This is a genomic window from Mucilaginibacter sp. GW821-FHT07H05 (genome assembly GCF_059418485.1).
The window spans coordinates 288,357-346,027 of sequence record NZ_JBWKPY010000002.1 but is presented as its reverse complement, the minus strand read 5'-3'; the positions used below and the strand labels follow the sequence as shown (position 1 = coordinate 346,027).

The 57,671-nt window shown below is 44.9% G+C and carries 50 protein-coding genes and 1 tRNA gene (2 of these 51 cut by a window edge); 26 read left to right on the top strand and 25 right to left on the bottom strand.

Features of this window, described 5'->3' with window-relative positions:
• The 10 genes from AC07M6_RS05530 to AC07M6_RS05485 all read right to left on the bottom strand — a co-directional run.
• On the bottom strand, positions 1-674 hold the 5' portion of the coding sequence (locus AC07M6_RS05530) for a hypothetical protein (RefSeq protein ID WP_494887926.1). 91 nt of this gene lie to the left of the window's left edge; only the first 674 of its 765 coding nucleotides appear in the window; the start codon lies at positions 672-674; its stop codon lies off the left edge, out of view.
• 99 nt (positions 675-773) lie between these two features.
• Entirely contained in the window at positions 774-2,036 is a 1,263-nt protein-coding gene (locus tag AC07M6_RS05525) for a sensor histidine kinase (RefSeq protein WP_494887925.1), read from the bottom strand.
• A complete protein-coding gene (locus tag AC07M6_RS05520) occupies positions 2,033-2,710 on the bottom strand; it encodes a response regulator transcription factor (protein ID WP_494888449.1) in 678 nt (225 codons plus the stop codon). The genes AC07M6_RS05525 and AC07M6_RS05520 overlap by 4 nt, the downstream gene beginning before the upstream one ends.
• A gap of 172 nt (positions 2,711-2,882) precedes the next feature.
• A complete protein-coding gene (locus AC07M6_RS05515) occupies positions 2,883-4,106 on the bottom strand; it encodes a DUF3570 domain-containing protein (RefSeq protein ID WP_494887924.1) in 1,224 nt (407 codons plus the stop codon).
• A gap of 18 nt (positions 4,107-4,124) precedes the next feature.
• Complete coding sequence (locus AC07M6_RS05510; protein WP_494887923.1) at positions 4,125-4,352, bottom strand: DUF4266 domain-containing protein; 228 nt, start codon at positions 4,350-4,352, stop codon at positions 4,125-4,127.
• Position 4,353: 1 nt separating this feature from the next.
• Positions 4,354-5,253 (bottom strand): FAD:protein FMN transferase, encoded by a 900-nt coding sequence (locus AC07M6_RS05505; protein ID WP_494887922.1) that lies wholly within the window; start codon positions 5,251-5,253, stop codon positions 4,354-4,356.
• A 43-nt stretch (positions 5,254-5,296) separates the two neighbouring features.
• Positions 5,297-5,731 (bottom strand): thioredoxin family protein, encoded by a 435-nt coding sequence (locus tag AC07M6_RS05500; protein WP_494887921.1) that lies wholly within the window; start codon positions 5,729-5,731, stop codon positions 5,297-5,299.
• Between the two features lie 688 nt (positions 5,732-6,419).
• Positions 6,420-6,493, bottom strand: a tRNA-Asp gene (locus AC07M6_RS05495).
• Between the two features lie 167 nt (positions 6,494-6,660).
• Positions 6,661-7,734, bottom strand: coding sequence for a peptide chain release factor 1 (gene prfA, locus AC07M6_RS05490; RefSeq protein ID WP_494887920.1), 1,074 nt, complete (start codon positions 7,732-7,734; stop codon positions 6,661-6,663).
• Positions 7,735-7,841: 107 nt separating this feature from the next.
• Entirely contained in the window at positions 7,842-8,600 is a 759-nt protein-coding gene (locus AC07M6_RS05485) for a UDP-2,3-diacylglucosamine diphosphatase (protein ID WP_494887919.1), read from the bottom strand.
• Positions 8,601-8,789: 189 nt separating this feature from the next.
• Between AC07M6_RS05485 and AC07M6_RS05480 the strand changes: the two genes are divergently transcribed.
• Positions 8,790-9,575, top strand: a complete 786-nt coding sequence (locus tag AC07M6_RS05480) for a GDSL-type esterase/lipase family protein (RefSeq protein WP_494887918.1) — start codon at positions 8,790-8,792, stop codon at positions 9,573-9,575.
• A 122-nt stretch (positions 9,576-9,697) separates the two neighbouring features.
• On the opposite strand, the gene AC07M6_RS05475 is transcribed toward AC07M6_RS05480, so the two are convergent.
• The 8 genes from AC07M6_RS05475 to ruvX form a co-directional block, all read right to left on the bottom strand.
• Positions 9,698-10,300, bottom strand: a complete 603-nt coding sequence (locus tag AC07M6_RS05475) for a hypothetical protein (RefSeq protein ID WP_494887917.1) — start codon at positions 10,298-10,300, stop codon at positions 9,698-9,700.
• A 90-nt stretch (positions 10,301-10,390) separates the two neighbouring features.
• Complete coding sequence (locus AC07M6_RS05470; protein WP_494887916.1) at positions 10,391-11,134, bottom strand: peptidase associated/transthyretin-like domain-containing protein; 744 nt, start codon at positions 11,132-11,134, stop codon at positions 10,391-10,393.
• Between the two features lie 145 nt (positions 11,135-11,279).
• On the bottom strand, positions 11,280-12,158 hold the full coding sequence (locus AC07M6_RS05465) for a glucosaminidase domain-containing protein (RefSeq protein ID WP_494887915.1): 879 nt from the start codon (positions 12,156-12,158) through the stop codon (positions 11,280-11,282).
• Between the two features lie 8 nt (positions 12,159-12,166).
• Positions 12,167-12,718, bottom strand: a complete 552-nt coding sequence (locus AC07M6_RS05460) for a glucosaminidase domain-containing protein (RefSeq protein ID WP_494887914.1) — start codon at positions 12,716-12,718, stop codon at positions 12,167-12,169.
• 3 nt (positions 12,719-12,721) lie between these two features.
• Positions 12,722-13,360 carry an O-methyltransferase gene (locus AC07M6_RS05455; protein WP_494887913.1) on the bottom strand — a complete coding sequence of 213 codons (639 nt, stop codon included), beginning with the start codon at positions 13,358-13,360 and terminating at the stop codon, positions 12,722-12,724.
• Positions 13,361-13,415: 55 nt separating this feature from the next.
• Positions 13,416-13,892, bottom strand: a complete 477-nt coding sequence (locus AC07M6_RS05450) for a hypothetical protein (RefSeq protein WP_494887912.1) — start codon at positions 13,890-13,892, stop codon at positions 13,416-13,418.
• Between the two features lie 3 nt (positions 13,893-13,895).
• Entirely contained in the window at positions 13,896-15,233 is a 1,338-nt protein-coding gene (locus tag AC07M6_RS05445; RefSeq protein ID WP_494887911.1) for an alpha/beta fold hydrolase, read from the bottom strand.
• Positions 15,234-15,382: 149 nt separating this feature from the next.
• The gene (ruvX, locus tag AC07M6_RS05440) at positions 15,383-15,793 is read right to left on the bottom strand and encodes a Holliday junction resolvase RuvX (protein ID WP_494887910.1); all 411 of its coding nucleotides are present in this window, start codon (positions 15,791-15,793) and stop codon (positions 15,383-15,385) included.
• 163 nt (positions 15,794-15,956) lie between these two features.
• Here ruvX and AC07M6_RS05435 point away from each other — a divergent pair, with 163 nt between their 5' ends.
• The 5 genes from AC07M6_RS05435 to AC07M6_RS05415 all read left to right on the top strand — a co-directional run bounded on the left by AC07M6_RS05435 (position 15,957) and on the right by AC07M6_RS05415 (position 21,052).
• Complete coding sequence (locus tag AC07M6_RS05435; protein WP_494887909.1) at positions 15,957-17,102, top strand: DNA polymerase III subunit; 1,146 nt, start codon at positions 15,957-15,959, stop codon at positions 17,100-17,102.
• A gap of 2 nt (positions 17,103-17,104) precedes the next feature.
• A complete protein-coding gene (locus tag AC07M6_RS05430; RefSeq protein WP_494887908.1) occupies positions 17,105-18,532 on the top strand; it encodes a PSP1 domain-containing protein in 1,428 nt (475 codons plus the stop codon).
• Positions 18,516-18,995 carry a gliding motility lipoprotein GldH gene (locus AC07M6_RS05425; RefSeq protein ID WP_494887907.1) on the top strand — a complete coding sequence of 160 codons (480 nt, stop codon included), beginning with the start codon at positions 18,516-18,518 and terminating at the stop codon, positions 18,993-18,995. Before AC07M6_RS05430 ends, AC07M6_RS05425 begins: the two co-directional genes overlap by 17 nt.
• Positions 18,996-19,006: 11 nt before the next feature.
• Complete coding sequence (locus AC07M6_RS05420; protein WP_494887906.1) at positions 19,007-19,519, top strand: hypothetical protein; 513 nt, start codon at positions 19,007-19,009, stop codon at positions 19,517-19,519.
• Positions 19,520-19,678: 159 nt separating this feature from the next.
• Complete coding sequence (locus tag AC07M6_RS05415) at positions 19,679-21,052, top strand: DNA recombination protein RmuC (protein ID WP_494887905.1); 1,374 nt, start codon at positions 19,679-19,681, stop codon at positions 21,050-21,052.
• Positions 21,053-21,264: 212 nt separating this feature from the next.
• Here AC07M6_RS05415 and feoB read toward each other — a convergent pair whose 3' ends face one another.
• The 3 genes from feoB to AC07M6_RS05400 all read right to left on the bottom strand — a co-directional run bounded on the left by feoB (position 21,265) and on the right by AC07M6_RS05400 (position 24,476).
• The gene (feoB, locus tag AC07M6_RS05410; RefSeq protein ID WP_494887904.1) at positions 21,265-23,376 is read right to left on the bottom strand and encodes a ferrous iron transport protein B; all 2,112 of its coding nucleotides are present in this window, start codon (positions 23,374-23,376) and stop codon (positions 21,265-21,267) included.
• A 1-nt stretch (position 23,377) separates the two neighbouring features.
• Positions 23,378-23,599 carry a FeoA family protein gene (locus AC07M6_RS05405; RefSeq protein ID WP_494887903.1) on the bottom strand — a complete coding sequence of 74 codons (222 nt, stop codon included), beginning with the start codon at positions 23,597-23,599 and terminating at the stop codon, positions 23,378-23,380.
• Between the two features lie 223 nt (positions 23,600-23,822).
• Complete coding sequence (locus AC07M6_RS05400; RefSeq protein ID WP_494887902.1) at positions 23,823-24,476, bottom strand: MBL fold metallo-hydrolase; 654 nt, start codon at positions 24,474-24,476, stop codon at positions 23,823-23,825.
• A 162-nt stretch (positions 24,477-24,638) separates the two neighbouring features.
• On the opposite strand from AC07M6_RS05400, the gene AC07M6_RS05395 reads away from it, so the two are divergent.
• The 8 genes from AC07M6_RS05395 (at position 24,639) to AC07M6_RS05360 (ending at position 31,216) form a co-directional block, all read left to right on the top strand.
• A complete protein-coding gene (locus tag AC07M6_RS05395; RefSeq protein ID WP_494887901.1) occupies positions 24,639-25,532 on the top strand; it encodes a LysR substrate-binding domain-containing protein in 894 nt (297 codons plus the stop codon).
• Positions 25,533-25,927: 395 nt separating this feature from the next.
• The gene (locus AC07M6_RS05390; protein WP_494887900.1) at positions 25,928-26,953 is read left to right on the top strand and encodes a sensor histidine kinase; all 1,026 of its coding nucleotides are present in this window, start codon (positions 25,928-25,930) and stop codon (positions 26,951-26,953) included.
• Positions 26,950-27,729 carry a LytR/AlgR family response regulator transcription factor gene (locus AC07M6_RS05385; RefSeq protein WP_494887899.1) on the top strand — a complete coding sequence of 260 codons (780 nt, stop codon included), beginning with the start codon at positions 26,950-26,952 and terminating at the stop codon, positions 27,727-27,729. Before AC07M6_RS05390 ends, AC07M6_RS05385 begins: the two co-directional genes overlap by 4 nt.
• A gap of 106 nt (positions 27,730-27,835) precedes the next feature.
• The gene (locus tag AC07M6_RS05380) at positions 27,836-28,651 is read left to right on the top strand and encodes a sterol desaturase family protein (protein WP_494887898.1); all 816 of its coding nucleotides are present in this window, start codon (positions 27,836-27,838) and stop codon (positions 28,649-28,651) included.
• A gap of 71 nt (positions 28,652-28,722) precedes the next feature.
• Positions 28,723-28,953, top strand: a complete 231-nt coding sequence (locus AC07M6_RS05375; protein WP_494887897.1) for a hypothetical protein — start codon at positions 28,723-28,725, stop codon at positions 28,951-28,953.
• 52 nt (positions 28,954-29,005) lie between these two features.
• Positions 29,006-29,716, top strand: coding sequence for a hypothetical protein (locus AC07M6_RS05370; protein ID WP_494887896.1), 711 nt, complete (start codon positions 29,006-29,008; stop codon positions 29,714-29,716).
• A gap of 32 nt (positions 29,717-29,748) precedes the next feature.
• Positions 29,749-30,147, top strand: coding sequence for a DUF4890 domain-containing protein (locus AC07M6_RS05365; RefSeq protein WP_494887895.1), 399 nt, complete (start codon positions 29,749-29,751; stop codon positions 30,145-30,147).
• A gap of 1 nt (position 30,148) precedes the next feature.
• The gene (locus tag AC07M6_RS05360; protein WP_494887894.1) at positions 30,149-31,216 is read left to right on the top strand and encodes a serine hydrolase domain-containing protein; all 1,068 of its coding nucleotides are present in this window, start codon (positions 30,149-30,151) and stop codon (positions 31,214-31,216) included.
• Positions 31,217-31,252: 36 nt separating this feature from the next.
• On the opposite strand, the gene AC07M6_RS05355 is transcribed toward AC07M6_RS05360, so the two are convergent.
• The 4 genes from AC07M6_RS05355 to AC07M6_RS05340 are packed head-to-tail and all read right to left on the bottom strand — an operon-like array spanning position 31,253 to position 35,915.
• Positions 31,253-32,473, bottom strand: a complete 1,221-nt coding sequence (locus tag AC07M6_RS05355) for an ABC transporter permease (protein WP_494887893.1) — start codon at positions 32,471-32,473, stop codon at positions 31,253-31,255.
• Between the two features lie 32 nt (positions 32,474-32,505).
• Positions 32,506-33,255 (bottom strand): ABC transporter ATP-binding protein, encoded by a 750-nt coding sequence (locus AC07M6_RS05350; RefSeq protein ID WP_494887892.1) that lies wholly within the window; start codon positions 33,253-33,255, stop codon positions 32,506-32,508.
• A complete protein-coding gene (locus AC07M6_RS05345; protein WP_494887891.1) occupies positions 33,252-34,544 on the bottom strand; it encodes an efflux RND transporter periplasmic adaptor subunit in 1,293 nt (430 codons plus the stop codon). The genes AC07M6_RS05350 and AC07M6_RS05345 overlap by 4 nt, the downstream gene beginning before the upstream one ends.
• 12 nt (positions 34,545-34,556) lie before the next feature.
• On the bottom strand, positions 34,557-35,915 hold the full coding sequence (locus AC07M6_RS05340; protein WP_494887890.1) for a TolC family protein: 1,359 nt from the start codon (positions 35,913-35,915) through the stop codon (positions 34,557-34,559).
• 461 nt (positions 35,916-36,376) lie between these two features.
• Between AC07M6_RS05340 and AC07M6_RS05335 the strand changes: the two genes are divergently transcribed.
• The 12 genes from AC07M6_RS05335 to AC07M6_RS05280 all read left to right on the top strand — a co-directional run.
• A complete protein-coding gene (locus AC07M6_RS05335; protein WP_494887889.1) occupies positions 36,377-37,726 on the top strand; it encodes a sigma-54-dependent transcriptional regulator in 1,350 nt (449 codons plus the stop codon).
• A gap of 501 nt (positions 37,727-38,227) precedes the next feature.
• Positions 38,228-38,305 carry a K(+)-transporting ATPase subunit F gene (kdpF, locus tag AC07M6_RS05330; protein WP_494888448.1) on the top strand — a complete coding sequence of 26 codons (78 nt, stop codon included), beginning with the start codon at positions 38,228-38,230 and terminating at the stop codon, positions 38,303-38,305.
• A gap of 20 nt (positions 38,306-38,325) precedes the next feature.
• Positions 38,326-40,041 (top strand): potassium-transporting ATPase subunit KdpA, encoded by a 1,716-nt coding sequence (kdpA, locus tag AC07M6_RS05325; protein ID WP_494887888.1) that lies wholly within the window; start codon positions 38,326-38,328, stop codon positions 40,039-40,041.
• Positions 40,042-40,057: 16 nt separating this feature from the next.
• Entirely contained in the window at positions 40,058-42,088 is a 2,031-nt protein-coding gene (kdpB, locus tag AC07M6_RS05320; protein ID WP_494887887.1) for a potassium-transporting ATPase subunit KdpB, read from the top strand.
• Between the two features lie 18 nt (positions 42,089-42,106).
• Positions 42,107-42,676, top strand: coding sequence for a K(+)-transporting ATPase subunit C (locus AC07M6_RS05315; RefSeq protein ID WP_494887886.1), 570 nt, complete (start codon positions 42,107-42,109; stop codon positions 42,674-42,676).
• A 100-nt stretch (positions 42,677-42,776) separates the two neighbouring features.
• Positions 42,777-43,907: a sensor protein KdpD gene (locus AC07M6_RS05310; protein WP_494887885.1), complete on the top strand. Its 1,131-nt coding sequence runs from the start codon at positions 42,777-42,779 to the stop codon at positions 43,905-43,907.
• Positions 43,904-45,661: a HAMP domain-containing sensor histidine kinase gene (locus AC07M6_RS05305; RefSeq protein ID WP_494887884.1), complete on the top strand. Its 1,758-nt coding sequence runs from the start codon at positions 43,904-43,906 to the stop codon at positions 45,659-45,661. The genes AC07M6_RS05310 and AC07M6_RS05305 overlap by 4 nt, the downstream gene beginning before the upstream one ends.
• Positions 45,662-46,022: 361 nt before the next feature.
• Positions 46,023-50,156 carry a hybrid sensor histidine kinase/response regulator transcription factor gene (locus AC07M6_RS05300; RefSeq protein WP_494887883.1) on the top strand — a complete coding sequence of 1,378 codons (4,134 nt, stop codon included), beginning with the start codon at positions 46,023-46,025 and terminating at the stop codon, positions 50,154-50,156.
• A gap of 276 nt (positions 50,157-50,432) precedes the next feature.
• Complete coding sequence (locus AC07M6_RS05295) at positions 50,433-53,615, top strand: SusC/RagA family TonB-linked outer membrane protein (RefSeq protein WP_494887882.1); 3,183 nt, start codon at positions 50,433-50,435, stop codon at positions 53,613-53,615.
• Positions 53,616-53,628: 13 nt separating this feature from the next.
• Entirely contained in the window at positions 53,629-55,329 is a 1,701-nt protein-coding gene (locus AC07M6_RS05290; RefSeq protein ID WP_494887881.1) for a RagB/SusD family nutrient uptake outer membrane protein, read from the top strand.
• 69 nt (positions 55,330-55,398) lie between these two features.
• A complete protein-coding gene (locus AC07M6_RS05285) occupies positions 55,399-56,877 on the top strand; it encodes an RICIN domain-containing protein (RefSeq protein WP_494887880.1) in 1,479 nt (492 codons plus the stop codon).
• Positions 56,878-56,931: 54 nt separating this feature from the next.
• Positions 56,932-57,671, top strand: the start of a protein-coding gene (locus tag AC07M6_RS05280; RefSeq protein ID WP_494887879.1) for a glycoside hydrolase. Its footprint extends 796 nt past the window's final position; 740 of the gene's 1,536 nt are visible here — the first part of the coding sequence; its start codon is at positions 56,932-56,934; the stop codon falls past the right edge of the window.

Here is a 57,671-nt window from a genome sequence, read left to right as displayed (position 1 = left end):
GGATTGAAATTAAGATCCGTAGCTGCGAATATTTGATGTTCCTGCTGCTGATAAGCGTAATAGTGAAAAAAAGGGCCGGTACTGCCATAATATTCCAGCCCGAGCGCTACTAAATTGCTGACATTATAGCTGCCTTTTAAATTAGGAGAAAAGATGAGGCCCTGGTTGACATCGGGCCCGGCGAAACTCTTTTCAACCGTGGGGTTAAAGGATACGTACCATTTGTCCCATTTTTTATCTACAATAGGCCTGATTTCCAGGGAACAGGTGTTGGCGTCAAAAGCCGCTTTCTGGAAACCGAACTCGGTGGAGATACTCACACCAACCGGCCACTGCCAGCTATCAGGCGCTGCCACCCGCGGACGGATATGTGACCCTACATAAGCTGTCCGGCCATCGTTGCCTATCGAATTAAAAAAATAAAAACCAGTCTCGAACCAGGGGGTCCAGCCATGGGTAATCTCGATGGTTTCATGCGCCACATGATGGGTAGGAAGCTCCGTGCCTGATGCTGTTTTGCTGCCGTTAAAGGTATAATTGCTGTGAAGCTCGACCATTGTACGGCCCTTTGCCATGGTACTTGAACCGTAGACTTGTATCTCGTAATTGGACTGGGCTTTGAGTTTAAGGCTAAATAAGGCTATGGCCAGCAGCAGTACGGCGCTTTTTTTCATAGAAATAACAGGATCTTCAATCAGTTTAAGGGAAAGAGTTGCTCCTGCTAAACTAAAACCGGATTCTGAGGATAATCTGAAGTTGAATAAGGCTTTGTACTAACTGGTTTTAGGGAATGTAATGCTGAAAATATGGCAATTATCCGCAAAGTGATAATTGATGTGGAAGCCGTATTGCCGGCAAATATTTTTGACCAGTGTAAGGCCCAAACCCGTACCCTGGGAATCTTTGCCCTTTTGGAAACGTTCGAATATTTGTTCGCCGGTAAGTTTGAGGGGACTACCGCTATTTTTGAAAACCAGCTGGTCTGCGCTAAGATCGATCTCAATTTTGCCAAATTGCAGGTTATGGCGAATGGCGTTGCTGAACAAATTATTCAATAAAATATCGACCAGGTATTTGCTGGCTACAATTTCTTTATCATCCAGCCGGTTGATGACGACCAGATTTTTTGACTGCGCCAGTTCCTGGAACTGCACGATCTTTTCCAGGATGATTTCTTTTAAATTGACCGGTTCATCATCCCTGATCAGTTCATTATCCAATTTGATCAGCAGCAGCAAGATTTGATTAAGGCGGGTTGATTTGCTGATAGAAGCATAAATATCGGTGATCTGCGCCAACTGATCCGGCCTGAGGCTTTCATCCTGTATCAGCGTGTCTAATTTGGTAGTGACCACGGCCAACGGTGTCATGAGCTCGTGCGAGGCATTTTCGGTAAAGATCTTCAGGTCCTGGTACTCGGCTTTTACGCGGGTAGACATTTCATAAATGGCAGCATTTAGCTCAGTAAACTCATCCACTTTGCTGCTTTTAGCCGAAAATTGTACGTTGCCAGCCACATTAAACGACTTTATTTCCCTGAGCGTGGTGTGGAATGGTTTCCAAAGGCCGTTCAACACGTATTTGTTAGTGATAAAAAGCACAAGTAATAAGCCAGCGATCAAAGCAAGCGTAATTAGACTGACGATCTCTAAAAGCGACCGCGTGCTTTCCCGTGATACGGTAATCACTACTTTGTAGCGTTTGCTGCCAGTTTTAACCAAGTCTTCTACCGCACGGCCCGCCTCGGTTTTGTTTTCCCTGAAATTATGGTAAACCGTATCGAAATAACGTCTTTTGATAGCAAGTTGATCGGTTTTGATAAAAATGGCATGGTCCTGATCCAGGTCATACTGTTGCGGCTCGGTGCTGGTTGTTTTAATATACTCTTCGGCCTCATTCAGGGCCTGTGCCAGGTTCCGGTCAAGTTGCGTATCGGCAATATAGTTGATAGCGAAAAAATAGATAATGGCCCCGGTAAACAACACGGCCAGGCTGATAAAAAGGCTGGCTTTGGTATAATGTGCCGAAAGTTTCATTGTGCTGTAAATTTATAACCGATACCGTAAACTGATTTCAGGTAATCATTGCAGCCGGCATCCAGCATTTTTTTGCGCAGATTTTTGATATGCGTATAAATAAAGTCAAAATTATCATGCATATCCATTTCATCGCCCCATAAGTGTTCGGCTATAGCGGTTTTTGATATAACCTTTCCTTTATTAGCTAAAAAGTAAAGCAACATATCATATTCCTTTTTAGTGAGTATAATGGGCGAATTGTTAATCTCAACGGTTCTGCCTAATACATCAATAACTATTTCGTTAAACACCAACCGGCTATTAGTATTTAGGGCCTTGCGCCTAAACACGGCCATTAACCGGGCTTTCAGTTCGGCCAGGTGAAAAGGCTTGGTCAGGTAATCATCAGCACCGATGTTTAATCCTTTTAATTTATCATCCAAGGAGTTACGGGCGGATATGATCAAAACAGCTTCGGTTTTATTCTGAGCTTTTAAATAATCTAAAACGGCAAAACCTTCGCCATCGGGCAAGCCAATATCCAGCAACAGGCAGTCATACTGATAGGCGGCCAGTTTGGCAATGGCCGTGTTTAAACCCTCGCAGCTTTCACAAATATTGCCCTCTACATTTAAATAGGTAGTGATATTCTCGCGGAGCCCTTGCTCGTCTTCTATAACCAGGATCTTCACTATGATGACGGTTTGATCAATGATACACTCCAAATTTGAAGCAATACTGAAGTTATGTTATTAACTTCAGATTTACTCCAAAACTCCATTATTAAATTACCAATATTTCCGATAATAGCTTATTATAATAAACGTATCAAACTGGTTCCATGATGTTCATGGTGCATAGCTACTATTTAAACTTCATTGCTAAGGTTATGATATTGGAGTTTAATCCGGTCGATCGCATATAGTGCCCTGCCCTGATCTCCAGCGAGTTGAGGTGCTGCCAGCCAAATACCCCATTTGGCGGCGAAAGCCTGATGTTGGCACCGGCAAAGTTGCTGGTCAGGGTAGACAGGTCGTAGTCGCTGGTATAAAAAGTATCAGTTGGCTTATGTAATCCGTAAGGTGCAAAATACCAGGTGCCTGCCTGGTTATTGTAGCGATAATATGGACTGACAGATACAAATGATGTTAGTTTAATGGGAACTTCGAGTTCTGCAGTATGCGCCCTGATGCCCCAGCTATCCATATAATAACGGTAAAAAGTACGGATGATAAAATGGTCATCCAAAAAGTAATTGAAACGGATACCTATCGGTAGTTTATAACGTCCATCCGGTAAGTTCTCTACCCGTTCAGACCCGTCGGTAAAATAATCGCGCTGGTATTTGGTGGCCAGTAAGCCGCGCTGATATGATGGTTCAACAATTAGCAAAGCCTGTAGCCGCGTAGTCAATACCTGCGATAAGGAGAATGACGTACTGAACGAATTACGCGGGCGGGAGTCCACCGGTCGCCGGTCTTCGTGTTCTGAACCTGAGCCATAACCCGGCGGTCGCAGTTCAACCGGTAATATCACTTTCCAGGTATCCATAAATACCTGCGCCTTAAAATCAAACTGTGTATTCTTGTTTTTGGATAAGCGCGTTAAATTTAAGCCCGCGCCGAAAGACTGGTAATCAAACTCATGTGAATAAGAACCCGTTAAGCCGAACGCATTGCCCGTTTTATCATTAGATACCGTCCAGTTTAAAGATGGATAAATACGGTTATCACTCATGGAGGCCGATGAAATACTGTTGGGATCAATTTTATCAGATGAAGCTGACGAATAATGATCAATGCCTAACTCAAACAAAAAAGTATGTTTTTTGCCGTTAGCGCTGTATTTGGACATTTGCAGATCGAAGGTATTGGCAAAATCGGTCAGCTTTTCCGTACCTATACCACCAGTCACGGCCGAGTTATTGCCATCCTGATGATAGTAGGCCGAAATGATATTGATCTCGTCTATCTTTAATTTACGCGCCTCGTAGTTGCTGGTGTCTTTAACAGGCTGCGGCTTGATTTGCGCATGCGAGGCCACTATCCCCAGGTAAAGGGCGGCTACGCACAAATATATTTTCCTCATGACGGTGCTTTCTTTTAATTAATTACAACCACAGCCACCGCCGCTTTTGCCGCCATTAGCACCCGAACCGGCCTCGCGGTACAATTGGAAACTTTGTTCAAACTTTTGCGATTTACGTGCCGACAGCTCCATCTCCGAATCATTCAACCGGTTTTTCTGATAAGCCTTAACCGACGTGCAAGAAGTGAAGCCAGACACAATGGCTATACCAAGCAGCATTACTTTTATTAAAGGGTATTTTTTCATATCACAGGGTTTTAATATTGATATTTTTTGAAGTATAGACCTGGTTATTATCGTCGATAATTACACAGGCAATGTACTGTAGCTGGTTAATCATATCCAACCCGACACGTATGCCCATAACGGTTACCGGCGTGGCCATGGCATCAGCAAATTCAGCGCTGGGGCAAATAATGCTCACACTTTTGATACCGCTAACCGGCAACCCGGTTTTTGGATCGATGGTGTGCGAGTATTTCCTGCCGTTGATGACCGCATATTTAGCGTAATTGCCCGAGGTGGCTATAGCCATATTGCTAATGTTTAATGTAGAGAATGGTGTATCAGTTTGGTCGGGATCGGCAATGGCGATGGTCCAGGGCTTGCCGCCTGGCTGCGTCCCCCAGGTAACCAGGTCACCTGCCGCATTAACGATACCGCTTGTGACACCGGCGTTTTGTAATATCAGCTTAGCACAATCGGCCGCATAACCTTTGCCAATACCGCCGAAGCCGATACGCATGCCTTTTTCCTTGAGGAATACGGTGCTGTTTTGATGGTCCAGCAGCACGTTCTTGTAATTGATCAGGCTCACCGATCTCCGTGCTGTTTCTGCATCTGGCAAGGCCTTCATATTAACATCAAAATTCCACAGGCTTTTATCAATGGAACCATAGGTGATATCAAAAGCGCCCTGGGTGAGTTCAGAAATTTTGAGCGAGCGTTCGATCAGCCCGAACACCTCCGCATCAACCTTCACCGGGGCAGTACCAGCCTGTGCATTGATCTTATTGGTTTGGCTATCATCGTTAAAAGTAGTCAACAGCTTTTCGATCCGGCCGATTTCAGCTACGGCCATGTCTATCCGTTTATTTGCCCAGTTTGCATCCTCACTAACCACGCTGATTTCGAACCGGTTACCCATAAGCTTAAGCACCCGTTTATGAACTGACAGTTGTGCCGTTATTTCAGTTCCTGGCATCTGTGCAGGTTTTAATTTGATTAACGAACTGCCCGGCCGTTTCATCCGGATAGCCATCCCATGCTTTTAATACTTTGCCACGCTCATCAACCAGCAATGTGTAGGGAAACTTACCGTCCGGGTTATAGGTATCAGCCAGCGCTTCATTCAGCTTAATCTGCTCCTTACTGAGCTGATTTTTTTTTTGACGTGGAAAGTCGGCGCGTACTAATATCAAGTGCTGTGCCGCATAATCGGTAAATGTGGCCGATTCCAGTATCTCTTTTCTTAAACGGATACAAGGCCCGCACCAGTCCGATCCGGAAAAGTTGACCAGGATCAGTTTGTGCGATTTGGCTGCTTCTTCTGTCGCGGTTTTGAAATTGCCCAGCCAGGTTACACTGGCGAAAAAACTTATTAATATAATGACCAGGGGCTTCATGTATCTTTATTTTAATGTATGTTTAACGATATGCTGGCAAAAACAGTTTAATACATGATAAGGATTTTTCCCGTGCGATTGATCGGGGCAAGGAACGCGGCATTAACCTATTGCAAAAGGGACTTTCCTGCCGTTCTTAAAACAATAGTAGCACATGATTCTGTAGTTGGGATGAAATTTGCTTGTATTAACATATTTTAACAGCTCATTCTGCTTATCTAATAATTCCCTAGATTTACCGTTATTTTGAACGGATATGTTAATGAATCGCCATTTCGGTCTTCTAATTAAAGTCTACACCATATCTGACCGAAACCCAGGCATAAGGATATTTATTGGTCACCTCTTTAAAATCCCTATACATGCCATGCCAAAAAAGGCAACAAATTCTGATTTTGAGAGACTCAGACAGAATGTTGAAATCATCTCATAAACTTTGAACACTACCTTAATTTATCTCCCTCAACAAGCAATAATTTTGAGCTGTTTTAATACCCTGATTCATCTAATTAATTATTTGATTATCAAATCAATGATTGCCAGGTGACTAATTAGGTATTTAGAAGTAATCACCGAATAGGTGATTCGATGAGTCATAAATACTGAGACGTTTTGCGCAATTTTGGGGCAAAAAAAACGCTCAGACCTGAAATCTAAGCGTTTTTACGAAGCTTTGGGGGCTTCTTAGCGGAATGGACGGGACTCGAACCCGCGACCCCATGCGTGACAGGCATGTATTCTAACCAGCTGAACTACCACTCCTCCCGTTTGGGATTGCAAATATACGCACCAAAATCTATTACACAAGGTTTTTTTTGAAAAACAGCTTTATCGGCTATAAAAAACTGGAACAGTGGGTGTTAATTTTAAAAAAAATGCCCGCTGTTTAGGCAGGCATCGATTTTATATCGTTTAGTAGCATTGTTATATTACGCTGCTGTACCTTCTTTTAACCTTTCGGCGTTTTCGGCGAATTGTAACGACTCCATGATCTCCTGCAGGTCGCCGTTCATTACATTGGGTAGATTGTATATGGTTAGGCCAATACGATGCTCGGTAACACGTCCCTGCGGGTAGTTATAGGTACGTACCTTGGCCGACCTGTCGCCGGTTGATACCATGGTCTTGCGTTTTTTGGATACTTCTTCCAGGTGTTTTTGCAGCTCCATTTCGTACACGCGCGAGCGTAATACCTGTAAAGCCTTATCGTAGTTTTTCAATTGCGATTTCTGGTCCTGGCACTGGGCAACCACGCCTGTAGGGATGTGCGTTAAACGCACCGCCGAATAGGTGGTATTTACCGACTGACCGCCCGGGCCCGAAGCGCAGAACAGATCTTTACGGATATCGCTTACCTGCAGATCTATGTCAAACTCATCCACTTCGGGCAATACTACTACGGTTGCAGCCGATGTATGCACGCGGCCCTGGGTTTCGGTATCAGGTACACGTTGTACGCGGTGTACGCCCGACTCGTATTTCATGGTGCCGTAAGCATCCTCGGCCAGGATATTGAATACAATTTCCTTATAGCCGCCGCTGGTACCTTCGGTATAATCCACCAGTTCGGTTTTCCAGCCGCGTTTTTCGCAATAGCGCATATACATGCGGTAAAGGTCGCCGGCAAAAAGGGCGGCTTCATCACCACCCGTACCACCGCGGATCTCCACAATGGCGTTCTTGCTATCTTCAGGGTCCTTAGGGATCAGCATCAGGCGAATCTCCTCTTCCTTCTCATCGCGCTGCACCAGCAATTCATCCAGCTCACTTTTAGCCATTTCGCGGAATTCCTCGTCCTTTTCGGTAGCTAAAATCTCTTTATTGGTATCAATATTACTCATGATATTACTGTAGATATGATATTCCTCTACAATTTTACCAAGCTCTTTATATTCGCGGTTCAGTTGGGCAAAGCGCTTCATGTCCGACATGGCATCCGGACTGCTTAATTCACCTTCAACTGTTTTCCACCGATCAAATATGAGTTCTAATTTCTCTAACATAATATATTATTCAATGCAATAGCTTTATAAAGCCTGCAAAAAGTGTACAAAGGTAAGCAAATTAATAAATAGATTATTTAGCAGAAGGTTTGCCGTACGTCATGTTTTTACGGTTGTGTTTCAGCATAATGCAGGGTGAGTTCCGTCCCATCAAAAACCGCGTACGAGTAGTTATAGGTTACCCACTCGCCCAGGTTTACATATCGGGTACGCTCGTTAAGCTGTATATCCAGCGGCAGGTGCCGGTGGCCAAATATCATATAATCATAAAAATGGCTTTGCAGGGTATCGTTACAAAATTTCACCAGCCATTCCTGCTCGCCGGGTTTGCAAACTTCCTTCTTTTGGTTTGCCAAACGGCTGTGCGTACTCCAGTAATTGGCTATCCCCACACCAAAATTAGGGTGCAGGCGCGCAAACAGCCATTGGCACAATTTACTGCAAAAAAATCCTTTCAGAAATTTATAAAATTGATCACCGGGGCCAAGTCCATCGCCGTGGTGCAGGTAGAATTTTTTACCGCCGCGTTCTATCTCCAGTTCGTTGGTGATAATGGTAGCGCCCAGTTCTTTTTCGAAGTAATCAAACATCCACATATCGTGGTTGCCTTTAAAAAAGTAGAGCTTAATGCCTAAATCGGCCAGTTCGGCCAGTTTGCCAAAGAAACGGATATAACCTTTAGGCACAACGGTTTTGTATTCAAACCAAAAATCAAAAACATCGCCCATTAAAAAAACTTCGGCAGCATCGGCTTTTATACTATCCAGCCATTGCACCAGGCGTTTTTCCCTATCGGCAGTTGATAAATAGTTAGGCGTACCCAAATGGAAATCAGAAGCGAAGTATAATTTATGGCGATCGGGCATAAGGTCAAAAATACATTATTGAAACGAAAGGTGAAATTTAGATTTTAACCACAGAGATTGTCTGAACCTTGATTAAACAAATTGAACCGATTTCAGGATTTAAAATCGTGCTAACCCTGCAAATTCGTTTAATCAAGGTTCAGACAGCGTGGTTAAAAAAACCTAACTTTATTCAAAAAATAAACCCTCATGTTATTCAAAAAGTACACTGCCCTACTATTTATCCTATGCTTAAGCGCGTTCACGGCCAAAGCTGCCACTGCCGATACCGTTAAGCACGATCTGAATATCGTATTCATCGGCAACAGCATTACCCATGGCGCTGGGTTAAAAGACTGGAAAACCGAGGCACCGCCTAACGAAACCGTTAATTACTTAAAGCAGCAACCCGGGGTTGGCCTGGTTGATTTTGCTAATCAGGGTTATAGCGGCCATACAACTGTAGATTTTTTACCGGTAACCGCTAAAGATTTCCCAAAAGTGGAAGCCGCAGCACTGGCCTTCACTAATAAAAACGCGCAATTGGTTTTTTCTATTATCCTGGGTACTAATGATAGTGCGGTACAAGGCCCCAATGGTGCCCCGCTAAGCAAAAACGATTATCAGACTAACCTGCAAACCATCATCAGCCAACTGTTGAAAGATTTCCCCGCGTGTAAGGTGATCATTCAGCAACCTATCTGGTACAGCCCTAATACCCATAACCGCTCAACTTATATGCAGGAGGGGTTAACCCGGCTGCAAAGCTATTTCCCTAAGATAAAGGCTACGGTAAAAAGTTTTGCCAAAACCAATCCTAAGCAGGTGTTTTTGGGCGATAATGATGCTTTCGATTTTTTTAAGAAACATGCCGGGCAATACTTTCAGCATGAGAATGGGCAGGATGGCATCTTTTACCTTCACCCCAATAAAGAGGGGGCTGTAATTTTAGGCGATTTTTGGGCGAAGGCAATTTACAAGCAATTGTTTAAATAGGATTTTAGAATTTAACCACAGAGCCGCAGAGAGAAGAACACAGGGCACACAGAGGGCACGTATATAACAAGAAAGGATCGCTTTATGGCGATCCTTTCTTGTGTATTAATCAAGCACGGTTCTTATTCTCCGTGTCCATGGCCTTTACCGCCGCCATGGTTGCCTTTGTCTTTGCCACCGCCATGGTTGCCTTTATCTTTACCGCCGCCATGGTTGCCTTTATCACGATGGTCATCCCTATCGCCGGGCCCACGGCCGTTGTTACCGCCCGGTCCGCGACCGTTATTACCACCGGGTCCACGGCCGTTATTGCCTTTCCAATGTTCCTTGTACTTAACATCGCGGCTATCGCGAATAATGTTTTGCCCGCCGCGGCCTTTGTATTTGGCGTATGTGTTTCTATAGTAAGTGTTTCTTAACCACGGATTAGGACGGTTAATTACCACTTTATAGCCATTATACACATCGTAATTACGATACCTGGCCGGTAAATAGGTACGGTGCACCCAAACATTGTTTTCGTAATAAACATATTGATGGGTAGGCACATCATAATAAGCATCTACATCGGGCATGTAATAATAGTCCACATGGTCATACCCGGTTGGTCCCCAATCTGGCTGGTTACCGATATTGATATTTAGCCTGAAACCAACCTGGGCATCGGCTATACGGAAGGATAAGCAGCTTATAATTAAGACTGCTGTAAAAAAGATCTTTTTCATATAGTTTGTAATTAAAGTAAAGGTAAAAGCAATTTCAACCGGAATTGTTTTACCCCGCTTATTAAAGATGCGGGCATGAAAGATCCGTAACTATTCGGGGGTACTTAAAGGTGGTAATGCAAACGCCCTTGGATTGCGCAGGTACCGCTTTAAATTGGCCCTGATAGCGGCTATAAACTCGTATTGGTTAGCGGTGATCACAGTATAATAACCGGGCCGGTATTTAAACATAAAATCAGTCAGCTGCGGGTCTTTCAGGTGGGTGATGCTGCTCACAAGGGCTTTGTTAAAACGAAAGTCGATCACGCTTTCATGATAATCCCGTTCGATAATACCCTGCAGTTTTTCGGCATTACGGCCGCTGCGGCTGAGCGAGTTCCAGATGGCATCGATACTAATGCCCGCGCCTGAACCAGGCGACAAACTGAGCGGATCGCGATAAGCGTTTGATCCGTAGGCCTTACTGTATTCGGATTTTATGGCCAGGTACCTTTTTAACGGCGATTGCAGCGTATCCCGGATATTTACCTGTTTTAGCTGGATGGCAGTGGGCCTTAGATAAATAACCAGGGCTGTATTAACCGGTACTTTTACAGTATCGGTAAAGTAACCGGGTTTGCTTATGATCAGCTGATCATCGGCCAAAACGCTTATTTTAAACTCGGCTTTAAGGGTATTATACACCGATTGTTTAGTGCGCAGGTTTTGGATATTTACTTTGGCTATGCGTTCCTTGCTGTTTTGATCAAACACAATACCTTCCACAGTTTTTTCCTGTGCAAAGCATGTTGCTGTTATCCCCGCCCAAACCAATACTAAAAGCCCAAATTTCATCAGTGGTGTAAAACTATGCGTTAACCGCCGTTTTATATATAATTTAACAAATATTAACACAGGCCTCACCCCGGCCCTCTCCAAAGGAGAGGGTGTAAATTGTTCTTTTTAGTCCTCTCCTTTGGGGAGGATTTAGGTGAGGCTTCTACTTGGCTATTACCAGTTTTTGGCCAATTTTAATATTATTATCGGCCATATTGTTCAACGCTTTCAACTCGTCAACAGTTAAGCCAAAACGTTTTGAAATAGCGTATAGTGTATCGCCTTGTTTTATGGTATAGGTTTTATCAACAGGGCTGGCCTGCACCAGCGAATCTTTAATGGCCTTGCCGATATTTTGGTTGATCTGCGCAAGCACCCGGTCTTCGCGCTTTATTTTTTGGATGCTGTCTTCGGGGCGGTCATACTGATCCAGGCTGTATTTTTGGATAACACCGATAAGCAATTGCGGATATTTAGGGTTAGTTGCATAACCCGCTTCCTTTAAACCGTTGGCCCAGCCAACATAATCGTTTTTATCCAGTTCAAACAGCTTGGCGTAGCGTTTGCGTTTCAAAAATTCGGAGTGGTCGCGGAAAGAATCTTCGGCACGGTCATACACCCTGAAGCAATCGTTCACCTGGTCGTCGTCCTTATAATAGCTTTTGCCTTTCCAGTCGCTGGTGCATTTAATACCGAAATGGTTATTGGCTACCCGCGCCAGTTCCCCATTGCCGTTACCCGACTCAAACAAGCCCTGCGCCAGCGTAATACTGGCCGGGATGCCGTACAGGTTCATTTCCTGTATTGCAATGGCTTTAAAGCGGTCGATATACTGTAGCGTGGTATAGGTGGGATAGTTGGAGATAGCCGCTTTGCGCTCCTTTTGCAGTTGCTCATTATTGCGCTTAGCATCGCGGCCGGATATGGAAACAACTTTTTTATGCGATGAGCATGCGCATAGCAGTAAACAAAAAAGCGACACTACGGCTATGCCATGTGTCGCGTTGTATTTATAAGTATTGGCCGTCATTAAGCCAAACATACTAAATTTTATTGTTGGTGCTGTACCGGTGCCTGTGCAAATTCGGTACTGTCTACATTGCTGTCAAGATTGTTCAACTGGTACTTATTAATAATGGCCAGTACTTGTTTGCCCCATTTTTTACTGCTGGCATAACCGCTGCGCTCTATACCCTTTACCCAGCCAACGTAATCAACCGAGCTGAATTTTTCGGCCAGGTGGCTGAATTTTTTCTTTTCGGTTATTACCCGGGCAAAATCGTTGAATGAGTCGAGCACCGAATCATAGGCCTTATAAGCCGACTTTACCTTCTTTTTGTTTTTGTAATAAACCGTTGTGCCGCCGCCTTTCATCCCAAACTGGTTGTTTAGATTGGTAGCTATGGCGCTGTTACCGCAACCGCTTTCGTGCATGGCTATGCCTAAAATAATGCTGGCGGGGATACCGCTTTGGTGCATAATTTCAATAGCATTATCCTTAAACTTTTCGATGTACGATTGCGAAGTGTTTTTGCTTTTTGTCTGTGCCGAAGCGGCCAGCGTAGCGATCACTAAAATGGTAAGTAGTACTGTTTTCTTCATAATTTACTTTTTTCTGATGAGCGAAATGCCATCGCGTACGGGGAGTATTAACTTCTCCACCTGCGGGTTAGCAGCAATGCTGTCATTCAATTCGCGGATTAGTCTGGTATCAGTATCCTGGGCATCGCCATATACCTTTCCTTTCCACAAAACATTATCAATTATAATTAAACCTCCCGGTCTTACTTTTTCAAGTATGGCTGCAAAGTAAAGCAAATTATTTTTTTTATCCGCATCAATAAACACCAGATCGAACGGCGGACCATCAAAACCGGCTATTATTTGCGTTGCAGGGCCAATATGCAGCCTTATCTTTTTTTCCACACTTGTGGATTTAAAGTGTTGGTTTAGCATCTCTTCCAGCTCGGCATTTACCTCAATGGTATCAATAAAGCCGTTTTGGGCGAGGCCTTCGGCCAGGCAAATGGTGGCATAACCGGTAAAGGTGCCTATCTCCAAAATGCGTTGCGGGGCCATCATTTTGCTCAGCATGCTCAGCAGGCGGCCCTGGTAATGGCCCGATAACATGTGCGGTTTCAGCACCTTTAAATACGTATCGCGGTTGATCTTTTTAAGCACTTCAGGCTCAACGTCGCAATGGGTATCCAAATAAAGCTGCAGGTCTTCAGGCAAAATTTCCATCTTACAAAGGTAAGCAATTTGAAAATATTGCCTGCTAATGAGCAGGATGCCTTACTTAATCCATTTCCTGGTATTGTGCAACTACTTGTGAATTATTGTTGTTATTGCGCCCCCTTTCTCTTGCACAAGGCGGCGAGGCGATATACATCACATTATTATAACGGCCTTGCAGGCTATCTATCCATTTAATAAAAGCGACATTGTCAAAACTTTTAGTCCTGCTATCCCATTGCGGCGACAGGTAAACAAAAGGTGATTTTTTGAGATCAAACCAACCTGATATAGGTACAACTTCAACCTTATTATCCTTGAACACTAATAATCCGTCAAACCCACCATCACGTTGCCCCCAATGTATTTTGATATTAGGTTCGCTTTTATTATCGGCTACATTACCGTAATAAAAAAAGCTATCTTCATCAGTATCAAAACGAGTTATGTTTACATTGTTATAGCTGTAAACAACGCGCCTTTCTACCTTGTTGCAGGCGATTAATAAGAGTATGCAAAAAAAGGATAGATATTTAAGCATCGGTTAACGGTCAAGGAACTCCAGTACCGTATTATTAAACCATCGCTTATTCTCAACCGGCGCGTAATGGGTTTCGTCTTTAAATATTACCAGTTTTGCATTGGGGATAGCGGCAGCAATGGCTTTGGTATGGCTGTCTAATATGATATCATGCTCGCCGGCCATTATCAGCACAGGGCATTTAATGGTTTTTATATCATCAAAGGTGATATGCGGTTCGGTCAGCAGCATGGTGAACAGGCGCGTTTCCATTTTTGAGTAAGCGTCGGTTTTAGTTTGCAGATTTTTAAGTCCGGCTTTTACCTGGTTCAATACCGTGTCGCTCACCGCCTGGGTGGTGGGGAACAGGTTGGCGCCCATGGTAGCCAGTTTGGTGACATATTGCGGGTATTTATACGCCATAATCAGGCCGGTATTGCCGCCATCGCTCCAGCCTAAAACGCTGGCCTTTTTTATCCGCAACGAATCCATCAGCTGCTTCATATCATCAGCAAACAAATCGTAGCTCAATGCCCCGGTAGTTTCGTCGGTGCTTTTGCCCTGGCCGCGGGTATCTACAGCAATTACTTTGTATTTTTTAGACAGGTCGCCAATCTGGTAACTAAAAGCCCGGATGCTTTGGCTGTTGCCGTGCAGCAATAGTAAAGGCTCGCCGCTGCCGTAGGTTTCATAATATAATTCGGCATCTTTAATGCGGATTTTATGGCCCGCAAAAGCATTGTTGCCATATTGCGGCGGAGCGGGGTTGTAATCGGGGTTAACTTTAGCTTCGCCAATATCTTTACCGTCAATCAGTATTTTGGCATCATCTGTCCACATAGAGCCCGGGCCCGATAGGATGCTGGCCACATAGATGGTTTGCGCGTCGTCGGGGATGCGGAGTTTAATGCTGTATTGCGTCCAGTCTTTAGTGCCGTTTATTTTATCATTCGCCATGGTTTTAAAAGAAATAGTTTGATGGTTGGCATCATCAATACGGATGAGTAAACCCATAAAGTCCTTCACATTCTGAAACTTTATCCAGGCTTTAAACTCAATTTCTTTGCCGAAGTATTTGGCGGGGATCACGTTGGTTACGCTGGCAAAGGGATCGGCATTATCACTCACCCGTTCAATTAAAAGCGACTGGTTGCCGCCATGCCGGACATCGGTAGCGGCCTCGCATTTATACCCTTTAGCCTCGTTAAACCGCGACCATAGGTCGGGCAGCACATCGCCCACAGCCATACGTTCAAAATCCAGGTTGTAGCCGTTGTCCACCGCGCTTTTACCGCCAGCGTTTTGTGCAAAAAGCTGACTGAAAAACAGAAGTGCAAAAGCAGTGCTAAGTAGTTTACGCATACGGGATTATATTTTATGCGAAGCTATGGGATAATTTAAAAACGGAGAAATGATTAACACTCTTTAACAACCGACCGTGATTGAAGGATTTTAGGATGAACAGGATTTAAGCAAGCCGATCATAATCAGGGAATTTTTAAATCCTTTAATCAAGGTCGGCCCTCCATCCACGATTGCAGCAATATCGTAGCCGACACCGTATCTACCAAACCCTTATCCTGCCGGTCCTTTTTATTACGGCCGCTGGCTAAAATGGCGGCGGTGGCCATTTTGGAGGTAAAGCGTTCGTCCAGCATGGAGATAGGGATCTCGGGAAAGGTTTTCTTCAGCAGGTTTACAAAGCCCTTTACATGCGGTGCCGATTGCGAGGGGGTATTGTCCATCTGCTTTGGCTCACCTACTATGAAACGCTCCACCTGCTCGGTTTGCAGGTATTTTTTCAGGTACTCGATAATGGCATTGGGGTGTATGGTATCCAGTCCGGTGGCAATAATTTGCAGCGGGTCGGTTACGGCTATGCCGATACGTTTGGTACCATAATCAAAGGCCATGATTCTCATGAGATTTGAGTATTGAGATGTGAGATAGGAGACGAAAGCCAGCTTGACATATGGCCAAAGATAACTAATCAAATTGTATCTCAAATCTCATATCTAACGTCTCACATCTAAGAAATCAACATCTCATATCTCACATCTCAAATCAAATTCCTAATTTGCACCAATGCAGTTTAAAGAGATAATTGGACAGGCGGCTGTAAAGCAAAGACTCATTACTTCGGTTAACGAGAACCGGGTGAGCCACGCGCAATTGTTTTTAGGCCCCGAAGGCTCGGGTAATTTGCCCTTAGCTATAGCTTATGCCCAGTATGTATCCTGTGAGAATAAGCAGCCAGACGATTCCTGCGGGGTGTGTTCATCCTGCCGTAAATACCAAAAACTGGCCCACCCCGATCTGCATTTCTCGTACCCCTTCTTCGCTAAACATAAAGACGATACCGCGCTCACTTTTATCGAACAATGGCGCGAAGCCTTACTGGCCAATCCATATTTAAGCCTGGATGTTTGGCGGGGATATTTGGATGCCGAGAACAAGCAGGCCAACATCAACATTGCCGAATGCCACCAGGTGATCAAAAAACTAAGCCTGAAACCTTTTGAATCGGTTTATAAAGTTTTGATCCTTTGGTTGCCCGAATATTTGGACAAAGAGGGGAACGCTTTGCTGAAGATCATTGAAGAGCCGCAGCCAAACACGCTGTTTTTATTAGTAGCCCAAAACCAGGACCAGATCCTGAATACCATCCTCTCGCGTACGCAACTGATCAAGATCCCGGCGCTGGAGTACAACGATATCAAAGATTATCTGATCGATCAGCATGGCCAAACCCAGCATGCCGCCGAAGAAATTGCCTATCTGAGCAACGGCAATATGACCGAAGCGCTGACCATGATTAACCAGGAGGGCAACAGCTATCACCTGCTTTTCATTAAATGGCTGCGCATGTGTTTTGCCAATAAAGGTGCCGATGCCATCAGCTTTACCGATCAGTTGGCTAAGATGGGGCGCGAGAATCAAAAGAACTTTTTACGTTACGGTATCAGCTTTATCCGCGAGTGCTGTTTGCTGTTAGCCGGCGCCGGTAACCTGGTACATTTGCCCGCGGCCGAGCTGGAAACCGCGCAAAAAATGACCGGCGTAATGAACCTGGCGCAGGCTGAAGCCATCAGCGCCGAACTGGAAAAAGCGCATTATCATGTGGAGCGAAATGCTAATCCCAAGATATTGTTTTTAGATGTATCTTTACAGATTATTAAAATACTATATTTTAAAACGTTCCCGCAAGGGGCTCAATATATACCAAGCTAATTATGGGATGTGGAAGTTGTTCAACGGGCGGCGGTTGCGCCCCTGCTGGCTGCAAAAGTAACGGCGCGTGCCTTACAAATGGATGCAGCAAACTGGATGTTTACGACTGGCTGTCGCACATGGACATGCCGGCTAATTATAAGCCTTTTCAAATCGTTGAAATAAAATTCAAGGGTTCGCGCAAGGATTTTTACGTTAACCAGGATAATATATACCTGGAGGCGGGCGAACTGGTAGCGGTAGAAACCACTACCGGCGGCTACGATATTGGCCACGTATCGCTCACCGGCGAACTGGTGCGTATGCAAATGACCAAGCGCCACGTAAAGGAAGCCGATGTGGCTAAAAAAATCTATCGCAAGGCTACCGAAGCCGATGTAAATAAATGGAAACTGGCTAAGGATTTGGAGTGGGAAACCATGCACAAAGCCCGCACCCTGGCGCTGGAACTAAACCTGAGCATGAAGCTGAGCGATGTAGATTACCAGGGCGATAAAACCAAAGCTACGTTTTACTACACTGCCGAAGGCCGCGTGGATTTCCGCGAGCTGATCAAAAAAATGGCCGAGCAGTTCCGTATCCGTATCGAGATGCGGCAGATAGGTATGCGCCAGGAGGCCAGCCGTTTAGGCGGTATCGGTTCATGTGGTCGTGAACTATGCTGCAGCACCTGGCTAACCGATTTTAAAACAGTTTCTACATCTGCGGCACGCTATCAAAACCTATCATTAAATACCTTAAAATTAGCGGGACAGTGCGGCAAATTAAAATGCTGCCTGAACTATGAGTTGGACACTTATATGGATGCCCTGAAGCATATCCCGGATAACGTTAATTTTCTTAAAACGGAAAAAGGCGATGCCCGCCTGCAAAAGACCGACATTTTTAAACGCCTGATGTGGTTTAGCTACCCGCGCGATGAAAACTGGGTGCCTATATCAACCGTCCGCGTAAAGGAAATTCAGAAGATGAACCGCGAAGGCATTATTCCGGCCGATTTGGGCGAACCGGTAGAAATTACCGCGCCGATTGCCAAAGCGCTGGATTACGAAAATGTGGTTGGCCAGGACAGCCTGACCCGCCTGGACGAGCGGAGCCGGAATCGGAACAACCAGAATAACCGTAATAAAAAACCAAACCGCCCGGGTGGACAACCTAACCAGGGAGGCGGCAATCCAAACCAACAGCCACGCCAAAACCAACAGCAAAGGCCGCAGCAGTCGCAACAACAGCGCCCGCAACAGGGTGGACAACCCGGCCAGCAGTCAAGGCAACCCAACCCGCAGCCGCGTGCAGAGGGTGGACAACCCAATTCACCGCGCGACCCTAACGCCCCCGAAAGGACAGGCAATAATAAGCGCAGGAACCGTCCTAACCGAAACAAAAACCGGAACAACCCTAACGGTAACAGTAATGAAACAGGCGCGTAATTTTTTTTGCGGCATAATTGTTTTGTTAATTGCCCTGACTACCGGCTGTAGCGACGCTAACCGTGTGTTTGACCAGAGCACCGAAATTGTTGGCCATAACTGGGGATACTCAAACAGGGTACGGTACGTGGTTAAAATAGATGATGCTACCGTGCCCTATAACCTTTACTTCAATTTACGGGTAACCGGCGATTATAAATACGCAAATATGTTTGTGCTGCTGCACACCTTCGGCCCCAAAATGGCCCCTAATGTAATGCGCTACGAACTGCACCTGGCTGCTAAAACGGGCGAATGGCTGGGCAGCGGATCGGGCAATTTATACAGTTACCAGATCCCTTTTAAAACCAGCTACCGTTTCCCCGCGCAAGGCGTTTACCACTTTGAAATTGAGCAGAACATGCGCGATAACCCCCTGCGCGAGGTGAGCGATGTGGGCTTGCGGGTGGAGAAGGCGAAGTAATCTCATACCAAATGAAAACATTAAGTATCGTTTGTTTTCTGATAGCGTTTAATGTTGATGTTGCCTTTGCGCAGCAACCGGGTACCCTGAAAATATTTTATCATGATACCGTAACGGTAAAACATAGGGATAGCTACCGGGAACTAACCCACATTGGCGATGATAGCTATTTTTCAAAACCTGAAAGGCTTGATGTGGTATTAACTATCGGCAGTAAGCCAGTGCCTACCCGAGCCAACATTCAAATTATTATTGAAGAACTTTATCAGCCGACAGCGCTTTCAAACAACCAAAAAAATGGATTGAAAACTAAAACTTGGGTTCCGCACGAGGTTGTTTACAGTTGTAATGCCAGGATGATAAAAAACGGTAAAATAATAGTTAAAGGGATCGATTATCAAACCGCGTATTTTTTTGATAATATGCTTTATACCAAAGATGGCTTTAGGCTGGTAGCTGCTATTTATGATGAAGTATCTAAAAAGATGGTCCGTGTTGAATCGAAGTCGTTCTATTTCGAATAACGTCACCTGCACATTTACACAGCCGCATTGCTGGGGATAACCCCAAGTTGCGTTGCGCTAAACCTGCGGTAGCTATTCCCAAAATCCTTTTTTATCTGCACATCCGCATATTTGCACATCTGCACATTATTTCACAGCTTTGCTAATATTTTTATCAAAATGGAATTAATGGTGCTGGGTGCCGCTGTGGTGATATTACTGATTGCGGTGATATTAATCTTGAAAAAGCCAAAGGGATTGGATAGCCTTTCGGCAGATGAATTACTGCGCTTACGGGCAGAAGGCGAGCAACTGCGCATTAATATAGCCAAAGTGGAAGAACGCGCCAGCGGCTTAGCCATTGAACGCGACAAGGCCGACCGTAACCTGCACGAAGAGCGCCTGCGCTATGAAGCCATGGTGCGCGACCTGAACCAGGAGCTGCTGGCCGAAAAAAGCCGCATGACCAAAGCCGAAGAAGCCTTTAAAGCCCAGCGCGAACGCCTGGCCGAGCAGGAGATATACATGCAGGACATTCAGCAGAAATTTAAACTGGAGTTTGAGAACGTAGCGAATAAACTGCTGGACGAAAAATCACAAAAATTTACCGAGACTAATAAGAACAATCTGGACCTGTTGCTGAATCCTCTGAAAGAAAATATCAAGCTATTTGAAGAAAAGGTAGAGAAGGTATATAAAGCCGAATCAGACGAACGGAATGTGTTGAAGGGCGAGATCTCTAAACTGATGGAACTGAATAAGCAGATCAGCGAGGAGGCTAACAACCTCACCCGCGCCTTAAAAGCCGACACCAAAAAGCAGGGCAACTGGGGCGAAGTGATCCTTGACCGCCTGCTGGAAGCATCGGGTTTATTAGAGGGCGAAAGCTATACCAAACAGGGTAAGGGAATGAATTTGGTCGACGAGGACGGCAACCGTTTTCAACCGGATGTGATCATTAACCTGCCCGATAATAAGCATATTGTGATCGACTCTAAAGTGTCGCTGCTGGCCTACGAACGCCTGGTGAATTGCGAAACTGATGAGGAGAGGGAAATGCACCTGAAACAGCATATCCTTTCCATTAAAGGCCATATCAACGGATTGGGCGGCAAAAACTATCATGACCTCTATGGGATCAATTCCCCCGATTTTGTGTTGCTTTTTGTGGCTATAGAATCATCCTTCGCTATTGCCATACAGCGTGAGGTAGAACTGTTTGAATTTGCCTGGAACAAAAAGGTGGTACTGGTTACGCCATCTACCCTGCTGGCCACCTTAAAAACGGTTGCTTCGATATGGAAACAGGAGCAGCAAACCCGCAACGCCATTGATATAGCCACCAAAGCCGGCGCCCTGTACGATAAATTTGTAGGCTTTATTAACGATTTGAAAAAGATAGGAGACCACATCGACCGGTCTAAGGATGCTTATAATGATGCTTTCAGCAAGCTATCTGCCGGCAGCGGTAATTTGATAGGTCGTGTTGAAACCTTGCGTAAACTTGGTGCAAAAAGTACTAAGCAGATTGATCAGAAATTTATTGAGGAGTAATTGCAATTCTATGCCCCGATTCGTAATTCCATTCAATGCCATGTCAAATTGGGTTAACACAACTTAACACAATTCGATGGTTTTTGTAGTTAAACGACTGACAATAAGCCAATTAGTATTTTTCAATGTTAACCCAAATCATTTGGATAGACGGCTGATAATCACCATTTTAATTTTATAAGCGATTGTTCTGAAATGAGGCACGGAAATCATTATTTCAGCAACTGATATGTGATCAAGCTGATCACATAAGCCAGCACCGTCATATAGGCAAACTGCGCTGCGGGCCAGCGCCAGTTTTTGGTTTCGCGGTATACTACGGCAACTGTACTGGCGCACTGCATCGCGAAAGCGTAAAACATCATCAGCGAGAAGGCTACCGCTACGGTAAACACCGGCTTGCCGGTTTTAGGGTTAATGGCATTCCCCATTTTCTTCTGCACGGTTTCTAATTTATCGGCATCGCCATCTACACTGTAAATGGTGGCCATGGTGCCAACAAATACCTCGCGCGCGGCAAAGGAGGTAATTAAGGCAATACCAATTTTCCAGTCGAACCCTAAAGGCCTGATAGCGGGCTCTATCGCATGGCCCAGCATACCCGCGTAGCTGTTTTCCAGTTTTTCGGTCGCAATGGTACGGCGCAGGTCATCGGCGTTCATGGTTTTGTATGGTGGTTCGGCATACTTTTTATCAATGTGCTCAAAACGGTCACCCGGCCCGTAGGATGCCATTACCCAAAGAATAACCGATACGGCAATAATTACCTTGCCGGCCTGCAGTACAAACGCCTTTGCTCTATCGTACATGGATAGCAGCACATTATTCCAGCGGGGCATGCGGTACACGGGGAGTTCCATGATAAAGTAACCGCGCTCGCGGCCTTTGAGTATAAACTTAAACACCCAGGCCACAATTACCGCCGATACCAAACTGAGTACATACATAGCGGTTAAAGCCAAACCCTGCATATTAAATATACCCCAAACCCTTTGGTTGGGCACTACCAAAGCTATCAGTAAAGTATAAACCGGCAAACGGGCCGAACAGGTTACCAGCGGGGTAACCATAATGGTGATCATGCGGTCCTTCCAGTTCTCAATGGTGCGGGTACTCATAATAGATGGCACAGCGCAGGCAAAGCCGCCAATCAGCGGCACTACCGATTTGCCGTTTAAGCCCACCTTACGCATGATTTTATCCATCATAAACGTAACCCGCGACATATAGCCGGTATCTTCCAGTATGGATATAAAGGCAAACAGGATAGCAATTTGGGGGATAAACACCATTACGCCGCTTAGTCCGGCTACAATACCATCAACCAGTAAGTTGGTGGCTGGTCCGGCGGGCAGCAGATGGTGCAGTTGGCCTTGCAACCATACAAACGCGTTAGCGATGAGATCCATCGGGTAGGCCGACCAGGCAAAAATAGACTGGAATATAAACAGCAGGATCCCGATAAAAATTACAAAACCAAATATCTTATGCGTTAGTATTCTATCTATCCGGTTACTGGTGCTTTCGCCCTGTATGCCCTGGGGCTTGGTTACGGTTTCGGCCAGCAGCTCATTAATAAAATAATAACGTGCAATAGTTTCGGTAGCCTGGGCCTTTTGCGAGTGGAAACCGTGCTCCAGTTCCAATTCTTCAATCCGCTCACTTTGGGCCGGAGTTAAAAACTTTAAATGCTCATGCTGGTGTGCCAGTTGCAGGGCAAAATAGGGGTTATCGGTAGGTAATTCTTTGCTTATATCAGCAATGATGGAGGGCGCTATAGCGGTTACATCAATGCTTTCCTGCTGTAAGGCAAACTTATTAGCGTAGGATATGGCTTCTTTAAGCTTATCTATACCGGTAACCCTGCGGGCCGCGATAGGGATGACCGGCACACCCAACTTCATCGCGAATTTATTGATATCGATACTAATGAGGTCCTTATTGGCAAGGTCCATCATGTTAAGCGCTATAATTACCGGGATTTTTAAATCGGCCACTTGTGTATAAAGCAGCAGGTTGCGTTTAAGGTTGGTGGCATCAATAACCACAACTATCAAATCGGGGTTTAGGCCATTATCTCTATCGGCTAATATGGAAAATACAATGGATTCGTCCTGGCTTTTGGGGTATAGGCTGTAAGTACCGGGCAGGTCGATAATTTCGGCACGGCGGCCATCAGGCAAATCGCAAAAGCCTGTTTTTTTATCAACTGTAACCCCCGGAAAATTTCCTATTTTTTGATTTAGCCCGGTTAAAACATTAAAGAGTGTTGATTTACCGGTGTTAGGATTCCCTACAAGTGCAACTCTCAGATCGGCTTTCAATTCAGTTACTATGCAGGATAATGGTTGAAGCTTCGCGTTTACGCAAACTTAACTGGTAGCCCGATACATTAATGGCAATAGGATCGCCAAGGGGGGCAATACGCTCCACCATGATCTCTTCGCCGGGTAAACAACCCATTTCCATTAATTTTACAGACATTTCAAGATCAGTAAATTCCTTTACTATTCCTTTACTACCTACTTTAAGTTGTGAAAGCCTCATTTGCGTTATTTAGAACGATTCAAATGTAGGTCTTATTTAAATTAAATCCAAATAAAGGAGTGTGATTCTTTTGTAAAATAAGGTTGGGTTGTTAAAAAAAAAATGTCATTGCGAGCGATAGCGTGGCAATCCCGTAGTACGTTTACGATTACATAGCTACGAGATTGCCACGTCGCCCCCCATCACGCAGGCCAGGCCGCTTCTCGCAATGACATCAGGACTACTACACCTCTACCGATGCGCCTATCTCCATGGCGTTATCATGAAACAGGATCCCCAGTTTTGCAAAATGCCGGCTGTAATTTGCGTAGCGCTGCTTTAAAAAGAAAGGCTTGGCAAAGCCATCATGCACGGGCAAAACGCGCCGGGGGCTAATTTTATCAGCAAAGGCCGCCACTGTTACTTCATTAGTGAAAGGGGCCATAACGGGCAGGATCAGCAGTTCAACGCCTGCATATTTCAGCAGTTTATCTTCAAAGGAATCAACAGGGTGCAGCACTTTACCGTCAATCAGCAAGGCCATCATTTCGGGCAGCGGGTTATCCAGGATAGCCTCGTGCTTAACCGGGATCAGTTCTAAACTAAAAGGCCCGATAGTGGTGGGGATCGGCTCGCTTTTTAATTCTATCTTCTTCAGTTCATCAATTACCTGCGGTACGGTGTATACCTTAGCATCGCTTAGTTCTACAATTTTTGCCAGGTTTTCCTGATCTAAATGGTCGGGGTGAATATGGGTGATAATGATGGCGTCCACATCGTTAAATTCGTCGGCCTCAATAAATCCTTCGGCAAAAGAGAAAGTGCCGGGATCTATCAGCAACTTAAAGCCGTCTTTTTCAAAAAGCAGGCACGAGTGCAGGTATTTAGATATTTTCATCGGGCTTAGTGTTTACTCATCAAACGGCTTTGGCGGCTTTTGTGTTTTTTAATTATGGAGATCATGTGTAAGGGCAACTATTTTGCATGGCTTTACGTATAATATAATACCACCATTATAACTTTATTTTATAGCGTTTACTATATTTGAAAATACTTTTATATGATCTCTTTCGCCCATCGTGTATTTATGGAAGTTGCCGCCAACATGAGCTTCTCAAAAGCGGCACAGGTATTATTTGTTACACAGCCCGCCATCAGCAAGCACATTAAGGGCCTGGAAGACCAATACAAGGTAGCTTTTTTCGAACGTAAGGGCAATAGTATCTTATTGACCGAGCCCGGCAAAAAGCTAAATGAGTACCTGTTGCAGGCTACCGAAATAGAACGCAAGATAGAGTATGACCTGTCTGTCCTCAGCAATGTATCTAACGCGGCCGGGCACTTGCGTTTGGGCGCCAGCACCACTATCGCGCTTTATATTTTACCATCTATACTTTCGGGCTTTCAAAAAGAATATACTAATGTAGGTGTGCAGCTGGTTAACCGCAACTCGGAGTATATCCTGAACGCGCTGCTTAACCACGAGGTAGATATTGGTATTATTGAGGTTGATAATAAACTCACTACGGTGGGCTATAAACCCTTTATGAGCGACGAGGTGATCCCGGTATGCTCGGCTAAAAGCCCGCTGGCCGGCAAATCCTTAACCCTGAAACAATTGCTTAAAACTCCGGTAGCCCTGCGCGAACGCGGTTCGGGGACGCTGAACGCCTTGCTGAAATCGCTGGCGACGCATCATATTAAACCTGCCGACCTGTCGGTTAAGATCCGCCTGGGCGGTACCGAGGCGCTAAAGAACTTCCTGCTGGCCGATCAATGCCTGGGCTTTATGCCACGCCCCTCCATCGTACGGCAGTTAGCAGAGGGCGACCTGGTAGAAGTGCCTATCGAGGGCTTAAAGATCACCCGCGATTTCTTTTTTATCCGCCGCAAAGGGACAGAGGATTACGGGCTCACCAGCAATTTTATTACACACGCGTTGAAATACGTATAGGTATTTACAAAAAAAGGCCGGAACAACTCTCGCAGTGTTACCGGCCCATACATCTACCTATGAAAAACAGCCCTTTGGAAGGGCATTATATCTAATCCAACATTAATGCCAGTTTAGTCTGATGATCAGCGTAGCTTCAAAAAAGAGGGATTATTAAAAGATACTTAAATTGTTATGGGATATTGTTCCACAAATCGGGCATTTTTTAACCCGTAGATTATCTTGTGTTTAACCAATAGTATATTAACCGGGCTTAATAATTAAGGCGAGCCCGCCTGGTTAAGCCGGGAATAAGAGAATATGCGTGATGGCCCACTGTAAATTCACCCGGGATTTTTTCAGCTTCGCCGGTAAATGAAGCCTGCCCGAACAGGTATTTTCTATAACTTTATCTGATGGATAAAAACGAGCTGCGTATTTCCCGCTATAGTTCCCTGCTCATTGCCCTGATGATGAATTCGGGCAAATTGCTGGCCCTGCGCGAAAATGGCATTATAGCCCGTTACTGGCATTTCAATGCCTATGAGCTGGGCTTCCAGATGTTGTTTAATCTTGGTTTTTGTTATTTGCTGTTTTACTTTAACCTGCAAAAAGGCAAAGCGCTTTCAGTTTATCGCCGGCAAAAGCAATATGGCTTATATTATTTTTTTAACGGTTTGATACTATTGGGAGCTATAGTTACCGGCATTTTATTGCAGCGTGCCTTTTTCTTTGATGGCAACCGGATACCGGGAGGCATAGCCGCCGGATACCTCGGGCGCCTGGGTTTGAGCAGTATATTGGTAGCCATTATTATTAAAATCATTTTATTAATGCGCGATGGCAAGAATAAGGAAGTTGAAAACGAGCAACTAAAGAACGCCTACATGCTGGCCGAACTGGAACTGCTGAAAGAACAAATGAACCCCCATTTTCTGTTCAACTCGTTGAGCAGCCTTTCGGGTGTCATCCGGGAAAACCCGGCTATGGCGCAAAAGTATGTCCGGGAATTATCCAATGTGTTCCGTTACACCATTACCAAATCTAAAGTTAACCTGGTAACAGTTAATGAAGAGCTGACCATGCTGCGTTCTTTCGCCCAACTGATCCACATGCGGCTTGAAAAGGCTTTTGAATTAGATATTAAAGTACCCGATAGCTTTCTCTCCAGCCAGTTGCCTCATTTATCCCTGCAACCTTTATTGGAAAACGCGGTAAAGCATAATTCGGCAACGATAAATAAACCGCTAAAAGTGAAAATTTATGTTGAGCCTGGTTATCTGCTTGTTAGCAATAACCTGCAGGAAGTACCCTTGCCCGAAAGCAGTACTGGTGTAGGGTTGGCTAATTTAAATGAGCGGTTTAAGATTATGCTGCAGCAGGAAATGGAAATAATAAAAAACAACGGGCAATTTGTGGTTAAACTACCTTTAAAAGCATGAGTATCTTACGTGTAGTAATAGTAGAAGACGAGGCCGTAACTGCGCGTAACCTGGCCTACATATTGCAAAGCCTGGAAGCAGGATTAACCGTTGTGGGTACCTTAAGTTCGGTTGCCGAGGGAGTGGCCTGGTTTAAGGAGCATCCGCATGCTTACGATCTTATTTTTATGGACATCCGGCTTGCCGATGGCTTATCGTTCGATATATTTACACAAGCAGCTATCACCAGGCCCGCCATTTTTGTAACCGCTTATAATGATTACGCTATCCGGGCCTTTAAGAATAATGGTATTGATTACATCCTTAAACCGTTTGATGAGCAGGAAATAAGCAATGCCCTGCATAAATTTAAAACCCTGTTTGCCCAGGCCCCCGAAACGGCAGAACATAACCAGTTAAGCCGGGTACTGCAGCAGATCAATCAACTGGTAAAACCCTATAAACGGTCGTTCCTGGTACATTTCAGAGAGAAGTTGATCCCGGTAGAGACGCTGCGCATCGCCTGGTTTTACACAGCTAATGAAATAGTGTATGCCCGCACTACAGACGACCGCCAATATATTATGGAGTTCACCATGGAGCAATTAGAGCAACAGTTAGATCCGCAGGTGTTTTACCGTGCCAACCGACAGTTTATCATCAACCGTAATGCCGTTACCGAGATAGATTTCTTTTTTAACGGCCGTTTGCTGATCAAAATAAAACCACAACCCGATGAACGCATCCTGGTAAGTAAGGCCCGTGTCCCCGATTTTAAAAGCTGGATGGACAGCTAATGCCATTCGCCGGCTGTTTTTTCAGCTTCACCTTTTTTTAGGCGTTTCTGCCCGCTATTCATGGTCACATTTGTACAGCTGATGGATAAAACATCACATCAAGACCATGAAAAATCATATAGGCCCATACCGTATTTATATTTTGCTTTTCCTGCTGATGATCATTACCGCCGAGATCATCTGGAGCTGGCGGAAAGACCGCAGCGCGTATGATGTAAAAGAGACGTTTGCTAACCTGGCCGTGTTTGTCGGTTTCCAGTTCTCTAAATATCTGTTTGCCGGTTACCAGTTAAGTATACTTGGCTTTTTTGCCGGTTTAACACCTATCAGGCTGCCTCATAACGGTTGGATCTTCGCGATCACTTTCCTTACCGCCGATTTTATTTACTACTGGTTTCACCGCATATCTCATAGCTGGAAACCATTGTGGGCCTTCCATTTAATCCATCATTCGGCCATGCACATGAACCTTACGGCGGCCTACCGGCTCAATTGGTTCTCGGCCCTGGTTAGCCCACTGTTTTTTGTGCCGGCCGCATTGTTGGGTATGCCAACTGATTATATCGTGATTGCTTACGTACTTAACCTGGCTTATCAGTTTTTTTTACATACCGAGGTTGTAGGCACTTTGGGTGTAGCGGAAAAAGTAATGGATACCCCTTCATCGCACCGGGTACATCATGGCAGTAACACCATTTATATCGATAAGAATTTTGGTGGGGTACTTATTATCTGGGACAGGCTGTTTGGCACCTACCAGCCCGAAACTGAAAAAGTGAATTATGGCCTGACTACGGGATTTTTAAGCTATAATCCTTTTAAGCTCGTGTGCCAGGGCTTTATCAACTGGTTTAAACCCGCAAGTTCGCCTACACAGCCGGTTAATTCACCTCCCGTTTTAGACGCTTCACCCCGAAAGTAAAAACCTAAGCCCCGTCATCGTGTCATACCTAAAAAACAAGAAAATCATTTAAAACAAAAAATTATCAAATCATGAAAAAGCTCATTTTGATCATCGCGCTGGCCACAACAGGTACTTTGTATGCCAGTGCCCAAACCCGTGTAGTTATAAGGCCCGCCCGCAAAGTTGTAGTAGTACACCGGCCGGTAATAGCACCAGTCAGGCCTGTTGTGGTGGCACCTGCCAGGGCCGTAGTGGTACGTCCGTATGTAACCGTGGTACGCCCTGCTGTACGCAGGGGTGTGGTCGTAGTTCATCATTAATCAAACATATCTCTAATAAAATATCTGATAATTACCTTTAAACATTAAAACCATGAAAACTACTTTTAAAACCAACAGAATAATACTGGCATTACTATTTACCACGGGCTTAAGTCTTAGTCTTAATTCCTGCAAAAAAGACAATACATCAAGCGCGGACACAGTTACTGAAGCCGATGTGGCCGAACTAACAACCAGTGCCGTAACTACCTCAACCGGCGGGTTGGTTTTACAGATAAATAGCTCGGTAACGGTTTACAAAACGGTTACGCTCACCTGCGGCACACAAAAGGATTCTACGATCACCCGGTCCAGCGTAACTGGCGCTATTCCAGCTTACAACTATTCTTTAAAATGGAACTACCTGTTAAACTGTGCCACCAGCCAGTTCACTGCCGGTTTTACAGGCAGCAGCAGTTACGATGGTTTGCGCATGTCATCAAACGATAGCAGCACCGGTAGTTTGGTATTACAGGCCACGCCAAGCACCTACATATTAAGCACTACCTACAACCGTACCGGTAGCCAAACATCAAAAATTGGCCGTAACTATGCTTTCGCCAGTACACTGGGCATCACTTCAACCAACCTGGTGCTTGATAAAATAAGTCAGCAGATATTATCGGGTAGCGCCACTGTGGCCATTTCAGGCAATTCCACATCGGGCAAAAGTTTTACCTTTAATGGCGTCATTACCTTTTTGGGCGGAAACAAAGCCACGCTGGTGTTAAATAGCGGGGCATCTTACACCATTCAATGGTAAATATTATATTAGCACATAACAACCCAGCAGATATGAAAATGATAACAGATAAATTAAAAATAGGACTGGTATTAACCGTACTGATTATTGCAGCCCTGGTACAACCCACCCAAGCCCAGGATTTAACCGGCATGAAAAATAGAACGCCCGAACAAAGGGCGCAGTTTCAAACCAGCTTTATGAAAAGCAAGATGCAGCTGGATACCGTTCAAGTAGTTAAGGTGCAGGCCATTAACCTTAAATACGCGCAGAAAATGGAACCCGTTATAAAAGGAGACGATGGTAAATTTAAAAAATACCGGGCTGCCATGGCTATACAAAAAGATAAGGATGCCGAATTAAAAAAGGTATTCAGCGCCGAACAATACAAGCAGTACCAAAAGTTTGAAGATGAACTGAAAGATAAAGTGCGCGAGCAAATGAAAATGTAAAATGAAAAGGCTGATTGTAATTGTATTGCTGCTTTGCGCAGGATTTAACCGTGTAAACGCGCAGCAAAACTTTAAAAAAGTAGATGCCTGGCTGCAGGACAACGCCTCCGCGATGGGCGGGCGGGTGATCCTGATGGTTTATCAAAATGGTAAAATCACTTACACGCATTCGGTAAACAACATGAATATGCGGCAAAAGATGATGGGCAAACTCATGGCTAAAAAACAAGGGCAAACGCCGGATGTGGATGATTACACCCCCTCATCCCGCCAGGCTATTGCCAGTTGCAGCAAATGGCTAAGCGCTGCATTAGTGATGACTTTTGTAGATGAAGGTAAATTGAAACTGACCGATACTGTAGGTAAGTTTCTGCCGGTGCTTAGCAAAAACGGCAAAGGGAAAATCACCATTGGCCAGTGCCTGTCGCACCAAACGGGTATTAAGGCGGCTTCGTTAAAAGATGATCTGGCCGAAATGCGCAGCATCAGCACCATGGACGAAGCCATACAGAACATCGCGCAGCTACCAATAGAGGGCGAACCAGGCAAGGTATTCCGGTACAGCAACGTGGGTTTGCAGATAGCCGGTGCCGTGATTGAAAAGATAGGCGGTAAAAGCTTCCAAACCTTATTTGCCGAACGAATAGCCAACCCGTTGCATATGAAAAACACTGATTACGGTACAGGTAAAGTCCCGCTGCCGGCCGGTAGCGGCATTAGCACCCCCGAAGATTATATGAACTTTTTGGTGATGATATTAAATAAGGGCACTTTTAACGGCAAGCGGATATTAAGCGAGGCCAGTATTGCTCAAATGCAGATAAACCGGGTGACCCCCGATGTTAAAGTGGCTTATTCCCCAACTGAAGCCGGCGGATTTGGTTACGGCTACGGCGAGTGGACCATGGATAAGGGCGCGGTAACCAGCCCGGGATTGTTCGGCAGTTTCCCCTGGGTGGATTACAACAAAGGTTACGCAGCCTTTATGATGACCTTTTACATCAGGAACGATGGCCGTAACCAACGTTATAAAGAACTAAAAGCATTGGTTGACGCGGCTGTGGAATAAGAGATGTAAATTTGACCTGTAAGATTTTCCTGCCGGTTATTCATATCGCAAGGCCTCAATCGGATCGAGCCGCGAGGCTTTTTGGGCCGGGTAGTAGCCAAAGAAGATCCCGGTTATGGCGCAAACGCAAAACGATAGCAATACCGACGATTCGGATACGATGGTGGGCCACTTCAACGTCAGCGTAACAACCTGCGATGAGGCGATGCCTAAAATCACCCCGATTATTCCACCGGTGACGCTGATCAGCACGGCTTCCATCAAAAATTGAAGTAAAATATCTTTCCCACGCGCGCCAATGGACATGCGCAGACCGATCTCCTTAGTGCGTTCGGTTACCGAAACATACATAATATTCATAATACCTATACCGCCTATCACCAGCGAAATGCCTGCCACTACGGTTAATAAAACCGTCAGTAACCCGCTTGTGGAACTGAGTGTGGCAATCAGTTCCTGTTGGGTACGCACGGTAAAATCATTATCCTCGCTCTCTGTCAACCGGTGCGAATCCCTTAGTATCTGTGTCATCTCAGTAACAGCCGCAGCGGTAGCGCCTTCGTTCATAGCCGAAGCATAAATGTTCCCGTAATAGATAGTGGCCAGGATCCGTTTTTGAACGGTAGTGTAAGGCGCTATCAGGATATCATCCTGGTCCTGCCCGAAAGCGTTAAAGCCTTTTGGACTCAAAATGCCGATGATCTGGAAGGGAATGTTTCCAAAACGGATCACTTTGCCAATGGGGTTTTCGCCGTTAGGGAAAAGGTTATCTACAACCGTTTGCCCGATAAGGCATACCTTGGCGGCAGTCCTTACATCATTATCGGTGAAAGCTATACCGTCTTTAAGGGCCAGTTTGCGGATATCCAGGTATTCGGGCGCTACGCCCGACATTTGTGTGGGCCAGTTTAAAGCGCCGTTAATGGCCTGCCCCCTTGATGTTACCGACGGGGATATTTCGGTGATGTATTGCGCACCTGCTTTCAGCGCTGTGATATCTTTTATGGTAAGCGTTTGGAAACTTGTGCCGGCAATGCGTACGCCGCCGTTCAGGTTACTGGCCGGCTGAACGGTGATCATATTGGTGCCCATGTTGGAAAGCTGATCGTGTATGCTTTGTTTCGACCCCTGCCCGATGGCTACCATAGCGATCACCGAGCCCACGCCTATGATAATACCGAGCATGGTAAGAAATGCCCTCAGTTTATTACGCTGCAGTGCCTTTAATGCTATTCGTACCAGGTTTATAAAGCTCATTACTTTTCGTTTCCTATTGTACTATTCCATAATTAATAATCTTCCGTCGGCGGTAAGCTGTCCAGCATTTCCTTTGCCGAGCGTTTATTTTCATTCTGCGTATCCTTTTGTATATGCCCGTCGCGCAGCTGTATCGTCCGGCTGCTGAAGGAGGCGATATCGGGCTCGTGCGTTACAAACACGATTGTTTTTCCCTGGTTCGAATTCAATTCCTGCATCAGCGCCATAATCTCGTATGATGTTCGGCTGTCCAGGTTGCCGGTGGCTTCATCAGCCAGTATCATTACCGGTTGGTTTACCAGTGCCCGGGCTATCGCCACACGCTGTTGCTGCCCGCCCGACAGCTGGCTTGGCGTATGATCGTGCCTGTCGGCTAATTTAACCGCTTCCAAAGCGCTGATGGCCCTTTCGCGGCGCTCGGCAGCGCTCACATCCTTGTTGTATAACAAGGGCAGCTCTACATTTTCAAGGGCCGTAGTGCGCGGAAGCAGGTTATAGGCCTGAAAAACAAAGCCGATTTTATGGTTACGCAGCTGCGCCAGTTCATCGCGCGATAATTGTTTCACATCCACCCCATCCAAAAAATAATTGCCTATCGATGGTTTATCCAAACAACCCAAAATATTCAGCAAGGTGGTTTTACCCGACCCGCTGCTGCCCATAATGGTCACAAACTCGCCTGCATTCACATCAAACGAAATCCCCCTCAGCGCATGCACCGTTTCGCTGCCCATAACAAAATCGCGCCGGAGTTCCTTTATTTCCAATATCTTTTTGCTCATCGGTTCCTCCCTCCGCCGCCGCGTCTTTGCGGTAAAAAGGGGCTCGCCCCGGGATTTGCAGCCGCGGTTTTACCAGCGCCCCCGCTTATGCCTGTTGCCACCACCTCGTTTGCGGCAAGGCCGGCCAGCACTTCTACATGGGTATTATCATTCAGCCCTATCTCTATCCTTTTCTGTACCAGTTTTTTCCCCTGCACTACCCATATTAATGCTCGCTGCTTGGCTACGCCAGAGGTATCGGTGCGGCTTTTTGCCGTATGCGATATCTGGTTGGCCGTAGGGCTGCCACCGTTAGCCGCCGCGTTTGCACTTTTGCTGCGCTTGCCTTTGTGGGGCACTTTTCCCACTATCTGGTAATCTTTCATTAATGATGAGTCGGGGGTAAAGGACAGCGCTTTGGCTGGTATCAGCAGCGCGTTATTTACTTCTTTAGTGTAAACGATAATGCTGGCTGTCATACCCGGCTTTAGTTTCATATCATTATTTGGCGCGTTGATAATGGTGGTATAGGTTACCACATTGGCCGAAACCGAAGGATGGAGCCTTATTTCGCGCACCGTGCCGCCAAACTGGTCGTTAATAAAGGCGTCTACCGTAAAGCTCGATCTGTCGCCCGGTTTTACATCGCCTATATCCGCTTCATCCACATTGGCCTGTACCTCCATCTTGGTAATATCCTTGGCAATAACAAACAGGGTAGGCGTGTTGAAACTTGCCGCTACGGTTTGCCCCACGCTGATACTCCGGTTAAGCACCACACCGTCTATGGGCGAATAAATGTCGGCATAGGAAAGGTTTTTTGCTGCCGACCTAACCTGTGCCTGCGCACTCTCCACACTTGCCTTTGCTGCCGAATAGGTATTGACAGCGCTATCATAATCGGCCTTACTAATGGCATCAACCTTATAGAGTTGACTTTGCCTGTCAAAATTAGTCTTCTGGAATACAAGCTGGCTCTGGGCATTTTGCAGGTTGCCCCGGTACTGATCTAACGTTGCCTGCAGCAGCGATCGGTCAAGTTCAGCCAGCAGCTGCCCTTTTTTAACTTTCGAATTAAAGTCTACATACAGGTTTTTGATAATACCCGATACCTGCGAACCAACCGTTACGGTATCTTCCGGCTCTATTTTACCTGTTGCGGTAACGCTTTGTGCAATATAACCGCGCGTTGGTTTCTCTGCCGCCAGTTTTATTGGTTCTTCAGTTTTCCTGATGAAGAAATACCATACCAGCACCAGCGCGATCAGGATAGTGAGGATGATGAGGATTCTCTTATAGATTGGTTTCATGTCGGCCGTTAATTATAAGGTTACGGGTATGCCCCTGTAGAAATCGTATATTTTTTGTGTTAGCAATAGATTATATTTTGCCTGTATAACCGCCTGCTGTGCCTGTACATACAGTGTTTTTTGCAACAGGAAATCAACCATGTTCGACGCCCCGATCTTCAATTGTTCATTGGCTATCCGGTAGCTTTCCTGGTTAAAATTGAACTGAACCTGCGCGGCATCATACTGGCTTTGGGCGTTCTGCACATTGATATAGGCCCGCTCCACGCTTTGCGACAGGGTTATCCTGGTGTTACTGAAATTGAGTTTTGCCTGATCTACGTTGATCTTTGCCTCTTCAACCTGCGTTTTTACAACCCGGCGGGTAAAAATGGGGATGGAAAGCGTGACGCCCAATTGCTGGTAAAAGTTATTATTCAGCTGCGAAAAATACCCGCTGCCGCTGCTGTATTGCGAACCCAGGCCGCCGCCCGCGCTGAGGGTTGGCAGGTAACCCGCCCGCGCTTTTTTAATATCGTATTGTGCTATATCCACACCCAACTGGCCGTTCCTTATTTCGGGCCGGTATTTCATGGCGGTGTCTTCAGCCTGTTTCAATGGTGTCAGGCTGGCATTTATACCCAGTGCAACCGGTTTCTGAATATCAAAGTCAACATCTGCCGGCAACAATAACAATTGTTTCAGGGTAAGCAGGTCGGCCCTTTCGGTATTCATGGCCGTTGTGAGATTGTATTGGTCGGTAGCATTTTGCGCCTGCATCTGTATCAGGTCCTTGCGGGCAACGCTGCCTACATTAAAGCGCTGCTGTTCCAGTTTTACCTGCGCTTTAGATGTATTTACCACCGAGGTATCCGAAATAACATTTTCCTTGTCGAGCAGGATGGCCAGGTAAGCTTGTGTTATTTGCAGCGTAATATCGTTTTCCTGCTGGATGATATCCAGATTTGCCGATTCGACCGCGATGTTTTTTTGCTGGATGTTGTTGTTGATGTACCCGCCGTTAAAAAGCGTTACCGACGAGTTTAATGAATATTGCCCTGAGGAAGTAATGCCCGAGCTGCCACCGGTTACCACGCTGTTGCCATTTACAATGGATGCGTTGCCCTGCCGGTTCTGGTGTATGAAACTTTGCGAGGCCGAACCCGAAAGGTTGGGCAGCCGCCCCGCCTTTGCCAGCAAATACTCCTGCTGGCTGGTTAGCTTGCTCAGCCGCAGCGAATTGATCTGGATATTATTCTTTTTGGCATATTCGATGCATTGCACCAGGTTCCAGCGCAACGGCCTGCCCAGTAGCGTACTGTCCTGTGCTATTAATGCACCCGAATTCAAAAGAATTAACAGGGATACGATATATACTTTCCTTGGCAACATAAGTAGATGTTCCACTTTGCATAGGCAGGTAATGTTTTCTTTTCAATGTATATAACTGTAAAAATGTTTTGAAAGTGATAGCGGCGGCGTGTAATAATTTAATTACGCAATTTTTGCACCCACAAAAAAGCCGCTTCGCAGTTTAGCCGAGCGGCTTCGATATGAAACTACTGCAGGCAAACCAATAAGCCTGTAATGCATTCTGTTTTATCAATATCCGTTATTGCCAAATTCACCGGCATTTATGGTAGTATCAAGGAATGATGGCGAAATTGGGGTGGCAGGTTATCGTATGGTTGCATACCTCGCCAATAACCATTTTGATAAAAAACCATATCATTATGACACTGTTTGGAGGGTAAGTATTAACCGCTTATTAAAATAACATCCTATAATACAAATACTTATATTGCTTTTGGGGTTTAATTAATAGCAGGCACCCTTTTAGCTGCAATTTTTGCATGGAAACTAAAACAACCCCATTGGCAAACGTCCTCATCATTGATGACGAACAAGGCCTGGCCGCATTAATTGCAAGGATATTAGAACTGGAAGGCTTTCATCTATTTAAAACCTACACAGCTAAAGCGGGCTTGAAAGTGCTTATGCTGGAAGATATTCATGTTGTTATCAGCGATGTTAAGCTGCCTGATATGAATGGTGTAGAGTTGGTTAAATTAATCAAAGAAAAGAAACCCTACGTTGAAATTATAAACCTTACGGCCCATGGTACTATAGCGGATGGTGTGCAAGCCATGAAAAACGGCGGATTTGATTATATCACCAAAGGCGATGATAATGATAAGATCATCCCCTTAGTTTACAAAGCAGCAGAAAAAGCCCGGTTTCAATTAAGGGTGTTTAACCTGGAGGCAAGGATAACCGGCAAATACAGCTTTGACCAGATCCTTGGGAAATCAAAAGCAATTACCGAAGCTATAGCTGTTGCTAAAAAGGTAGCCGCAACAGACACTACCGTATTATTGCTGGGTGAAACCGGCACGGGGAAAGAAGTATTTGCCGAATCTATACATTATGAGAGTAGCCGGCGTTTGCAGCCTTTTGTAGCTGTTAATTGCAGCAGCTTCCCATCCGAATTATTGGAGAGCGAGTTGTTCGGCTATAAAGCCGGGGCATTTACCGGGGCCGTAAAAGATAAAAAAGGCCTGTTTGAAGAAGCCAATAATGGCACCATTTTTTTAGATGAGTTAGGAGAAATGAGCTTAGAGCTTCAGGCCAAACTACTCCGGGTTATAGAAAGCAGAACTTTTATTAAGATAGGTGATACACAAACAACCAAAGTAAACATCCGCATTTTGGCCGCTACTAACCGTGATCTGGAAAAAGAGGCGCAGGAAGGACATTTCCGGCTCGATCTATTTTACAGGTTATCTGTTTTTACCATCAATCTGCCGTCACTCAATCAGCGTAAGGCCGATATTGAGTTAATTGCCAGGCATTACCTTAAGCAGTTTGCTGATAAAGTGAATACCCGTATCGAACATATAAGCGACGAATTTATGCATGTGCTTGCCCAACATCATTGGAAAGGAAATGTGCGGGAGCTTAAAAACGTTATAGAGCGTGTGGTGATACTGGCAGAAAAAGGGGTTATAGACGTTGACCTGTTACCTGTTGAGTTTAGAACGGCGCGTGTAGACGTTGATGCCCTCGACCTCGAGTCGATAGAAAAGCAACATATATACAAAGTTTTGCACCATACACGCGGCAATAAAACCGAAGCGGCCCGGCTATTAAACATCGGCCTTACTACCCTTTACCGGAAACTGGACCATTACACCCTCTCCTGATAATAATATCCCACGAATAGACATTACGGATATGTGTTTATTAGGGTAGTCCCCGCTGGGGGACAATTCCTTTTCTTTCTTCCATGCTACAAACAGATAGTCCCTCCGGGACACAGAAGCATCATCGAATATTGATGGTGTAAGCCCGGTTCTATGTCCCGGAGGGACTACCTGTTTGTAGAAAACGTAACGGGAACGATAATGCCCCGGCCAGGGGCTACCCTAAAAGGTCTATTCATGGGTTATTACCCTCTCCTGATAGCACTCCTATTTGATAAAAACCCCTTCCATTTTGGTAGGGGTTTTTTGTATCTCAAATCTAAATATGATATAAATATCTGTAAATCAATTAATTGATTTTTATGGCATGGGCTTGGTTAACCCTTTAGAAAATTGAAAAACTATGGATCTTTTACAAGTCGCACTTTATGTATTGGCCTTTATCGTTGTATTCTGGCTGCTCTTTAAATCCGTTAACTACTTCGAAAAAATTTAACCATCATGTTAGCACTATTCATCGTAGCAGTGGCTGTGTTTATTTACATGGTTTATGTACTGCTTAATCCCGAAAAATTTTAATCAACAAAAAATCAATCATTATGAATACGGAATACTTAGGTATTATTTTTATGTACCTGGCTACCCTTGCCCTGGCTATACCACTGGGTAAATATATGGCCAAAGTTTTTAAAGGCGAGAAAACCTGGCTCGACTTTATGGCCCCGGTTGAAAGGCTGATCTTTAAATTCAGCGGCATAGATACGCACAGGGAAATGAACTGGAAACAGCATTTAAAAGCATTGCTCACCATAAATTGCTTATGGTTGTTTTATAGCTTTTTCTGTTTATTGTTCCAGTCGCATTTACCGTTAAACCCAGATGGCAATCCAAATCAAACGCCCGACCTGGCTTTTAATACCGCTATAAGTTTTATCACCAATACCAACCTGCAGGATTATTCGGGCGAAACAGGTGCAACCTACTATACACAGCTATTTGTGTTTAATTTTTTACACTTTGTGAGCGCCGCCACCGGTATTGCAGCTATGCTGGTTGTTTTTAGGGCGATGAAAGATAAAGTAACCGATAAGCTTGGTAATTTCTGGGATTATTTTGTAAAATCAATAACCAGGATATTACTGCCGGTAAGTATTGTAGTAGCTATTATTTTAGCATTTAACGGTACGCCAACCAGCTATAAAGGCAAAGACACCATAATTGGTTTGCAGGGCGATACCATCCACGTTTCGCGCGGGCCCGCTGCCGGTATGATCGCTATAAAACAGGTGGGCACCAACGGTGGCGGCTGGTATGGTGCAAACTCGGCCCATCCGCTCGAAAATCCCAACTACCTGACTAACATCGTTGAAAATATCAGCATCATACTAATCCCTATCGCCTTAGTTTTTGCATTGGGTTTCTATTTAAATAAGCGAAAACTATCCTGGGTTATTTTTGGTGTAATGACGGTGGGCTACTTCACCCTGCTTTATGCCTCTATCAACGCCGAAGTGGGCGGTAATCCGGCAATAGCACACATGGGTATCAACCAGGCCGGCGGCGCAATGGAAGGCAAAGAGGTACGCTTTGGCGCAATTGCTTCGGCTTTTTGGGGCGTAAGCACTACCGTAACTTCAAATGGTTCGGTAAATGCGATGCATGACAGCATGATGCCTATGTCGGGCGTTGCGCAAATGTTTGATATGATGATCAATTCTTTTTACGGCGGTGCAGGGGTTGGCTATCTCAACTTTTATATTTTCATCATCATCGCGGTATTTATTTCGGGGCTGATGGTTGGCCGCACGCCCGAGTTTATGGGCCGCAAAATAGAGGCCCGCGAAATGAAAATAGCCTCGCTCATCGCTTTATTGCACCCCTTTATGATATTGGCAGGCACAGCCATTGCCTCTTACATATTTGTTTACCACCCGGGAATAAATTGGGCCGAGAAACCATCGGCATGGCTAAATAACCCAAGCTTTCATGGTTTTTCGGAAATGCTGTATCAGTTTTGTTCTTCTTCGGCTAATAACGGTTCGGGATACGAAGGCCTGGCAGATAACAGCATTTTCTGGAATGTAAGCGCAGGTCTGATCATGTTTATTGGCAGGTTCCTGCCTATAATAGGGCCAGTGGCTATCGCGGGTATTTTGGCCAACAAAAAATTTATTCCCGAATCGGCAGGAACATTAAAAACGGATACCACAACATTTGGCGTGATGATACTGGCTGTCATTGTTATCGTTGCAGCCCTGTCGTTTTTCCCGGCATTAACCCTGGGGCCAATAGCCGAACATTTTTCACTTAAATAATCAAAAGAGATTCATCATGAGAACTGATAAAAATACATTATTCCAGGGCGATCAAATGGCGGATGCTTTTAAGCAATCGTTCATCAAGCTCGACCCGCGCATTTTGGTACGTAACCCTGTAATGTTTACCGTGGAGATAGGTACCGTTGTAATGCTTATAGTAACTATATTTTCTTTTACCAATAGCGGACAGGGAAGCTGGGGTTATAACTTCACTATATTTTTTATACTACTGTTAACTGTTTTGTTTGCCAATTTTGCCGAAGCGATTGCCGAAGCACGCGGCAAGGCACAAGCCGAAAGCTTGCGCAAAACCCGGGAAGAAACCCCCGCCCGTTTACTGGTAAACGGTAACGAGCAGGTTGTAATGTCGTCTTCATTAAAAAAGGGCGATGTATTTATCTGCGAAGCGGGTGATACGATACCCACAGACGGTGAAATTATTGAAGGTATAGCTACTATTGATGAATCGGCGATAACCGGTGAATCAGCCCCGGTTATCCGCGAATCGGGGGGCGATAAATCATCAGTAACAGGTGGCACAAAGGTATTGTCAGATCATATAAAAGTACAGGTTACCACCCAACCCGGCGAAAGTTTTCTGGATAAGATGATTGCGCTGGTTGAAGGGGCATCCCGCCAAAAAACACCAAACGAGATCGCGTTAACCATCTTGCTTGCCGGTTTTACTTTAGTGTTTGTTATCGTATGCGTCACCCTTAAACCCTTTGCCGATTATGCCAATACACCCATTACCATTGCCGCTTTTATATCGCTGTTTGTTTGTTTAATACCAACCACCATCGGCGGGCTTTTATCAGCTATCGGTATTGCCGGGATGGACAGGGCATTGCGTGCCAACGTAATAACCAAATCGGGTAAAGCTGTTGAAACCGCCGGCGATCTGGATGTACTGCTGTTGGATAAAACGGGTACCATTACCATTGGCAACCGCAAGGCTACCAACTTTTATCCGGCCAATAGTATAAACGAAGATGAATTTGTAAGGGCATGCGTTTTAAGCTCATTGGCTGATGAAACTCCCGAAGGAAAATCAATTGTTGAACTGGCCGAGCAAAACAAAAATATGCAGGCTATAAAGGCCCCCAAAGACTCGGTGTTTATCAAATTCACGGCCGAAACCCGCTCAAGCGGACTGGATACACCTGATGGACTGCGTGTACGTAAAGGCGCTTTTGATTCTATAAAAAACATAGCGGTTAAAGCGGGGCACTCGTTTCCGGCTGAAACAGAAGAGCGCGTAAAGACCATCGCTTCAAATGGCGGCACACCATTAGTGGTATCGCAAAATGAAAAAATACTGGGGGTAATAGAGCTTCAGGACATTATAAAAACCGGCATATTCGAACGCTTTGAACGCCTGCGTAAAATGGGCGTAAAAACCGTAATGGTAACCGGCGACAATCCGCTTACCGCCAGATTTATTGCTGAAAAGGCCGGTGTTGACGATTTTATTGCCGAGGCCAGGCCTGAAGATAAAATGAACTATATCAAGAAAGAGCAGCAGGAAGGCAAACTGGTGGCGATGATGGGCGATGGTACAAATGATGCCCCGGCCCTGGCACAGGCAGATGTTGGCGTAGCTATGAACAGCGGCACCCAGGCTGCTAAAGAGGCCGGCAATATGGTTGACCTGGACAATGACCCAACCAAACTGATCGAGATTGTAGAAATAGGCAAACAGCTGCTGATGACGCGCGGCACCTTAACCACATTCTCTATAGCTAATGATGTTGCCAAATACTTTGCTATTGTTCCGGCATTATTCATGGTGTCTATACCATCATTAAGGGCATTGAATATAATGGAACTGCATAGTCCTCAATCAGCTATTTTATCGGCTGTAATATTTAATGCCATTATTATACCCCTGCTTATTCCGCTTGCCCTGCGTGGTGTGGAATACAAGCCGATAGGCGCCAGCGCGCTGTTACGCAGAAACCTGCTGATATATGGCTTAGGCGGTGTGCTGATACCATTTATCGGCATCAAAATGATAGACCTTATTGTAGGAATTTTAATATAATTATTAATAACGAAGATTATGAAAACTTACTTATTACCATCCATAAAATTAACTTTAATTTTATTAGTGATCGTATCGGGCTTATACCCGCTGGCTATAGCGGGCATTGGGAAATTTACACCGGGACATGGTGATGGACAGGCCGTTAGTTACAAAGGCCGGGTAGTTGGTTACGCTAACATTGGGCAAAAATTTACAAAAGATAAATACTTTTGGTCGCGCCCGTCAGCCGTTGATTATAACGCTGCCGGTTCGGCAGGTTCAAACAAAGGGCCGTCAAACCCTGATTACTTAAACAAAGATGTTAAGGGCCGTATAGATACCTTTTTAAAGCACAATCCGGATATTAAAAAGGAACAGATCCCGGCCGAACTGGTTACCGCTTCGGGCAGCGGCCTGGACCCCGATCTTTCGCCTGCAGGTGCACAGGTGCAGGTTGCACGTATTGCCCGTGCCCGTGGAATTGCCGCGGCTCAGGTCAGCCAGATAATTGCAGCCCATACCGAAAAAGCCTTATGGGGGATATTCGGTCCTGCTAAAGTTAATGTGCTTAAATTAAATATAGCGCTGGATGAATTAAATAAATGAAGATAGCGTGTGCTTGTAAAGCTAATTTGTTGATTGATCAATTACCTGTAGTTCATACAAAAGGGGATGTTTTTACATCCTCTTTTATAGCTTTTAAGTTATGTCCGAAAAAAAAACAGAACAACCGGTTGAACACTTCCTTGAACTGATCAAGCGCTCAAGGCGCGGCCGGTTTAAAATATATATCGGGATGAGCGCGGGCGTAGGCAAAACTTACCGGATGCTGCAGGAGGCCCATGCTTTATTGCGCAATGGCATTAATGTACAAATAGGCTACATAGAAACACATAACCGTGCAGAAACGCACGCGCTTTTAGCAGGCTTGCCCGTAATCCCCCGCCGCAAAATATTTTATAAAGGTAAGGAGCTGGAAGAAATGGACCTGAAAAGTATTTTGAACCGGCACCCCGAAGTTGTCATTGTAGATGAACTGGCGCATAGCAATATTGAAGGCAGTAAAAACAACAAGCGCTGGCAGGATGTACTGGACATACTGGAATCGGGTATTAATGTAATATCGGCTGTAAACATACAGCACCTGGAGAGCCTGAACGAAGAAATACAAAACATTACCGGCGTTAGCATTACCGAGCGGATACCCGATAAAGTATTGGAAATGGCCGATGAGATTGTAAATATTGACCTGACTGCCGACGAACTGATAGACCGGTTAAAAGAAGGCAAGATTTACAATAAGGCTAAAATAGCAACGGCTTTACAAAACTTTTTTCGCAGTGAAAAGATCTTGCAGTTAAGAGAGATAGCACTTAAGGAAGTAGCACACCATTTAGAGCGTAAAATTGATATTGAAATACCCAAACAAATTAAGGTAAGGCCCGAAAGGTTTCTGGCGTGTATCTCATCAAATGCAGAAACTTCGAAAACAGTGATCAGAAAAACAGCAAGGCTGGCTTCCTATTTCCGCGCACCCTGGATTGTGCTATATGTGCAAAGCAGCAGTGAAAGTATGGACCGGATTAAACTGGATAAACAAAGGCATTTGATAAACAACTTTAAACTGGCGACCGAATTGGGTGGCGAAGTTTTAAAAGTAAAAAGCGACCAGGTTACTCAAACCATTATGAACGTGGCCGAAGAAAGGGAAATAACCACCATTTGTATTGGCAAGCCACACTTAAACCTGTTCCAGGTAATTTTGAGAACCGCTGTATTTAATGGACTGCTTAAAAAAATAGCAGCTACAGAAATTGATTTAGTTATATTATCATGAAAGTAAAAAATAAACTCCGTTTAGGATTCGGCTTTTTGTTTGTTGTTGTCCTGTTTTTTGGATTGATATCGCTGTTTTATATCAACGAAATATCAAATAGCGCCAAAGTAATTTTGAAGGATAATTATGAAACGCTGAACTTTACAAAAGAGATGCGTACTGTTCTGGACGAACATAACCTCCCGCTGGACCGTGAGGCCGCCAAGTATTTTAATACACAATTAGTTAAGGAAGAACATAATATAACCGAACCGGGTGAATTGGAAGCGGTAAAGAGCCTGAGAGAGGCTTTTATCCAGATCCAAAGCCCTACAGCTACTCCGGCCCTGCTGAAGCAATCGGAAAGGGAAACCCGGAAATACCTGCGTATGATAGATATGCTTAACATGCACGCTATTGTTGTTAAAAACGATAAGGCCCACACTTCGGTAAAAAATGCCAGCCTGTTTCTGGGCCTGGCAGGCACTTTTACCTTCCTGATATTGTTTAGCTTCAGCATAAACTTCCCCGGTATTATATCTAACCCTCTAAATTCTTTGTTGGATGGTATCAGAGAGATTGCCAAAAAGAACTATAACCAACGCATTCAATTTGATAAGAATAATGAGTTTGCCGAAGTAGCAAACGCGTTTAATGATATGGCCTCGCGGTTGAATGAATGGGAGAACAGTAACCTGTCAAAAATAATGTCGGAGAAACTGCGTATCGAAACGATTATTGAACAAATGCACGATGCCATCATAGGGATCAATGAAAAGCAGGAAATCCTGTTTATAAACACCGCGGCAAAAAATATTCTCGGGTTAAAAGAAGAGCAACAACAGGGTCAATCAATAGCCAGTGTTATTAAAGATAACGACCTTTTCAAATCAATCATAGCGAACGAAAAAACCGACAGGCACTTTAAAATATTTGCCGACGGAAAGGATTCGCATTTTCAATTGGAAACAAGCGAGATTTCTGTACCCAACCTATCAACCGATCAGGAAGAAACCATAGTTAAAGCGCAAAAATCGGCAGGTAAAGTTTACATCCTGCGAAATATTACAGAGTTTAAAGAACGAGATGAAGCCAAAAGCAATTTTATTGCAACCATATCACATGAGCTTAAAACGCCAATATCTGCAATTAAGATGAGCGCGAAGCTGTTAGCTGACGACCGGGTAGGCGCATTAAATACCGAACAGGGGCAATTGGTTAAACATATTAGCGGCGATGCCGAGCGTTTATTAAAGATAACTTATGAATTGCTTGATCTTTCGCAAGTTGAAACAGGCAATATACAGTTGAATTTTGTACCGGCGCGGCCCGAACAAATTATTGATTATGCCATTAAAGCGGTGAAATTTGAAGCGGACCAAAAAGGGCTCATTATAGAACAAGCTATTGCTCCCGATTTGCCTCAACTTAATGTTGATGTAGAAAAAACGGCCTGGGTTATGATCAATTTTTTATCAAACGCCATACGTTATAGCCATGCCCGGTCAAAAATTTTGGTTAACGTAAGTTTAAAAACAAGTAGCGTTGAGTTCTCGGTACAGGACTTTGGTAAGGGAATTGATGCGCAGTACAAGGAGCGGTTGTTTGATCGTTATTTTCAGGTACCAACAGATGGACAAAACAAATCGGGCTCGGGCCTGGGCCTGGCTATTTCAAAAGAATTTATTGTAGCCCAGGGTGGTGATATTAGCGTAGAAAGTGAAGTTGGTGTAGGTAGCCGGTTTTATTTTGATTTACCGGTGCTGGCAACTTAAGATGGAAAATAGCTGTAGCGTGAAAAAGGAAGTTACAGCCAGCATCGCCGCTTCAAAAAAATGCAGGGGCCGTGTCCATTATATTAGTTTACTAAATCTTAAATATTAAGTGTTTTTCCGACAATTAAATACTTATCTTGCTTATTAGTTATAAATCATAAAAACCTGCAAAACAAGTGGCGTACGCAGTTTTTGCTCTCTGCATTTACTGTTTTGCGTTTCTAAATTATGCACTTTTAGGCTGTTGGGCTTAAGATATATTTTAACAAATTTGGGCATGTTGGGATTTTTGAGGTGTGAACACCGGAAATACTTTGCAGTAAGGTTTTGTTTTATTGGGGCCTTACAGATTTTGTGTTTTTTGGCGTATGCACAGTCGCCCATAAAAAATAAAGTATTAAAATATTCATTAAAGGACGGATTATCGTTTGGTATAGTAAATAGCATTACTCAGGACGCTAACGGTTTTATGTGGTTTGCCACCAGTGATGGCCTTAACCGTTTCGACGGTACTTCATTTAAGATCTTTAAATTAAAACAGCGTGATTCTTTAGGCCTTTCAAGTAACTATGTTGGAAAAGTTTATGCCGGCAACGCTGGTATTATTTGGGTAGGATCCAGAGACGGGTTAAGCAGGCTTGATACCCGTACAGAGAATTTTACGCACTATAAAGTTAATACCGGCCGCTTAGCTAAAGAGGATGTAAATATAATTGCGCCCGGCCATGGCGGCAATTTTTGGGTATCAACTTATGGGATAGGCTTTTCTTATTTCGATACCAAAAAATCCAGTTTTATAAACTACAGGCAGAGCAATCTCCCCGGGTTAAGCGACGACCGGATTATTTCATTATTAGAAGATTCGCAGGGTTTATTGTGGATCGGCACGCAGGATGCCGGGATTAACGTGTTTACACAAAAAGATGGGGCAATCAGTACTAAGCTGCATCTTGGCCAGGGCCTGCCCGTATCACGCATCAACGATATTTTTGAAGATCATTTTCATAATATCTGGATAGCTGCAAGTAACGGACTGATCTATTATAACCGTAGTTCCGGTAAATTTTATCAATTGCGCAATATGCAGCCCGGCATAAAAAGCAAAACGTATATTTCTCTTAATGAAGGCAGCGATAAAAAATTATTGATCGGGCTGCAGGATGGCGGCTTGTTTAAACTGGAACTGGGCGCTTCGGCTAATTATGATGTCAACTCCTTTTTCCTTGAACCGGTTACCGGCGACGATGGCTTTAACATTACACAACGCTCGGTGCAAACGCTTTACATTGACAGGGATAAAAACACCTGGTTGGGTACCTACGGAGACGGTATTTATATGGTAAGCAACAAAACAGAAAAGTTTACCCGTATACAACGTAAACATGTTGATGCCGGTGGCGAAAGCCAGGTAAGGTTTTATGGTATGTGCCGTGATAACGATGGCCTGCTTTGGTTTGGCACTGATGGCGATGGTTTGCTGAAAGCCAGAGCCGACGGTACTTTAATAAAGCAATACAAAGCCGATGGCCGTCCCGGCAGCTTAACCGACAATGCCATTTTGAGCGCATATACCGACAGTTATAATAACACCTGGTTTGGCACCTATGCCAAAGGGTTATTTTTATATAACCGGGCGTCTGATACGTTTACCAATTTCAGCCATAATCCTTTTGTTGCTAAAAGCCTGGGCGGTAATGATGTGCGGGTTATTTATGAAGATAAGCGTAAACACCTTTGGATAGGTACAAATGGCGGCGGGTTAAGTCTGTTTGACCCGGTTACCCGGTTATTCACCAATTATAACCCGGCTAATAGTAATATCAGTTCATACGATGTGCGCGCCATTGCCGAAGATGAAAAAGGAAATTTATGGATAGGCGCGTATGGTGGCGGGCTCGATTATTTCGATACGCAAAAAAACAGGTTCGGTAAGTTTTTAAAAGCGGCCGATGAAAAAAAATATCTGCCGGGCGCGGTGATATTTTCACTTTATCATGACGGGCATAACCGGCTTTGGATAGGTACAGAAGGCGACGGATTACTGGTTTACGATCTTAAAAACAAAACGGTTAAGGTTTTTGACGAAAAAAATGGTTTGGCCAACAATACTGTTTACGCTATTAAAGACGCCAATAACGGAACAATTTGGTTAAGCACCAATAAAGGCCTATCAAGTATAGAGCCATTCAACGGCAAAGTGGCTAACTATGATCAGTCTGACGGATTGCAAGCCGGGCAGTTTAACGTAGGTTCGGTAATGTACGATGCCCCGCATAAGGTAATGTATTTTGGCGGAGTAGAGGGCTTAAACGCTTTTGATCCCGGACAGGTATATAAAAGCAATTATGTGCCGGGCGTATTGATAACCGGCCTGCAGATATTTGGAAAGCAAATAGAGGTTGACGGCAGCAACAAAAGCGGTGCTGTATTGCCCAACGCGCTAAATGAAACAAAACAATTGGTTTTACAGCCAGATCAATCCGTATTTTCTATCCAGTACACCGCGTTAAATTATGCCTATCCGCAAAAGGGAAGTTTTGCTTATAAAATGGAAGGGCTTGATAAATCGTGGAATTATGTGGGCAATCAGCGTTCGGCCACGTACCGCTACCTTAATCCGGGGACGTACGTTTTTAAAGTAAAGGCCTCTAACCAGGATGGTGTTTGGTTTAACAATTATGCCACATTGCAGGTACGGATACTGCCGCCATGGTACCAAACCTGGTGGGCCTACCTTTGCTATCTGGCCATTGCCGGTTTTATGATCAATTATTACAGGTTGTACAGGATCAATCAATCAAAGCTGAAATACGAAATAAAGGTAGCCCAGCTATCGGCCGAAAATGAAAAAGAACTTAATGAGCGCAAGCTTTCATTTTTTACCAATATTTCGCATGAGTTCCGTACCCCTTTAACATTAATTATTAACCCGGTAAAGGATATGTTGTTTGGCAAAAGCGACGAGGCCAATGAGCCCGGAAACCTCCAGATTATTTACCGCAACGCCCGCCGCCTGTTAAGCCTGGTAGATCAGTTATTGCTGTTCAGAAAAGCCGAAAGCGATACCGATAAGCTGAAAATAGTAAGGCTAAACATTGTTTTACTATGCCACGAGGTGTTTTTATGCTTTAATCACCAGGCGCGCACTAAACATATACAGTTTGATTTTTTGAGCGAAAAAGAGGATATCGAAATATTTGCCGATAGGGAAAAGATAGAGATAGCTCTGTTTAACCTGATCTCAAACGCCTTAAAATTTACTCCGGAGCATGGCATGGTAACGTGTACCATAACTGATTTTGATGATAAAGTTACCATAGCGATAAAAGATACTGGTTGCGGCATAGCCGAAGGCACAGGCGATCAACTGTTCAGCAAGTTTTACCAGTTGCAAAGTCCGGCCCCCCTGGCGGCCGGCTTTGGTATTGGCCTTTATCTGGTAAAAGTGTTTATTGAAAGCCATAAGGGCGCGATAGGCTATACCAGCAGGCAGGGCGAGGGCACAGTTTTCAATATTTCATTGTTAAAAGGGAAGGAGCATTTTGAGCAGCAGTTGGTTTTTGAAGATATGCCCGAACCCTCGATATTTTTAGACGAGTTGATGGAGAGCAATAATGAAATGCTTGCTGCAGCTGAAGCCGACAGTGAAATAACACCCAAAAGCCCCGAAGCTTTAAGTTCGGATACCAAAACCATGTTGCTTATTGACGATAACCAACAAATCCGTACCTATCTTAAACAAATATTTGCCAGCCATTTTGAAGTTTTTGAGGCCGATAACGGCACTGACGGGCTTAATCTGGTTCATCAGTTGGTGCCCGATATTGTAATAAGCGATGTGATGATGCAGGGCCTAAGCGGTATTGAACTTTGCAGCCGTATTAAGGAAGACCCCGCCCTTAACCATATCCCGGTTATCCTGCTTACTGCCAGTTCATCACCCGAAATAAAATTGAAAGGGATAGAGGGCGGGGCCGATGATTATATCAGTAAACCGTTTGAAAAAGAGATATTGATAGCCCGGGTTAACGGGATCCTGAAAAGCCGGAATAACCTGCAAAAGTATTTTTATAACGAGATAACGCTTAACAAATCAACTGATCTGAAAATATCGCAGGAGTATAAGGAGTTTCTTGAAAAATGTCTTCAAATAGTTGAGCAGCATTTAACAGATCCCGATTTCAGTATTAAAACCCTCGCGGCCGAAATAGGTATGGGCCACTCCAACCTGTATAAGCGCATCAAATCAATTTCGGGCCAGTCGGCTAATAGTTTTATCCGTTTTATACGGCTGCGCAAAGCTGCCGAAATATTACTCACTACCGATAGCACTGTTTACGAAACAGCCTACAAGGTGGGGCTAAACGACCTTAAATATTTCCGGGAACAGTTTCACCAATTGTTTGGTGTCAATCCGTCCGATTATAAAAAGAAATACCGTAAATCGTTTCACAATAATTACAATGTTAGCCGCGAGGTAATTAAAGAAAACTGATATTATTATTTTATCCCGCTATGTAAAAAGCCATATTTATAGGGCTTTTTCTTGAATACCCCCTGACTTAATCAGAGTTTACCCCTCACTTATCCTTGCATTTAAGCCGCAATTTAGCCTCACCAATAACCACGGTGTAAACCAACTTTTTCTTATCAGCATATATACTAAGCAAGGCAAAACACTGGGCAACCCGGTTTTAGCGGCCTGCCTTGTTGTAAAAATGTCTTAAGCGGAGTAAGGTTTAAACCGGCTAAAAACCAAATTTAAAACCATATGAAACTAAAGTTACACGTAAAGGATTCCCCCCACCGGAAAAGGTTACCCCGCTTTTCCCTTCTGATTACCGGCATAGCCATTGCCTGTTTTATCACCTGCCAGATGCCTTCGGCTGCATTGGCAAATGCTTATAAAAAGCTCAGCGTGCGGAGCGTAAAAATAAGCGGTAAAGTTACCGGCGAAAAAGGTGAAACATTACCCGGCGTAAGTGTAGTCTTAAAAGGAACTTCAACCGGCACCGTTACCGATGTTAATGGTAAGTTTAGCCTCGATGTGCCTGATGGATCATCGGGTACATTAGTATTCAGCTTTATCGGCTACCTAACGCAGGAAGTTGCCTTAAAAGGACAGGCCACAGTCGACGTACAATTACAGTCCGATGCAAAATCATTAAATGAGGTTGTAGTAGTAGGCTACGGTACGCAAAAAAAGGCTACCCTTACCGGCTCCATATCGCAGGTTAAAGGCGCCGAGCTGGTTAAAAGCCCTCAGCCCAACCTTTCAAACGCGCTTGCAGGCCGGTTTTCGGGCATAATCGTTAACAACCGCGGCGGCGAGCCGGGTTACGACGGTTCAAACATTACCGTACGCGGTTTGGCTACAACAGGCAGCAACAATGTGCTTATTGTAGTTGACGGCGTGCCCGGGCAAATAGGCGGTTTGGAAAGGCTTGATCCAAATGATATCGAAAGCCTATCGGTTTTAAAAGACGCTTCGGCAGCTATTTATGGTAACAGGGCGGCTAACGGCGTTATTTTGGTTACTACAAAAAGAGGTAAAACCGGTAAGCCAACCATTAATTACAGCTTTAACCAGGGCTTTAGTTCGCCAACCCGCCTGCCTAAAATGGCCAATGCGGCAACGTACGCCCAAATCATGAACGAGATCAATTATGACTCTAATCCGGCCGGCGGTTTAAACCAGGCCTATACTGCCGCGCAGATTCAGAAATTTAGTGACGGATCAGACCCGCTTAACTATCCAAATACCGACTGGGAAGCACAAACGCTTAAAAAATCGGCGCAACAGAACCAGCATAGCCTTTCTGTTGGCGGCGGTAGCGAGGATGTGAAGTACTTTATATCGTTAGGTACCCTTTACCAGGATGGATTATATAAGAACGGCGCTACCAAGTATCATCAGTACAACTTCCGCTCAAATATCGATGCAAACGTAACCAAGCGCTTAAAAGTAGGTTTATCGCTTTCCGGCCGCGAAGAAGACAGGCTATTTCCGCAGGTTGGCGCAGGTGGTATATTCCGCTCAATTTATCGTGCTAAACCTATAGTAGCGGCTTATTATCCTAACGGCCTGCCTACAACGGGTATCGAAAACAACAACCCTGCTGTACAGGTAACCGATATTGGCGGCACAAATAATAACCCTACCCAGGTTTTTAACGGCATTTTAAAAGGCAGCTATGCTATCCCAGGCATCAGTGGTTTATCACTTGATGGGTTCTTTTCGGTTGATAAATCGGGCGCTTTCGATAAAAGCTTTAACAAGCCTTACATTTTGTACAGCTATGACCCAACCTCTCAAAATTATAACAAGGTTGTAGTTGGCGGTAATAACAGCGCCCCTATGCTGTTCGAGTCGCAAAACAACCAGGCGCTTATTACCTCAAACATTAAACTGAACTTTGCCAGGAGATACGGTGCGCATGATATTAACGCGTTTGTTGGTTATGAGCAAAGCAAAAATCACCTCGAGTATTTTGATGCTACACGCTACAACTATCTGTCATCGCAATTGCCCGAGCTATCCCAGGGTGGTAGCGCGGCAACCGATTACCTTAACTCGGGTTATAGCTCAAACTATAACCGTCGCAGCGTAATCAGTCGTTTAGCTTATACTTATAAAGAAAAATACCTGTTTGAAGGCCAGTTACGTGCCGATGGCAGCTCGATATTCCCTAATGGAAAGCAATGGGGTTATTTCCCCTCGGCTTCCATAGGCTGGAGGGTTTCGGAAGAAGACTGGTTTAAAAACAGCACACGGTTTTTTAACGATTTAAAATTAAGGGCGTCATACGGCTCGCTGGGTAACGATAACGTTAACGGATTTCAATACTTTGATAACTACGTTTTGGTTAACAATGGCTTTGTGGCCAGCGTTCCGGGCAGTGGCTCAAACACTATTCAGCCAAACGTTAATCTTGCAAAGCTGGCCAATCCTAATATTACATGGGAGGTTGCTAAAAAGCTGGATGTTGGTATAAACGCGGTATTTCTTCATGATTTTACTTTAGAGGCCATCTATTTCCAACAAAAAAGATCTGATATCCTGGCCGCCAGAAATGCTTCGCTGCCCGGCTCGTCGGGTATTGTAAACCCTTATGGTTCCGACCCGTTGGTACCATCAGAAAATATCGGGAAAGTGAACAGCGAAGGCTTTGAAGCCACATTAGGCTACAGCCACAACAGCAGCAAATTTAGCTGGGGAGTTAGCGGCAATATAACCTATGCTAAAAGTAAGATCATCTTTATTGACGAAGCCAGCGGCACTTTAGACTATCAGCGCCAAACCGGCAGGCCGTTAAATACCTCACTGCTTTACAATGCCATCGGTATCTTCCGTACCCAGCAGGATCTTGATAGTTATCCGCACGTAACCGGTGCTAAAGTGGGGGATTTAAAATACCAGGATTATAATGGTGATAATAAAATTACTGCCGATGATCAAACACGTACCAAATACGGCAATATCCCGCAAATTACCTATGGCTTTACGTTTAACGCGGCTTACCACAGTTTTGACCTTTCCCTTTTATTTGCAGGCCAGGCACAGGTTAGTCAGTATGTTTTGCCAGAATCTGGCAGTGTAGGCAATTTCTACAGCAGCTGGGCCGATAACCGGTTTAGCCCTTCTAATACAAGCGGCACTTACCCAAGGGTAACCGACCGTGCATCTAATGCCATTAGCGGGGGGCTGTATAATAACACCTTCTGGCTTAACGATGCCTCGTTCTTCAGGTTAAAGAATGTGCAGGTAGGCTATAACTTCAACGGGGCGTTCCTTTCAAAAATTAAAATAGGGGGCTTAAGGGTTTATGCCAGCGCATTTAACCTGTTCACCGTAACCAAAGTGAAGGATTATGACCCTGAAGGTACCAGCGGCAGCGGCCAGTTTTACCCGCAGCAACGAATTTTAAACTTAGGTATTAACGTGAAATTTTAATCAGCAGACGACAATGAAACTACAATATAAAACCCCGCTATATTTAATAATGTGCGGTATGCTGGGAATTACAGCATGTAAAAAAAATATTTTAGATGTGACGCCTACCGATAGGATAGCCACATCGGCCATCGAATCGGATACGGCGGTATATGAAGCCTATGTAACCAACCGCTACATTGGCGCTAAGTTGCAGGATAAAGAGGGCGACGGAACAAACCCCGGCTTTGGGCGCGGCTTTGAGTATAGCATGTGGAGTTCGCTAACAGACGAATCCATCTATAACAATGACGATGCTACCTGGCTTGTACAAAGAGGCTTGCTGGCCCCCGAAAATTTAGGTGGCGCGGGCGTACTTTGGGGCCGCAGTTACCGGAGCATAAGAGAGTGCAACTATGCTTTAAGTATTTTGCCAAATCTGCCGTTAAGCGCAGGGCACAAAACCCGTATCGAAGGCGAGTTGAAATTTATCAGGGCATTCCGCTATCAGGACCTGATCCGTAATTATGGCGGGGTTGTTTTAATGGGCGATAAAGTGGTTAGCCTTAGCGACAACTTGCAGGATCCATCGCTGTTTAAAAGAGCAAGTATTAAGGAAAGTATTGATTATGCGGTTGCGCAGCTTGACGATGCTGCCTCAAAACTTCCCTTAAATAACGACGGCTCCTGGATGCTGGGTCGTGCAACTAAAGGCGCGGCGCTTGCTTTAAAATCAAGGCTGTTGCTTTATGCGGCAAGCCCTTTATATAACGCGGGTACCTGGGCCGCCGCCACTACTGCGGCACAGGCGGTTATCAGCCTTAACAAATATGGGATTTATACCGGCGGCTATAACAACCTGTTTTTGATAAACGAAACAAACGAAACCATTTTTGCACGTTTATACACTAAAAACGCTAATCATACCCACCTCGAAATAGCCAATGGGCCAAATGGCTATGGCGGCTGGGCCGGTAACACACCGTTGCAAAACCTGGTTGATGATTATGAAATGGATAACGGTAAGTTTATCACCGACCCAACATCGGGCTATGATCCTACTAAACCTTACGAGCACCGCGACCCAAGGTTTGCTGCAACTGTACTTTATAATGGAGCTACTTACAGGGGCCAAACAGTTGAAACCTTTACCCCCGGCGGCAAAGACAGTAAAGACGGGCCCGATAACTGGAATACGACCAAAACCGGTTATTACCTGAAAAAGTTTATGAATGATGCCTATCCGCTTCAAAATCCATGGGGTAATGCCGGTTTTCAGCCATGGATCTATTTCCGCTATGCCGAGATCCTGTTAAACTTTGCCGAAGCGGCGAACGAAGCTTACGGTCCGGATATCATCCCAACCGGGTCAACCTTATCAGCACGCACGGCAATCAATCTTATCCGTGCCCGCCCAAGTGTTAATATGCCGGCATTGGCCGCAGGGCTTTCTCAATCGCAAATGCGCGATGCAGTAAGGTACGAGCGCCGGGTTGAACTGGCATTTGAAGAACACCGCTTTTACGATGTGCGTCGCTGGAAAATTGCCGACGTTACCGAGAATAAACCTGCGGCTGGCGTAATTATTACCAAAAACGCCAATGGCAGCTATAGTTATACATCAAAAGTAGCGCTTGATGGGCGTGCTTTTGCAGCCAAACATTATTGGTTGCCTATACCCCGGGCAGAGATCCAGGCATCGGGTGGCCAACTGCAGCAAAACGCGGGATACTAATTTATCATTAAAAAAGGGGAAGGATATTCGTTCCTTCCCCTTTTTTTAACCTACAGCCTATCGAATTATATGAAGAACTCCTGCACTTTACTATTAGCGTTATGTTTTTTGATCTCCGGCTGTAAAAAAAGCACGGTTACCGCAGAACAAACGCCCGAACCTGTAGTGGTTAAGCCCGATCCAGGCCCGATTGTCCCGGCCGCCGGAGGCACGCTAAAGGGGGTTAACTGGGCAGCCGACGGCGATAATTTCAGCGATGGGATACTTGTGCTGAGCGGTCTCACTTCGTCAGATAGTTATGCTACTGTATCGGCCAAGGCCGATGCGGTGCTTTCGGGCATCCAAACCAATACCGGGGCCAATACGGTGAGATTGCCGGTTAATTATTCAACCGTATCGCAAGCCTGGTGGAACTCCTATACAGGGATTATTGATAAAGCGCTGAGCAGGGACATGAATGTTATACTGGGATATTGGGAAGCCAATTCATCTAAAGATGGAAAAGTTGATAACGCAACCGAGTTTTGGTCGATGTGGCAAACTATCGTTACCAAATATAGCGGCAACGGGCATGTTTATTTCGAGATATTTAACGAGCCGCATGGCTATTCGTTAGCCGATTGGACCGCCATTTGCGCCCAATGGCTAAGCAGGTACCCATCAATTCCACAAGGGCGCATCCTTATCAGCGGGACCTCTTACTCGCAGGATATTACCGGGGTGGGTGCTGATAGCCGTTTTTCGGGCTGCCTTTTATCCATACACGACTATACCTTTTTTAGCAACGGTACAAATACATCTGCTTTGCAATGGGAAAACCGCTTTAAAGGGAATATCGGCCCTTATAGCAACCGTGCAGTACTGACCGAGTTTGGTATACCTATGACTGCCGGTAAGAATTATACAGCGGCCATTAACGGCGATCAGGAAATTGCCTATTTACAGGGGTTAACCAACCAGGTGCGCGCGTTTGGCATGGGCGCTGTTTACTGGCCGGGTATCCGCACGGGCGATAGTTACGCCATTCAGCAATTGAACGGAACGGGTACAAACCTTACCGTATCAACCACAAACGCATCGGGTTTAAGCCGTATTAAATATGGCTGGGGTGTAGGCGATGGCGGTACCAATACATTTTATACAGGCGCTTATTACCGCTTTGTAAACGTTAACAGCGGGCAGGCGCTTGATGTTAACGGCGGTTCAACTGTCAACGGCGCGGGTATTATACAGTGGCCGCAAAATGGCGGCACCAACCAGCAATGGATCCTAACCAGTAACGGCGGCGATTATTACAAAATAACCAACCGTAACAGCGGGCTGGCGCTTGATGTTAACGGCGGTTTAACAGCTAACGGCACAGGCATTGTACAATGGCCGTGGAGCGGGGCCAATAGCCAGCAGTGGCAGCTTACCACAACCAGCGATGGCATTTACAAGGCTATTAACCGTAACAGCGGTTTGGCGCTCGATGTAAATGGCGTGGGGATAATACAGAGGCCATGGACTGGTGGTAATAACCAGCAATGGCAGCTTGTCCAACAATAATTTTACATCAAACGGTGCTGTAAAGTGCTGTTTTATCTGTTGATTTAAATAAAAATGATACTAAGCGCTACTATAAAAAAAATACTTGGTGTGGTTATAGCCTTTGGATTAACTATCCATTTTGCAAACGGCCAGGTTAAGGAAGTTACTATCGATATCAATCTCTTAAAAACATATCAAACTATCAGCAACTTTGGCGCCTCTGATGCCTGGTCGTGTCAGTTTGTGGGCAACTGGCCCGATGCTAAACGGGATAAAATTGCCGATCTGCTTTTTAGCCATGGTACTAAAAACGATGGCTCGCCAAAAGGGATAGGTTTATCGTTATGGCGGTTTAACATTGGCGCAGGCAGCACCCAGCAAGCGGGTTTAAGTGGCATTAAAGATGAGTGGCGCCGTGCCGAATCGTTTTTAAACACCGATGGTAGTTACAACTGGCAAAACCAGGCCGGGCAAGTATGGTTTTTAAAGGCCGCCAAAAAACGCGGGGTAAAACAGTTTTTAGGTTTTAATAATAGCCCGCCGGTGCAGTTTACCATTAATGGCAAAGCTTATACCAATGGCGGCAAAGTAAATATCGCAGCTGATAAATATGACGACTTTGCTGCATACCTGGCAAAGGTTGTTAAGGGGGTTGAGCAGGTAAGCAAAGTTAAATTTGATTACATAAGCCCGGTAAATGAACCCCAATGGGATTGGAGTGACGGCGGTCAGGAAGGATGCCCGTATACTAACACCGAGATAGCAGGGTTAATGAGATCCATTAGTAAAACTTTTGTAAATGACCATATCAG

What these genes read in the sequence shown, in the direction of transcription:
- AC07M6_RS05485 (WP_494887919.1), bottom strand. Translation starts at nt 8,600, where the DNA reads ATGCCCGATCGCCATAAATTATACTTCGCTTCTGATTTCCATTTGGGT.
- AC07M6_RS05480 (WP_494887918.1), top strand. Translation starts at nt 8,790, where the DNA reads ATGTTATTCAAAAAGTACACTGCCCTACTATTTATCCTATGCTTAAGC.
- AC07M6_RS05500 (WP_494887921.1), bottom strand. Translation starts at nt 5,731, where the DNA reads ATGAAGCCCCTGGTCATTATATTAATAAGTTTTTTCGCCAGTGTAACC.
- AC07M6_RS05475 (WP_494887917.1), bottom strand. Translation starts at nt 10,300, where the DNA reads ATGAAAAAGATCTTTTTTACAGCAGTCTTAATTATAAGCTGCTTATCC.
- prfA (WP_494887920.1), bottom strand. Translation starts at nt 7,734, where the DNA reads ATGTTAGAGAAATTAGAACTCATATTTGATCGGTGGAAAACAGTTGAA.
- AC07M6_RS05470 (WP_494887916.1), bottom strand. Translation starts at nt 11,134, where the DNA reads ATGAAATTTGGGCTTTTAGTATTGGTTTGGGCGGGGATAACAGCAACA.
- AC07M6_RS05420 (WP_494887906.1), top strand. Translation starts at nt 19,007, where the DNA reads ATGAAAACATTAAGTATCGTTTGTTTTCTGATAGCGTTTAATGTTGAT.
- AC07M6_RS05405 (WP_494887903.1), bottom strand. Translation starts at nt 23,599, where the DNA reads ATGAGGCTTTCACAACTTAAAGTAGGTAGTAAAGGAATAGTAAAGGAA.
- AC07M6_RS05355 (WP_494887893.1), bottom strand. Translation starts at nt 32,473, where the DNA reads ATGAGCTTTATAAACCTGGTACGAATAGCATTAAAGGCACTGCAGCGT.
- AC07M6_RS05370 (WP_494887896.1), top strand. Translation starts at nt 29,006, where the DNA reads ATGAAAACTACTTTTAAAACCAACAGAATAATACTGGCATTACTATTT.
- AC07M6_RS05390 (WP_494887900.1), top strand. Translation starts at nt 25,928, where the DNA reads ATGGATAAAAACGAGCTGCGTATTTCCCGCTATAGTTCCCTGCTCATT.
- AC07M6_RS05465 (WP_494887915.1), bottom strand. Translation starts at nt 12,158, where the DNA reads ATGTTTGGCTTAATGACGGCCAATACTTATAAATACAACGCGACACAT.
- AC07M6_RS05315 (WP_494887886.1), top strand. Translation starts at nt 42,107, where the DNA reads ATGAAAACTTACTTATTACCATCCATAAAATTAACTTTAATTTTATTA.
- AC07M6_RS05290 (WP_494887881.1), top strand. Translation starts at nt 53,629, where the DNA reads ATGAAACTACAATATAAAACCCCGCTATATTTAATAATGTGCGGTATG.
- kdpA (WP_494887888.1), top strand. Translation starts at nt 38,326, where the DNA reads ATGAATACGGAATACTTAGGTATTATTTTTATGTACCTGGCTACCCTT.
- AC07M6_RS05295 (WP_494887882.1), top strand. Translation starts at nt 50,433, where the DNA reads ATGAAACTAAAGTTACACGTAAAGGATTCCCCCCACCGGAAAAGGTTA.
- AC07M6_RS05340 (WP_494887890.1), bottom strand. Translation starts at nt 35,915, where the DNA reads ATGTTGCCAAGGAAAGTATATATCGTATCCCTGTTAATTCTTTTGAAT.
- AC07M6_RS05310 (WP_494887885.1), top strand. Translation starts at nt 42,777, where the DNA reads ATGTCCGAAAAAAAAACAGAACAACCGGTTGAACACTTCCTTGAACTG.
- AC07M6_RS05455 (WP_494887913.1), bottom strand. Translation starts at nt 13,360, where the DNA reads ATGGAAATTTTGCCTGAAGACCTGCAGCTTTATTTGGATACCCATTGC.
- AC07M6_RS05425 (WP_494887907.1), top strand. Translation starts at nt 18,516, where the DNA reads ATGAAACAGGCGCGTAATTTTTTTTGCGGCATAATTGTTTTGTTAATT.
- AC07M6_RS05430 (WP_494887908.1), top strand. Translation starts at nt 17,105, where the DNA reads ATGGGATGTGGAAGTTGTTCAACGGGCGGCGGTTGCGCCCCTGCTGGC.
- AC07M6_RS05380 (WP_494887898.1), top strand. Translation starts at nt 27,836, where the DNA reads ATGAAAAATCATATAGGCCCATACCGTATTTATATTTTGCTTTTCCTG.
- AC07M6_RS05515 (WP_494887924.1), bottom strand. Translation starts at nt 4,106, where the DNA reads ATGAGGAAAATATATTTGTGCGTAGCCGCCCTTTACCTGGGGATAGTG.
- AC07M6_RS05375 (WP_494887897.1), top strand. Translation starts at nt 28,723, where the DNA reads ATGAAAAAGCTCATTTTGATCATCGCGCTGGCCACAACAGGTACTTTG.
- AC07M6_RS05395 (WP_494887901.1), top strand. Translation starts at nt 24,639, where the DNA reads ATGATCTCTTTCGCCCATCGTGTATTTATGGAAGTTGCCGCCAACATG.
- AC07M6_RS05445 (WP_494887911.1), bottom strand. Translation starts at nt 15,233, where the DNA reads ATGCGTAAACTACTTAGCACTGCTTTTGCACTTCTGTTTTTCAGTCAG.
- AC07M6_RS05385 (WP_494887899.1), top strand. Translation starts at nt 26,950, where the DNA reads ATGAGTATCTTACGTGTAGTAATAGTAGAAGACGAGGCCGTAACTGCG.
- AC07M6_RS05365 (WP_494887895.1), top strand. Translation starts at nt 29,749, where the DNA reads ATGAAAATGATAACAGATAAATTAAAAATAGGACTGGTATTAACCGTA.
- AC07M6_RS05285 (WP_494887880.1), top strand. Translation starts at nt 55,399, where the DNA reads ATGAAGAACTCCTGCACTTTACTATTAGCGTTATGTTTTTTGATCTCC.
- AC07M6_RS05505 (WP_494887922.1), bottom strand. Translation starts at nt 5,253, where the DNA reads ATGGGTAACCGGTTCGAAATCAGCGTGGTTAGTGAGGATGCAAACTGG.
- AC07M6_RS05460 (WP_494887914.1), bottom strand. Translation starts at nt 12,718, where the DNA reads ATGAAGAAAACAGTACTACTTACCATTTTAGTGATCGCTACGCTGGCC.
- kdpF (WP_494888448.1), top strand. Translation starts at nt 38,228, where the DNA reads ATGTTAGCACTATTCATCGTAGCAGTGGCTGTGTTTATTTACATGGTT.
- AC07M6_RS05435 (WP_494887909.1), top strand. Translation starts at nt 15,957, where the DNA reads ATGCAGTTTAAAGAGATAATTGGACAGGCGGCTGTAAAGCAAAGACTC.
- AC07M6_RS05350 (WP_494887892.1), bottom strand. Translation starts at nt 33,255, where the DNA reads ATGAGCAAAAAGATATTGGAAATAAAGGAACTCCGGCGCGATTTTGTT.
- AC07M6_RS05450 (WP_494887912.1), bottom strand. Translation starts at nt 13,892, where the DNA reads ATGCTTAAATATCTATCCTTTTTTTGCATACTCTTATTAATCGCCTGC.
- AC07M6_RS05345 (WP_494887891.1), bottom strand. Translation starts at nt 34,544, where the DNA reads ATGAAACCAATCTATAAGAGAATCCTCATCATCCTCACTATCCTGATC.
- ruvX (WP_494887910.1), bottom strand. Translation starts at nt 15,793, where the DNA reads ATGAGAATCATGGCCTTTGATTATGGTACCAAACGTATCGGCATAGCC.
- kdpB (WP_494887887.1), top strand. Translation starts at nt 40,058, where the DNA reads ATGAGAACTGATAAAAATACATTATTCCAGGGCGATCAAATGGCGGAT.
- AC07M6_RS05305 (WP_494887884.1), top strand. Translation starts at nt 43,904, where the DNA reads ATGAAAGTAAAAAATAAACTCCGTTTAGGATTCGGCTTTTTGTTTGTT.
- AC07M6_RS05510 (WP_494887923.1), bottom strand. Translation starts at nt 4,352, where the DNA reads ATGAAAAAATACCCTTTAATAAAAGTAATGCTGCTTGGTATAGCCATT.
- AC07M6_RS05335 (WP_494887889.1), top strand. Translation starts at nt 36,377, where the DNA reads ATGGAAACTAAAACAACCCCATTGGCAAACGTCCTCATCATTGATGAC.
- AC07M6_RS05360 (WP_494887894.1), top strand. Translation starts at nt 30,149, where the DNA reads ATGAAAAGGCTGATTGTAATTGTATTGCTGCTTTGCGCAGGATTTAAC.
- AC07M6_RS05400 (WP_494887902.1), bottom strand. Translation starts at nt 24,476, where the DNA reads ATGAAAATATCTAAATACCTGCACTCGTGCCTGCTTTTTGAAAAAGAC.
- AC07M6_RS05415 (WP_494887905.1), top strand. Translation starts at nt 19,679, where the DNA reads ATGGAATTAATGGTGCTGGGTGCCGCTGTGGTGATATTACTGATTGCG.
- AC07M6_RS05525 (WP_494887925.1), bottom strand. Translation starts at nt 2,036, where the DNA reads ATGAAACTTTCGGCACATTATACCAAAGCCAGCCTTTTTATCAGCCTG.